A 57,671-nucleotide genomic window follows, 5' to 3' on the forward strand; every position below is an offset into this window, starting at 1 on the left:
GTCGATGAGGCGCACCGGACCAGTGGGTCGATAGGAAGGCGTGGGCGGACATCCACGACCAGACGAAGATCCCGCGCACCGCCGGCTGTACCTGACGGCGACGCCGCGGATCTGGGAGGAGCGGCTGAACCGCGAGGTCGCCGAGGGAGTACGCGACCCGCTGCCGCGCGAGATGGCGGCCTCCATGGACGACGAGAGGGTCTTCGGGCCGGTTCTCTACAAGCTGTCGCTGGCGTCGGCGGTGTCGCGAAAGCTGCTGGCGCGGTACCAGATCATTGTCCTGGAGCTGAAGGACCCGGTCGTGACGCCCGAGCGGCTGATGGGCGAGGACCGGCACACCGAGCAGGTCCGCGGGCAGCGCCTGGGCGCCCTCCAGGCCGCGCTCCTGCACACGATGGCGCAGCACAACCTCCAGACCTGCATCACCTTCCACCACCGGACCATAGAGGCCGCGGCGTATGCGGAGGGCCTGAAGCGCATGGCCAAGCGGCTGCACGCCAACCAGCCGGAGAAGTACCCGGCCGAGATCTGGGCGGACTGGCTGTGCGGCGAACATGTCCCGGAGCGCCGGCGGGAGGTGCTGGGCAAGTTCGGCTCCACCGCCCGGCGGGCCGTGCTCTCGAACTGCCGTGTCCTGGGCGAGGGTGTGGACATCCGGGCCGTGGACTCGGTGGCTCTCCTGGACCCCAAGGGCGCACCGCACGACATCGTGCAGGCAATCGGCCGGGCGCTGCGCCAGAAGCCCGGAGAAGGAAAGCTCGCGTCTTTGATCGTGCCGGTATTCCTCCAGCCTGATGAATCGCCGGAGGATATGTTCACCTCTGGTTCGTACCGGCCTTTGGTGAAAGTTCTTGAGGGTCTGCGGGCTCACGATGAAGAGGCCGTGGAATTGCTGGCAATCCCCCAGGAGCCTCAGAAGGACGTCGCGCAGCCCCCGAGTACATCGGCACGGCGTCCCAGGAAGGCGAGAAAGAATCCCGCCTGCTGCTGCGCTTTGCTGCTCCGCGTGATCCGGTGATGGTCGCCAACTGGGTGTCCTTCAACGTGATCGACACCGAGCGTCAGGACTGGGCGCGCGGCTGGATGAAGCTGAAGGCGTACGTGGAGCGGGTCGGGAACGCACGGGTACCGTACGGACACCGGGAGGGCGCGACCCCGCTCGGGCAGTGGGTGGCAGAACAGCGACGGGCCTACGCGGCCGGGGAGATGAGCGGGCAGCGCGCCCGCCGGCTGGAGCGGCTCGGCATGGTGTGGTCCGTGGCGGATGAGCGGTTCCAGGAGAACCTGGAAGCCGCCAAGGCCTACTACGAGCAGCACTGGACCCTGTGTGCTCCGAGGTCCGCCGTGGCCCTGTCCAGGCCGGTAGGACAGTGGTTGAGCAATTTGCGCCGCCCCGGTGCGCTGGAGGGCCACCCGAATGGAAGGCCGCGCTGGAGGCGGTGGACGAGGACTGGAACCCGTCCTGGTCGGCGGAGTGGCAGCGGCACTACGCCGCCCTGCGGGAGCTGGTAGCCGACGAGGAGGGCCAGGCGGACGTCCTGCCGGGGTTCACGGTCCACGGCATGGACATCGGCAAGTGGCTGGCGCGGCAGCGCAAGCCCGAGGTCTGGCAGGGCCTGACCGACGGTCAGCGCCAGCGCCTGGAGCAGCTCGGCATCACACCGCCGCCCGGCCCGGAACCGCAGGCGAAGCCGCCCACGGCGCCTCTGAGCGCCTTCGAAAAGGGCGTAGCAGCCCTCGCCCAGTACAAGACCCGCGAGGGCTCCGTGAAGGTCCCCAGGGGACACGTAGAACGGCTGGAAGACGGGTCGGGAGTCCGGCTCGGGGTGTGGATCATGAATCAGAAAAGCCGCCGCGCCAAGCTCACCACCGACAAGCTCGCCGCACTCGCCGCCCTGGGACTGGAATGGGCCTTGGAAGGCTAAGAGAATGGGATAAGTTTGTGGTTAAGCAAGCTTGCCTGAAGTAGGGGTGCAGGGTCATGGCATCTGAGGAAGAGCTGTTCGCGTCGGTCGACGCTCTGTTGAACGAGGAGCCGCATCTGCCGCCTCCGGCGGAGCGTGCCCGGCTGCGCGAGGCCGCCGGCATCACGCAGGCTCGCCTGGCCACCGCGTTGAAGACGACGACCCAGTCGGTGAAGAACTGGAGAACGGGCGCAGCGAGCCGAAGTCGCCGCGTCTGGATGCCTACCAGCGGCTGCTGAAGGGGTGGGCGGCGAAGTACCCGGCTCCCGGTACGGCTCCGGCAGCCGCGGGCGCCGCAGCGGCGCCCGCGGCGTCTACCGAACCGGCCGCGTCCACGGGGACGGCAGATGCCCCCCAGGGCTCCGCTGTTGCGGCTGCGGCGCCGGCGTGCCCTGCCGCCCCCAGGCCCGCCGCAGCATCGAGCCGGCCGGCCACGAAGAAGGCGGCGCAGCCGGTAGCCGACTCTCGCTTCCCTCATGGCCCCTCGCGGTCCTGGACGGTGACGGCTGCGCATACGGCGTCGACGGCCTGGTGCTGGACTGCCCGGCGACCACGGTGGTGGAGCTGGTGGAGTGGACGCTGCGCGAGTCCGGCTTCGGCGCGCCGAAGCTGAACCGCTACGGCAAGGACTCCGACCCGCTGATCGTGCTCACCGCGGCGGCCGCGGTGAAGCTGGGGCTGCCGGAGCGCCTGGAAGGCCACGAGCAGCGCCCTCCCTGCGCCTTCCCGAAGACCATCCCGTGGTCAAGCAAGTGGTGAAAGCCAAATGGCGGCTCACCCAGCGCGGTTCGGCCCCTGGGCAAGGATCTACCGCAAGGTGCAGGGACGGGAGCGACAGTGCGTGCAGTTCGCCATCCTGTCCTGGGACGCGCTCGACGAGCGGTCCTGGCCCGGCGTCGCGGACATGGAGCCGGCCGACATCGCCCGCGCCCTCGGCGTCTACGCCACCCGGGTCATCACCCCGCGCGGGTCAACGGCCGTCTCCGGGCTGGAGCTGATGACGGCGCTGCGCCCGCCCACACGTGCGGTGCAGGACCCGGCGACCGGGAACTGGTGCCTGGCCACAACCCCGGCTCCCTCGGCACGGATCCGATCGACCCTGCGCCGCCGGAAGCCACCCCCGAACACCCCGTCGTCGTGGACTCCGGCTGGACCGGCGGGTTCCTCAATGAAGAGGCATACCAGTGGGTGCGCGATGTCAGCCTGCTGACGGATGAGGAGTGCACCCTGCCGTACGCGGTCGGCCTGGACCTCAACACCGCCTTCCTCGCCGCCTCTGCCCGCCTGGTCGTCGGCCTGTCAGCGCCCGACCACTTCCGCCGTCCGACGTTCAATCCGAAGATCCCCGGCTCCTGGCTCGTCGACCTGAGCCATGTGGAGATCGACCCGCGGCTGCCCTCGCCCTTCACGCCGGACGGCACCCGGCCGTCGGGACCTGCCTGGTACCAGACGCACACCGTCGCCTACGCCCAGGAACTCGGCTACAACGTCGCCCCGATCGAGGCCTACCTGCGCCGGGAGACCGGCGCGTACCTGGACCCTTGGCACGATCGGCTCAAGAACGCGTACGTCGACACCCTCGCCGACCTCGGCGTCACCCGGGACCTGTCCGACACCGAGTTCCTCGCAGCGATGGAGCAGCACAAAGACGTCGACCCGGGCCTGGCCGCCGTCCTGTCTGCCATCAAGGCCACCGTGAAGGGCGGCATCGGCAAGCTCCGCGAGCGCCCGCAGGGCAAGAAATACAAGGAGGGCGAGCGGTGGCCGGCCCTCCAGCGCCCCACCTGGCGTCCGGATATCCGTGCCGCCGTCATTTCCAAGTCCCGGGTCAATATGCACCGCAAGATGCGCAACATGGCCACGATGACGGGTCTGTACCCGCTCGCCGTGCTGTCCGACTGCGTCGTCTACCCCTCGCCTGCGCCTCGCGCTGGACTTCCTGCCCTACGCCGCCTCCGGCAAGCCCCAGCCTGGCGGCTTCCGCCTCGGTCCCACCCCGGGCCTGGCCAAACTCGAGGCGTCCAGTCGATGCTGTGGGCGGTCGACCTGATGGAACAGGGCTACAAACCCGCCCGCCACATCAAGGGCGGCGACGCCGTCCTCGACGAAGGCGAGTAAGCGCTGTGGGAGAGATCGACGACGCCATCGAACGCGCCGACCAGAAGCCTTCACCCGCCAGCCGCCCAAGACACTCCAGGCCCGCATCAACTTTCTGATCAAGCAGCTCAAGACGACCAAAGCCGTCGCGGCGGAGATCGGGGTCAGCCAGCGGTCGGTGGAGCGCTACCGCAAGGGCGAACGCAAACACCCGCCGAAGGACATCGCCGCGAGGATCGACGATGCCGTGCGGCGGCGCTGGCAGCCCCAGGTCCGCAAACGCCGGCGCAAGCAGGCTGCCACGACCGGGATCACGGTCGAGACCCGCGCCCGGTTCGGCTACACCGCGCCGATCGGTACGACCGACGACGGACGTTTCCGCCGGCTCACCGTCCGTCTCCCCGCGCAATACGCGCAGCGCCTGTTCGACGCCCGCGACGCCGGAGCCAGCGACCTGCAGATGCGCCGGATCATCGCCGAAGGCTTCAAGGACATCTACTTCCAGGACGGCGGAAACCGCGCCATGGGGCTCTCCGACGTCACCCTCAACGACATCGACTACCTCGACCTCGACTACTGACCTGGTCCCGGCTCGCAGGCCCAGAACCTGCTCGTCGGGTGAGCCGAAGCACGATAGTTGTCACACGCGACGGGATGGGTGGGGAAGCTGTTGCTGGCCTCGGGTGCCTTTCGGTGGCTCCCCTGCAGGGTGAGATGACGCTGTCGTTCCTGGGGCGGATCACGGACAGGTACGGCCTGACGGTGCGGAGTCTGCTGTCGTCGGTCACCGAAGTGGCTGGCCAGCAGAGCGTCGTCGGGGCTCTGCAGGGCGACAGTGAGGTGTTCTTGAACGCCGCGGCCCGGGACCGGGTCGCGGCGCTGTGCCGTGTGCCGCAGGTGGACATACGCCGTGCGCTGCTGGCCTGGATGTGGGAGGAGCCGCTGGGCCCCTTGACGGAGAGGCCGGCGGCGCGGCTCCACAACGGGGTGGAGACGGTTGCTGCCTGGGGTCCGGCCCGCTCCTACGCAGCCCAGCACGGGCACCTCGCTCCACACGCCGGCGAGCAGCACGAAGGCTTTTCGATCGGACGCTGGCTGGCCGAACACCGCCAACGCGCCCGCAAAAGGAACGGCACATCCCCTCAAGCCCGCGTCCTGGCCAGCCTGGACCCGTGGGGGAACCCGCCCTGGCCGATGCGGTGCAGTACGCCTACCACCACGCCCGCATCCGCCCCGATACCCCACGCGCCACACGATGGGTCACCACCCAACGCCAGGCATGGCCGCTCCTACACCCTGGTCAGCAGCAGCTCCTGGTCGGCATCGGCGTGGGCAGGTAGCTCTCGTTTCAGCGAGGGGGCTCCTGCTCGCTGCGATACGCCCGGGCCAGTAGCCCAGCGAACGCAGCGGCCCGCTCGACGCCGTACCGACCACCTTGGATCTGGTGAAGCAACGCCCGGCCTACCTGCTCGGGAGTGAACCCGTTTTTCGCCAGCTCTTGAACGATCTCCTCGATGGACGGCGGTGCCTGCCGGTGGGCACGCTCGCTCACCGCACCAGGTGCAGTCCCGACCGGACGGGCCTTTGATCGGTGGATACGGCAGGCCGCACCGGAGCTTCGAAGAGGAGTTGCTGCTCTTTCGGGGCGTCTGCAGCCCGCCGATTCCGTGGTGGTCGCACGTCCCCGGGGAGCAGGTTCTCATCCAGTGGCCTGAGATCCGGCCTGGCGCGGACAAGGACGCTCTGGCCGAACGGCAAAGTGCCCCACACGTATGTGGCCTGGTTACTGGCTGCTGGTGTGTTCGTAGGCGTAAAGGGCCCCAGACCAGCCAATGCCGGCCCCATTGGTGTGTGGCCTACGAGGTCGAGCGTGGCCTTGGGAGGGCTCCAGCGCAGAAGATCCGGGTAGGCGAATGTGGAGGCCTCACGCCCTTGAGAAATGTCCCACATGCGCCGTGCCTCGGAGTCGATTACCTGGACATCTTGCACGGTGCCGGGCGGGGGCCTGCCGTGACGACGCCTAGAAGAGCGCCAGCCATGGTGGCGATCGTGTCGGTGTCCGAGCCGAGGGTGTTGGCGGCAAGGAGCAGGCCAGCTTCTGGGGAGTCGGCATAGGCATGTGCCAGAACCGCGGCAAGCAGTGGTGACTGTGCCTGATCCACGCGTTGCGTCCTCGAAGCCGCCCCACCGCTGCACCAGGGCAGCGTAGGTCTCTGTTGTGAAGGGCGTTGTGGGGTCGAATGCCTCGAGTGCTGCGCGGCATTCGTTGGCGACGGTGACGGCGGCCGAGCGGAAGTCGATGCCAGCGGCATCACTCCATGTGGGTAGCCAAAGATATGCCAGTTCGTCGTCTTTTGCGATGATGTCCGGTACCTGCTCCAGCCAGTCGACTGCGGGGCGCCACTGCTTGGGGCCGGGGAGTTCGTTGGTGTCCAGGGCGTGGGCCAGCAGGATGGCGTGCAGGACGGCGCCGAGGATGCCCCGAGGGTGGCCGTGGGTGCTGACGGCGTTGCGTACGACGTCGCGGGTGATGTGGTCCCAGTTGGTGAGGTCCCGTGCGGACCAGACGTGGGGCTGGATACGCATGGCGCCGTTGCCGCCGATGTCGACGTAGCGGGCGGCTTTGGTGGCGAAGACGTTCTGCGACCACTTGGCTTCGACCCGCATCAAACCGGTGGCTGCCGCTTTGGTCCCGCGGCCGGCGCCGAGGGCGTAGGCCTGCCAGGCAACGACTTCGATCTTCGCGAAGGCCTCGGCGTCGAATTCCCCGTCTCCGCGAATGGCGCGTGAAGTTGCAAGGCGCAGTTGGGTGTCATCGGAGTAGGCGCCTGCGGGAGAGGCATGTCGCGTCCGTAGCGGCCTCCCACGCGCCTCTTCCAGGCACGGTCGTGGTGACTTCATCCTGTCCGACGCGTCGTCGCACGCCGGCGGTGTCGGTCAGTTCGGTGATGAAGCCGAGTGCATCTCCGTACGCCGCCCACTGGGCTGAGGCGCGTACTACCTCCCATTGCATGGCGCTCACCGTAGTCCTTACCTGCCGAACGTGACCGGGTCGGCAATGATGTCGACCTCATCATGTCCGCTGACGCTGACAATGGCCTCGGCCTTCGCTGCGTCCTCGTCGGTGAGGACGCAGATGCGCTGCAGGTATCGGGTGGAGACGGCCTGCGGGTAGAGCACCTCGGCTTGCGGGTTCGTGGGCAGGTGAGGCTCGCGGTTGCCGCGTGGCGGTGTGTTTTTGCCGAAGCCGTAGGGGACGCGGTCGGCGAAGAGAGCTTCGGCTCCAGGCAGTCCCTTCACGGGAGTGATGCCCTCGTATCCCATGTTGCTTGGGGAGAACAGCACGCCTGGGTGCGTCATGATGACGGGATCGAAGCTGAGGACTGCCCAGAATAGGTCTTCGTTCGCCCACCACTTTTGGCTGCTGGTTCGCAGGAAGCTGTGGTTGGGTTGGCTGATGCTGAGGTTCACGTACCGCCAGTATTTGGGGTCCTCGCGGCGCCACTTGGTGTTTTCGTGGTAGATGCTCTCGAGATACTCGTCCTTTGACAGAAGCGCCCGAGCCTTGCATTCTCGTTGCAGAAGTATGCCCAGCAAGCCCCGGTTTGTCGTGAAGTGCACCACTTCGGTGATCTTGCGTTCCTGGATGAGGGCGTTGATGCCCTCATCCTGTCCTTGGCCATCCGGTATGGCCGGGATCGGCTCTGCCGCGGTCATACGGCTTTCACCTCGTAGGTGTCCGGGTCCATGCAGGCGATGAGGTCGCTTGCCTCGGAGGGCTTGTAAGTGATGGTCAGCGTCTTGCGGGCGCGTCCGGCGGACATGGCCAGCAGGCGCAGGTGGGCGTCTCGTTCGCTGTCGCCGGGCTCGGTGGCATGGGGCATGACTTCACTGTTGAGTCCGACGATGATCACGTGGTCGAACTCCAGCCCCTTGGCGGAGTGCATCGTCGAAAGCGCGACGTTCACCGGCCCCGTCGGCCACTCGGCGTTGCGGGTGAGCTCCACGTAGGCCAGTCCCGCGGTGTTCAGACGGTTCTTGACCTCGCCGAACCAGCCCTTGGCATGAAGGATGGCGACGGACTCGTCATTGTCTGGTCCGAGGTCGTTGAGGAACTGCACCACATGGTCCATCTGCTGGGTGAAGGTGCCCTGGACCAGCAAAGGCTTGTCGCCCTCTTCCTTGCAGGAGGTGAGGTCCGGGATCGCGGCGTCGTCCGTCGTCTCCACGTCGTTGAGCAGCGGGGCGGCGAAGGCGGCGATCTGCCGGGTGTTGCGGAAGTTCTTCGACAACAGCTTGCTGTTGTGCGAGCCCACGCTCAGGCCGACCTCGCTCCAAGTGAAGCGCTGCGGATAGATGCGCTGAGCAGCGTCGAGGACGAAGGTAAGCGTGTGCTCGTCGGTGAGGTGGTTGAGCACGGCGCGGACCTGGTTGGCGGAGAAGTCCTGAGCCTCGTCGACCACGACCACGTGGTAGGGGTCGTCGGCACGCTTGGCCGCCATGGCATTCGCCAGGTCAGACCAGTCCCAGGCCTGCTGCTGCTTCTTCCACTCCTGGAAGGGGTAGATCACCTCTTCCAGCAACCGGCGGCGCACCGAGGCCGGCATCCGCGGGGAGCGGCCGCGACCCTGGCGTTCACACTCGATGTACTCGTCCAGGTGATCGGGCATGAAGCGGCCCAGGACATAGTCCGCTTCGGAGCGTACGAAGTCGGCGGACAACGGCAGGGGCTCGGCCAGGGCCTCCAGCTTCCGACTGCCCTCCCGGTCCTGGAGGATCCGCTCGTAGGCCACGCGATCGGTGGCCCACTTCGCGAAAGTGGAGATCGTCAGCTCGACGTCATTGCCCTTGAGCTGCTCCTGGGTGAGTTCCTCGATGTAACCGCGCAACGTGCGGTTGTAGGTGAGAACCAGGACACGGACGGGGCCACTGATGAAGCCGTCGCGGCGACGACGCTGCCAGAAACCGACAGTGAACTTCAGCCGGTACAGGGCAGTCGTGGTCTTGCCGCTGCCCGCGGCCCCCCGTACGACGAACACCCCCGGCTTGTGATTGTTGATCACCGTGAGCTGCTCGCTCGTCGGCTGCGTCGGCCTGAGAACCTTCATCCGCGCGGTCCCTCCCCAAGACTCACCCCCCGAACCTGAGGCCATGTTAGGAGCGAGCGCCGCCAGGCAGGTTGAAGATCGGACAACAGTTCGTCACGGAATCGCAGAAAGCGACACATCGGTCACTTGTTCGAGTGATGGCTGCTGAGGTGTCCCTCCCCCGGAGACGGCAGGTACTTGGCTGGTCGGCGTGGAGCAGCAAGCTGTCAACGGGTGGGGCGAGGCGGGCGTCGAGACGGTGTTCGCCACCGCTGCCGGGCAAGTGACGCAGTTGCCATGGGATCAAGCGGCGGCCACGGTGCGTTTCGAGGACCTGGCGCCGGTATCCGCGTTTCCGGCCGTGCCGGGCCGTCGATGGGGGCCGGGCTGGTGGTGGTCGGCGACCACCGGAAGGCACGTCGTGCACGGTTGGGCAGCGATGCGCACCCAGCTGATGATCCTGGTCCGGGATCCGGACGTGACCGGTCTTTCCGCACGCCCGGTACGGCTGCTGTGGCGGGAAACCGACGGACGGGTGCGCTCGTGGTGCCCCAGCTCTTCGCCCGGTACGCCGACGGCACCGGCCTGCTCGCCGACTGCCCCGCCAGCCCGCCCCCGGTGGAGACGGGGCGCAGCAGGCGCGGATGGTCCTGGAGGCGGCGTGTGCCCGCGTGGACTGGGCGTATCGGCGGCTTGAGCCGCCGTCTGCGGTGATGGCGGCGAATCTGCGGTGGCTGGCCGGCTACCGCCATCCGCGCAATCAGGGCCCGCCCGGGGTGCGGGCCGCGCTGGCCGAGGCGTTCGCCGGGTTCCGGCCACTGGCCGGCGGTGCGGCCGCGGTGGGTGATCCGCTCCAGGTACTGCCGGCTGTCTATCACGCGCTGTGGCGCGGGCATCTGACGACGTCTCTTGATGAGCCGCTGCACCAGGAGTCGCTGGTCCGCGCTGACGCTGAACGCAGTGGTGGGGGCGCCGGAAAGCGGCTGGGTGCCGGAGGCGGCCAAGGAAGGGGTGAGTGGGCGGCGCACACGATAAGAGCCCGCGGCCGGTGGTGGAGGTCGGCGCGCACGTCACCTACCGGGGACAGACCTGGCAGGTCGCCGCCTTGCAGGGCCGGCAGGTCTACCTGCTGCAGGAGGGCGGCACCGGAACAAGGCTGCTCCTGGGGCGGTTGTTCACCGATCCGAGCTTCGAAGTAGTGGGCGTACGGTCGCCGGACGCGGTGCCACAGTGGGGGCTGTTCCAGACCGTTCCGGTGGCGGCCCAGCAGCGGGCGCTGGCCTGGCTGCCCCACATCCGGGAGGCAGAGACCGGGTGGCCGCACCCTGAGGGTGGCCGTGACGGCCAGACGATGCGGCCGGAGTACGACCCCGAGCGGTGGACGCTGGCGCAACGCGACGCGGCCAAGGCGAAGGAACTGGCGGCGCTCGGCTTCGCGCGGGTGACGCGTACGACGGTGGAGCGGATGCGGCATGGCTACCGCAAGCAGGGGTTGTGGGGGCTGGTCGACAAGCGTGCGGTGCCGACACGCGGCCGACATCCGACGGGGTATGCCGACGAGCGGATCGTGGCCGCGGTGCTGGAGGCGCTGCGGCGCCAGCGAGGCCGGTCGAAGGGAACGGCGAAAGGGCTGCAGGTACTGGTCGGGCAGATCCTGGAGGACACGCACGGGCGCGGCGTGGTGGAGATGCCGTCACGGTCGACGTTCAACCGGCTGGTGAGTGTGCTGGCCGACCCGGCCGAGCATCCGGGACGCCCGGCACGGACCGCCAGCACGCCCGCCCGGGCCTCGTCGGCGCTGGTGGTGCTGCGGCCGGGGGAGCAGGTGCAGATCGACACCACCCGCCTGGACATCATGGCCGTCCTCGAGGACGGCAGCCTGGGGCGGCCGGAGCTGACCATTGCCGCCGACGTCGCCACCCGCTCCATCCTGGCCGCCGTCCTGCGCCCGCACAGCACCAAAGCCGTCGACGCCGCCCTCCTCCTGGCCGAGATGGCCGTCCCCCACCCAGCCCGGCCGACCTGGCCCCAGTCGCTTCACCTGTCGCGTGCCGAGGTGCCGTATCAGCGGATGTTGTCGCTGGACGAACGGCTGGAGGGCGCGGCCGCCCGCCCGGTGATCGTGCCCGAGACGATCGTCGTCGACCGGGGAAGATCTACCTCTCACAGGGCTTCGTCGCCGCCTGCGAGACGCTCGGGGTGAGCGTGCAGCCCGCCCCGCCCCGCCGCCCGCAGGCCAAGACTGTGGTGGAGCGGGCCTTCGGCTCGATCAACGACCTGTTCTGCCAGCATGTCGTCGGCCACACCGGATCCAACCCCCAGCGCCGCGGCTCCAAGACATCGGCCGAGACCCGGTGGACGATCCCTCAGATGCAGGACTTCCTCGACGAATGGATCACCTGCGGCTGGCAGAACCGGCCCCACGACGGACTGCGCCACCCCGTCCTGCCCAAAACCGCCCTCACCCCGAACCAGATGCGGGCCGCGCTGATCACCATCAGCGGCTACGTGCCGGTGCCACTGAGCAGGGCCGACTACCTCGAGCTGCTGCCCGTTCGCTGGCAGCCCATCACCGAATGCGGCATCCGCCTCGACTACCGCACCTACAACCACGACACCCTCGACCCTTACCGCAGCCAGCGCTCCCCCGTCGCGGCCAAGGACGGCAAGTGGGAGGTCCACCACAACCCCCACGACGCCCGTCAGATCTTCGTCCGTCTCACCGACGGACAGCTCCACGAAATCCCCTGGATCCACCGCGACCACGTCCACCAGCCATTCAACGACGCCCTCTGGCGCCACATCCACACCGAGGTCGAACAACGCGGAGACCGCGGCCAGCACGAGGCCGACCTCGCCGATGCTCTGGACCAGCTCCTGCGCCGCACCCGCGGCCCCGCCGGTACGGAACACCAAGCCAGCCCCAGCAAACGGCGTCGTATCCGCGGTACGGCCGTGCCGCTGCCCGACCTGCCCGGGCAGCGGCGCCCGCTCGCAGCAGAGACCGCACCGGCCCCGGAACCGGACTGGAGCAAAAGCCTGGACGACCTGATCAGCACCGCCCCGGCCACGGAGTCGGGCACTGGCGATCCGGAAAGCACAAGCGCGGCGCCGGCCGAGGCAGGCGGCTACGGGCTGTGGGACGCCGAAGCGGAAGCCGAGCAGTGGTGAACGCCTCGCCGGGCATGAGCGATGCATCGGCCCGCAGGTCCCCGTCGACGGCGGACCGGTCTCCCGGGGCCGCGGCAAGCACCGCCGACGACGCCCCTGATCCGCAGCTTCAGTCGGTGACCACCTGGGACGGCTTCCATGCCTTCGCCACCACTCCCGTGGCCGCTCCTCCCCCGCCCGACGCACCCTCTCGCAGTCTGGAGGAGCGCCTGGCCTACCACTCGCGGTTCGTCACCGTGCGTACCCCCGCCATCGACGCTCTCGCCAAGAACGTGCGCATCCTGATGACCCTCGGCCGCCACCCACCAGGCCGTCACCGCACGGCCGTCCCTGATCGTCACCGGCCCCGCCGGCGCCGGGAAAACCACCGCCCTGCTTCAGGTCGGACGCCCCTGCTACCTCGCCCACACCCGACGCCACGGCGCTTCGACAGCGGCCGGACAGGCCCCGGTCGCCTACGTCCTGGTCCCGCCTGCCGCCAGCGCCAAGACCCTCGCCATCGAATTCGCCCGCTACCTCGGCATCCCCGTCACCGCCGGCATGTCCCAGGCCCAGATCACAGGCGCCGTCTGCCACACCTACACCGCCGCGGGCGTCCATCTGGTGATGATCGACAAGATCCACCGGCTCAACCCCCGCACCACCACCGGCGCCCAGAGCGCCGACCTGATCAAAGACCTCACCGAACGCATCGGCGCCACCTTCGTCTACGCCGGCATCGACGTCACCACCACACCCCTGTTCACCGGGGTACGCGGCGCGCAGCTCGCCGGACGCGCCTCCCTCATCGACTGCTCCGCCTTCCCCGCCCGCCTCGGCGACGAACAGCCCTTCCGCGACCTCATCACCGCCATGGAAGGCGCGCTCGACCTGCGCCACCACCGGCCCGGAACCCTCCCCCGGCTGGCCCCCTACCTCCACGAGCGCACCGCCGGCCGCATCGGCAGCCTCGCCCGCCTCATCCGCCAGGCCGCCATCACCGCCATGATCGACGGCACCGAACGCATCACCAAGACCACCCTCGAAGCAGTCCGCCTGGACCACCTCGCCGAACAGCACTACCGTCCCCAAACCCGGCCCCGGAGCCGGAATACCAGCCCCCCGTGAGCCGGACAGACGTCACAGCCCCTGCCCCGGCTGCGGCCGCCCCCACGCAGCGCGACGTCCTCACTGCTAAGGCATGGCTGCGGATCCCGTCAGTCGCGCCGGGCGTATTCCGCCTACGGCCGCTGACCGGCGAAGCGACCGCCTCATACGTCCAACGCCTCGCCGACGCCCACCATCTGGCGCTCCCCCAGCTCCTCCACGGCGTCGGCATCACCCCCACAGCCACGGCACCCTGCCCGCAGCCGAACTCCACCTCAACCACAACGCAGCCCGGCACCTCACCGTCCTCACCCGCACGTCCCTCCCCACCTGACGCGCGCCCTGCCCCGCCTGGCCCCAAACAACGACGCCCATCACATCGCTGCCACCGCGCGCTGGAAACGACTCGAGGCCGGGCAGCAGCCCGTCCGCGCCTGCACCCTGTGCACCCGCCACCGCAGCCACGACACCACCGACACCGCCTGGCTCCACCCGAAGCCGCACCGGCTGACGTGCCCGCGCCACCACCGAGCCACCCCCGACCCGCGGCTCACCTCCCCCTCCACACTCGGGCGACGCCCGAAATCACCGACGCGCACCACGCCCACCAGCGACTCCTACGGCACCCACGCGCCCTCACCGCCTGGACCGCGGCACACGCCATCACCACCCGCTGGTACGACCACCAGCCACACCTCACCCACCGCTGGCACACCCGCCTGACCCGGCTCTGCAAGGACAACCCTCACCTGACCACCACGAGCAGCGCCTCCCCCGCCCTCCTGACCCGCGACCTGATCACCTATCCCGAAACCGTTGCCCTCGCCCGCACACTCGCCACCCTGCCCAACCGGCCACACCGCACCACGGACGACGACCTCAGCCTCATCGCCCACCGACTCGCACTCCCACGCCTGGCTGTGCCACTTTCACGGGGAGTCATTTCGAGGTGACTTGGGGAGTCGTTTCGTGACGTCAGACAAGATCAACGTCAGTGGCTTTTGATGTCACTCTCGACTGTCAGTGCCGGGTGGAAGACTGCCCGGCATGATCGAACCGAACCCGAAAGCGGACCTTCTCCGATACCTGCAAGAAGCGCGTGAAGCCCTGGTGTGGAAGCTCGATGGGCTCTCGGAGTACGACATCCGCCGTCCGCTGACTTCCACAGGCACGAACCTGTTGGGGCTGGTCAAGCATGTCGCCGGTGTGGAACTGGGCTATTTCGGTGACACGTTCGGGCGGCCGTTCTTCGACGAGGACCCGCCGCCCTGGTGGTATACGGAGGACACAGAACCCAACTCGGACATGTGGGCCACGGCATACGAGTCACGCGAATACATCGTCGGGCTGTATCGACAGGCGTGGAAGCACTCCGACAGCACGATCGCGACGCTGCCGCTTGAGGCGACAGGACACGTCCCGTGGTGGCCGGAGGAACGTCGGGAGGTGACACTGCACCACATCCTGGTGCGCGTGATCTCCGATACTCAGCGGCACGCCGGCCACGCGGACATCGTGCGAGAGCTCATCGACGGATCCGTCGGGTATCTGCAGGGCAAGGACAACATGCCGCCAGGGGATCAGGCGTGGTGGGAGGACCACCGGAGCCGCCTGGAGCGCGTGGCGCGGGAAGTCGACGGCTGATCTCTCCACTGCTGCCGACCCCGCTGGCTCCGGGGTCGGCCCTGCGGCGTCGTTCAGCTGGCCTGGGTTTGTTCGGCCAGGGCTTTGGTATGGGCGAGGCTGTAGGACTCGGTGCCGGTCTGGATGATGGCGCCATTGAAGGTCAGGCGGTCGACTATGGCCGCGCAGAGCCGCGGATCCGTGAACGTTTTCGTCCACCCGCTGAAACTTTCGTTCGAAGCGATGGCAACGCTGTTCTTCTCCTCGCGCTCGGTCAGAACCTGAAACAGCAGCTCAGCGCCCCTGCGGTCAAGCTCCATATAGCCGAGTTCATCAATGCATAACAGATCGACGCGGCCGTAGCGGGCGATCGTCTTGGACAGCTGCTTCTCGTCGGCGGCTTCGACGAGTTCGTTGACGAGCTTGGTGGCCAGCACGTAGCGGACGCGGAAGCCGTGCATCGCGGCCTCCGTGCCCAGGGCGATCAGCAGGTGGGACTTGCCGGTGCCGGAGTCGCCGATCAGGCAGAGCGGCTCCCCTTTCTTGACCCATTCGCAGGTGGCGAGGGTGTTGACGGTGGCCGGGTCGACGTTGAGGTTGGCGTCGAAGTCGAATACCCGCAGGCTCTTGTCGCGGGGGAAGGAAGCGGCCTTGATCCGGCGTTCTGAGCGTCGGCGGGCCCGGTCGTCGCACTCGGTCATCAGCAGTTCGGCGAGGAACGCCCGATACGACATCTGATCGCGTGCGGCGCCTTCGGCGAGGTCGGCGAACTGCTGGCGGATGGAGGGCAGCCTGAGCATGCGGCATGCCTGGTCGATCGAGGCGGTGGCGGCTTCTTCGGTCAGTCCGCGCTTACGTGTCATGATCCCTCTTTCTCTCCGGCCGTGCGGCCGTGCCGTTTCAGGAGCTGGTCGTAGTGGGCCACCGACGGCAGCGGCCGGTTGTCGGGCGGGAGGTGGGACAGCTTCCAGTCGGACAGGAAGGTGACAGTGCCGCCGGGCTCCTCCTGCGGCTGGACGGGATGGGCCGGGGTGGGCTTCGCGGGCTCGGTGAAGGTCTCGCCTTCGGCAGCCTTGCGGGCCTCCAGCGCGACCGCGTCCGCGGTCAGGGCGCCTGCCTGGTGGGCTGCGGCGAGTCCGGCGACGACGTGTTCGTGTTCCATGTGGCGGCCCAGCAGCAGCACCTCGATCAAGGCTCTGGTGCCAGCAGCCTCGCCGTGCGCGGCGCGGGCTGCGGCCCACCAGGCTTCGTGGACGGGGGTGAACCTCCCTGCGGCTTTGGCCTGTTCGAGGGCGGTCGCTCCAGGAAAGGCGCCCGGCTTGCGCAGGAGTGCTTCCAGGTAGTGGTCCAGGACCAGGCGGGATTCGCCCCGGCCGCTGAGGCGTTCGTGGTGGGCGACCACAGTCCGCCCGTCATAGACGACCAGGTCATTGGCGTGCAGCAGCACCCGCAGCTGGCGTCCGATGAAGCGGACCGGGACCGAATAGGAGTTGCAGCGCACCGTGACCTGGCCGAACCGGTTGACCCGCGGAGTGAACCACCGCCCGGTCTCGAACACCTCGCGGGGCAGTGGCCGCAGCAGCGGCCGTTCCTGGGCGAAGCACTCACCGATAGTGCGGGGCTTCGAGCGCAGACGCCGGCCTTCGTCGTCCAGGTCCCACTGGTCGACCATGGCGTTCAGCTCGGTCAGCGAGGCCACCTCGGGGACAGGGACGAAGTGGTTGCGGCGGTAGTAGCCGATCTGCCCTTCGACACCGCCCTTCTCGTGGGCGCCCTCGATGCCGGGACGGCAGTAAAAAAACATCGACGCCCCAGTGCGAGCGGAAGGCCGTCCAGCGGTCGTTCTCCACCCTCGCCCTGGACAGGCCCAGAACCCGCTCGACCGCAGCCCGCAGGTTGTCATAGCGGATGCGGCCGCGGGTATGCCGCCCAGCACCCGAAACGCGTGCACGTGCCCTTCGAAAAACGCCTCCTGGCCGCAGGAGGCGAACACCCGGTGCACCGCCTTGCCGGAGTAGGACAGCCGCAGCGAGAACAGATAGACCTTGGTCATCCTGCCCGCGAGCATGACGTGCACTTCACCGAAGTCGACCTCCGCCTCCGCTCCCGGCAGATGCGTCTGCGGCACGAACATCGCGTCCGGGCCCAGCGGTCCTTCACGTAGACGCGGACCATGGGATACGAGATGTCGTTGGCCGCATGGTCTCCGACCAGGCGGTCGTAGATGCGCTGGGCGGTGTGCCGCTGCTTGGGCGGAGCGTCCAGGTCAGCCAGCAGCATCCCGTCGATCAACGGCTTGTAGGGATCGAGCCGGGACTCCTTGCGTCGTTGCTTCTTCCGCGGCTCGGGCCACTGCCCGTCCAGGGCCCGCCGGACCGTCCTCCAGGTCACGTTGTGCGTGCGCTGAAGCGCCCGCAACGACATCCCCATCCGGTGATCCCGGCGGATCGCCGCGTACAACTCGACCTTCGACTGCGAGTTACCCATGAGGCCCCCAGCGGAGAAGCACACCTTACAGTCCCACCGCAAGCCCTCAAGTGACGTCAAAACAAACTGCCATCGCAAACTCGGTCAGATGGCGACTCCCACAGTCACATCGAAACGGCTCCCGAAGTCACGCACATAACCACACGCCTGGCCAGCAACGCGAACGATCCCTCCGGGTCTTCCTCACCCACACACACCACTGACCAGCCACACCACACACCGAAGCCCCCAGAAAGCGCAGTCTCCTATAGACGCACCACCCCACCCACGAGAAAACCAAGATCAATCCCACACAACTACCGGACCGCAGGCCAAACCCCCGAACAACCAAACCGAACACACCCCCAAGCCACGCCCACCACACCCGAGCACAACCACTTCAGCCACCCCGAACCCCACCTCAAAGACGAAACACCACACCAAACCAGTCCAGCCACCTGAAGATCACTGCTCCGTCACAGCAGCAGGTCCTGACGACCTCGCAGCTGTCGGCGGGCGCTCGAGCACGGCGCGGCAGATGGCCGGTGGTCGACCTTGCGGCAGGTCGGGGAGCGAGCCGGCCGGGCCCCGCGGCAGGTCGAGGAGCACCTTCTGCACCGGGGTCCGGAACAGATGGCGGCGGGTGCGGCAGGCGGCCGGCGAGAGCTTTGGGCTGCTGCTGGGCCGGAACAGGAGTGCGGGCGGGCCGCCACACCGGGCGGGTGCGGCGGCCGTGGGGCATCGGCTCGTGGTTCGAGCCGGTCAGCACAGCGGGGGACCGCCCGGCGTCACCGCGCCCTTGGGCACCCCGAACCACTCCTGGAGCGCCTCCGCCAGCCCGGCCGTCGATGCCGGCGCCCCGGCGTCGGCCGCCCAGGCCGTGAAGCCGTCCGGACGGACGAGGACCGCCGCCAGCTCCGGGCGGGACGGGCAGCCGACCCTCAGGGTCTCGACGCGGCCGGCATACCCCGCAGCGAGGGCCCGCAGCTCCGGGTCGCCGGTGAGGTCCAGCAAGAGCCCCCGGCCGCCGTGGAGGTGGTCCGCCAGGCGGCGGCCGTCGGCGAGTGCGAGGTCCGGGGTGCTGCGGCCGGTCAGCGGGTGCTCGCCCGGCAGCTCGTACCGCACCCCGCCACCGTTGAGCCGCGCGGTCAGGTACGTGGTGCCCGCGACCGTCCCCGCCAGGCCGCTGACGATCTCACGCAGGGCCCGGGACTGCGGGTCCGGGCGCATGGCCGCGACCTGGGACCGGGTCCAGTCCAGAACCCACGCACCGACCGGGTGCCGCTCGCAGGTATAGGAGTCCAGCAGCCCTTCCGGCGCCCGGCCGCCGACCACCGCGGCGAGCTTCCAGCCGAGGTTCACCGCGTCCCCGATCCCCAGGCTCAGCCCCTGGCTCCCGAACGCGGAGTGCACGTGCGCCGCGTCGCCCGCCAGCAGCACCCGGCCCTTGCGGTACTCGGTGACCTGGCGGGCGTGGTCGGTGAAGCGGGTCGCGGTCCGCACCCCGGTGATCGTGACGTCCACCCCGGACACACGGCGCAGCCGCGCCTGCAGGTCCTCGGCGGTGACCGGCGCGTCCCGGTCGGCCGGCGGGCCGTCGAACTCCACGGTCACGACGCGGCCCGGCATCGGCCCGTAGGCGTACACCCCGGTGTCCGTGGCCCTCCAGCCGGCCGTCAGTCCCTCGGCGCCGGTCATCTCCACGACCGCCTGATGACAGGTGATCTCCGGGTCCGTACCGGGAAAAGCGAACCCCGCGAGCTTGCGGACCGTGCTGCGGCCACCGTCGCAGCCCACGAGCCAGCCGGCGCGTATGGCCCCGTGGCTGGTCCGCACGGTCACGCCCCCGCCGTCCGCGTCGAAGCCGGTCAGCTCCACCCCCCGGCGCACCTCGACGCCGAGTTCGTCCGCCCGCCCGCCGAGCAGCCGCTCGATGTCCTGCTGCGTCACGAAAGCGATCCCGGCGGCGGGGCCGGCATCGCCAAGGCCCGGCTCCGTACGGTCGACCAGATCGGCACGCAGCATGATCCCGGCGAAGTGCCCGACGATCCCGAGCCCTTGGCCCGCAGCCCCGCCTGTCTCCCCGCCGTTTTGCTCGTGCACGAACGCCTGGATGCGGTCCACCGCCTGCCGCTGCACCGCGGCCAGCGCGGGCAGCAGCCCCCGGCGGTAGAGCGCCTCGGCGCTGGGCGTGGTGATCGCCCCGCCCTTGATCGTCGGGTCCACTTCGGTCCGGCGCTCCAGGACGGCCACCCGCGCGCCGCCGAGCCGCAGCTCGCACGCCAGCATCAGCCCGACCGGGCCGCCCCCGGCCACCACTACGTCATAGTCCATGGCGCCCACTATCACCGAGGGCCACCAAGGCCAAAAAGCCGCCACGGTGTCAAGGAGCCGGCCCGCACGGAGGGACGGGAAGCGGGCCCCGCGCTCCTTCTCCGCCCCACCCGTCCCCGCCGGAGTCCCGGCCGGCCCGATCGGCTCGACAGGTGGCCGGGCGGCCAGACGGTCAGCGCTGCGAACGTTGCGCTGACGCGCTCAGTGACCAGGCCAGGACACTGCCGACAGCGGCCAGAAAACAAAACCGCCCCGCTCCGGCTCCGGCCTCGCCCGCTCCCCGGCGCACATCCCGTACGCCCCGACCTGATCGTTACTCAAAAACCCCACCGGCACGAGCCGGCCCTAGCCGGTTACGGAACAGGCCCGGACGCATTTCACCGAACCCCAGCGGCGACGTGGACCACTGCACCAGGGCGTGGATCGAAAGTGCCCGGTGAAGATGGCGGAGAGGCGGCCGTGGTCGTGTCGATGCCCGCCGGTGCGAGCACGACGGCAATGGCCTCATAGGAAACGGTGTCCTTCGCCGCTCCCACAAGGGCGCCGAGAACACCCGGTTCAACCTGCGGCAGGGGAGCCTCACTTCCGTCGGCGCCAGTACCGGCACAGCTCCGGACCGGACCCACCGCATTTCTCCGGCCTGGCCCTGCTCAAGCCCCCAAGACACCTTCGACGGCGGATGACTGAGCAGCGAAAAGCACTGATGCCTCTGCCAGGCACCCCAGGCACCCACGACGGTGGGCGCCCAGCACAGGCATCAGCCGGCAGTGCGGGCCCGGTCTCCAGAGCGGTACTGAGACGCCCGATCAGGACACGTGCGGTCTCCTCACCCCGGTCACGGCCCCGGCCCCGGCCGCACCTGTGGCAATCGGCGCAAGGCAGCCCTTGAGCGCAGCCGCAGCACGCCGGATCACCCCACGGTCCGGCTCGGGCTGTAGACGTTGAGGACCTCCTCGCCGACAGCCGGGGCATCTTCCAGGTCCTCGTCCAGCACACCAGGAGTCGGAAGCTGCCTCAACATGCCCGCTACAGACTGCGCGATGGCCTCGAAGCCCGGGGCGATCGGCTTGCTCTGGTCCTGGCCTGGTTCACGGAGGGGTTCCCCAGAGCATGCGGGAACCGCGGACGACGCCATGGATGACCGGGCCGTTGAAGACGTTCGTATCGCCGAAGGACACATCCGGATCGGCCTGCACCCTGGCGGTGACCGGGTAGATGTCCATCTCCCGCTGGATCACCCCCATCATCCGCCGGATGCCCTGCCTGGTGATCTTAAATCCACCGCTCCTCGCCCGACGCCCCTGCCCGCCCCTCCCGTCCGGCATCTCACCAGGCACCAGGCACCAGGCCCTACACGAGCCCTCACCAGCCAATGCCAAACAGACCGCCGCCAAACAGACCGCCGCCAAACAGACCGCCGCCAAACAGACCGCCGCCAAGCAGACCCGGCGCGGAGCAGACCCGGCGCGGAGCAGACCGCTCTCACATGACCACAAGCACGCCTCTCAACACGTCATGTCACGCATTGACCCCACAGCACCACCACGGGTGCATGCCCACAGCTCTCCAGCAGGGAACCGGAGGAGAAACCATCCGCACCTCGGGGAACATGAGAGGAAACACGAACCGGAACACCCCGGAACGCATGCAGACCACCCTAGGCACAGCAGCCGTGGTCTGGGCCGTGACGACCTTCGTCTCGAAGCCGATCTCGTCGGCGATGCCGGCCCGGCGGCGCCTTTCGCGGTCGTCGGTCCAGGAGGCGGGCAGCTACAGACGCCGGGCGATCGGTGTCCGCCCGCGGTCTGTGGCATAGGCGAGGAAGACGCCGACCTGGCAGTTCTCCGTGCGCCCGGCGGTGCCGGAGTAGTGCCGCTGCACCCCGGCCGACCGCGTCCCCTTCTTCAGGAAGCCCGGGCCGTCCACGGCCAGGACGGCGCCGAGGTCGCCGAGGTCTTCGATGACGTACTGGCGCACGGCATCGAGGACCTCATCGGCGTCCCCTCGGACCGGTTCAGCATCCGGTGGAGGCGGTCCGGGCCTGCGTGGCCGGCTTCCTCCGCCGGCGTCCGGCCGTTCTTCCGCTGCAGGGGTGCGATCCGGCCCCGCACATAGGCCGGCGCCGACCTTCGGGGCTCCGATCTGCTGAAACGGTGCACGAACCGCTCCTGCACAGCATCCAGTTCATCCGCCCACAACCTGACACCAGCAAGGTCCCCGCCCATAACCCCACCCACGAACGACCCGGCCATCAGTCACGGCAAGCACCGCTGCAGTACTAGACGAATAGTTCCGATTGCGGGGTTCTCAGACGCAGGGAGGGTGTCCAACATCGGGTTGTGACGACCGATTTAGACACCCTCTTGACGGCACTGTACGTGCATATCGATGACCGTTTGAAGACCCCGCGCTGGCGTGGGCGGCCGCCTCGGCTGACCGACGCCGAACTGGTCACCCTGGCCGTGGCCCAGGCCATCCTGGGCTTCCACTGCGAAGCCCGCTGGCTGCGCTTCGCCCACGCCCACCTGCACGGCCTGTTCCCCTACCTGCCCCAGCGCCCTGCCTACAACAAGCGCCTGCGGGCCGCTCTGCCCCTGGTCAAACGGGCCATCCGATTCCTGGCCATCGACACCGACCTGTGGCTCGACCCCCTGTGGATCGTGGACTCCACCCCCGTCGAGTGCGCCCGCTCCCGCGAGACCGTGCGCCGTTCCGACCTCGCCGGCTGGGCGAACTACGGCTACTGCCGCTCCCACTCCCGCTTCCACTGGGGCCTGAAACTCCACCTGGTATGCACCCCGGCCGGGCTGCCCGTCACCTGGGCCCTGGCCGACCCCAAGATCGACGAACGCCAGGTTCTGGCCGCGCTCATCGACAACGAGCCACACCTCGCCAGCACCCGGCCCGGCCTGCTGATCCTGGCCGACAAGGGCTACATCGCCGCCGAACTCGACCACTTCCTCGCCGCCCGCGGTGTGAGCCTGCTGCGGCCCTCCTACCGCAACCGCGGCACCCCGCACCCGGCCGAACCTCTGCTCAAGACGGTCCGCCAGCTGATCGAGTCGGTCAACGACACCCTCAAGGGCCAGCTCGACCTCGAACAGCACGGCGGCCGCACCATCGACGGCGTCGGCGTCCGGGTGGCCCAGCGAATCCTGGCGATGACCTGCGCCATCTGGCACAACCGCATCATCGGCGCACCCACCACCAGATCACTGATCGCCTACGACCACTGAGCCACATCGGAACTACTCGTCTAGGAGTTGAGGTAGGCCAGTACGGCCAGGACGCGCCGGTTGTCGTCTGCGGAGGCCGCCAGTCCCAGCTTGGTGAAGATGCTGTTGGTGTGTTTGCTGACGGCCTTCTCGGACACGAACAGCTTGGCGGCGACCGCCGCGTTGGAGCGTCCTTCGGCCATCAGGGCGAGCACCTCGCGTTCCCGTTCGGTGAGGGACTGCACCGGGCTGGCCGCCTTCTGTCTGACCATGAGTTCCGACACCACCTTGGGGTCCATGACCGTACCGCCGTCCGCGACCTGGCGCAGCATGCCGACGAAGCGGCGCACGTCGAAGACGCGGTCCTTGAGGAGATAGCCGACGCCGCCGTTCTGGTCGGACAGCAGCTCGCGGGCGTACATCTGCTCCACGTGCTGGGACAGGACCAGGACGGGCAGCCCGGGGACCTGTTGGCGGGCCTGGATCGCGGCCTGCAGGCCCTCGTCGGTGAAGGTCGGGGGCAGGCGCACGTCGACGACGGCCACGTCCGGGCGGTGGGTGAGCAGGGCGCGCAGCATCGCGGGCCCGTTGTCCACCGCTTCGACCACGTCGAATTTGTGTGCGGTCAGCAGTTGTGCCAGGCCCTCCCGCAGCAGGGCCAGGTCTTCGGCGATCACCACGCGCACGGCAGCTCCATCCTCACCACGGTCGGTCCCCCCTGCGGACTGTGGACCTCCAGTACTCCGTCGAAGGCGGCGAGCCGGCGTTGCAGCCCGCGCAGGCCGCTGCCGCCTTCGGGGTCGGCGCCGCCGCGGCCGTCGTCGGTGACGCAGGCTTGCAGCACGCCGTCCGCGTACCACAGGCGCACCCCCACGCGGGACGCGCCGCTGTGCTTGGTCACGTTGGCGAGCGTCTCGGCGATCACGAAGTAGGCGGCCGACTCGACCGGTGGCTGCGGGCGAAAGGGCAGGTCGATGGCCAGCTCGACGGGGAGCGGCAGGCCGACCGCCAGCGCCCGGACCGCGCCGTGGAGTCCGCGTTCGGCCAGGACGGGCGGATGGATGCCGCGGACCAGCTCGCGCAGTTCGGTGAGTGCCTGGCTGCTGGAGTCCATGGCGTCGGCGAGGAGGGTGCGCACCATCTCGGGGTCCTCCTCCAGCAGGGTGTCGGCGAGGCCGAGCTTCATGCCCAGGGACACCAGGCGGGCCTGGGCGCCGTCGTGCAGGTCCCGCTCGATGCGGCGGAGTTCGGCCGCCTGGGACTGCACGGTCTGCAAGCGGGTCTCGGTCAGCCGCTCGACGCGCAGGGTGAGGCGGGCGCTGCGGGTGGGAGCCAGCAGCAGCCGGCTGAAGCGGCCGTGCGTCCGCACCAGCGGCCCGGCGCTCAGCAGCCCGAGGGCCACCAGTGCCGCTCCCTGGGGCATGGCGAGGCAGGCGTCGGTCTGGTCGGCGATGGGCCAGATCACCCCGAAGCCCCAGTGCGGTCCCATGTCTTCCCAGAGGACGGGGGTCACGAGCAGGCCGTTGAGGCCGTAGGCGACGAGGGAGGCGGGCAGCAGACCAAGGATGAGGCCGAGGGGCCCGTCGAGGAACAGCCACAGTACGTCGCGCCAGGTGGCCGGGTCGGACAGCAGACGACGGCACTGCCGCAAGGACGCGGAGACGTCGTGGGGTGCCGCTTCCACAAGATGGCGGTAGGGGGTCTCGATGAGGGTGCCGGTCCACTCGCCGGCCGTCCGCCGGTGGTAGCCGGCCAGCGCGCGGACCGCGGCCACAACGACCGGCAGGATCAGGACGCCCACGCCGACGGCCAGGGCGAGCAGGGTCAGGACGGTGACGGTGAACAGGGCGACGCTGCCGATCTGGGAGAGCACCGCGACCACCAGGCCGCGCGCGCACCAGCGCAGCCGCCCGGCCCCGCCGCCGCCCGCCGCCGGGCCGGCCACGCGACCCCGTGCGGTCACCACCGGTCCACCGCCGCCCGCCGCCGGACCGCTCCGGTCCTCCCCGCGCCGCCCGCCGGCCTTGGGGTCCACGCCTCGCACACCTGGTTCCGCCCTCCCCGGACCCGGGGCACTTCGCCCCGCGCGCCTCATCATCGCAGTACACGCAGGCGGTACGACCGGCCGGTCCGCCCGCCCGCGTCCACCAGCATCGCCGCCGCACGGGCCGGGCGCAGTGGAGGAGGGCCCTGGGGAGGGTGGAGTTTTCTCCACCCCCTGTGTGGGCGCAGGCCCCTGGGCCGGCGAGCGGCTCCTCCATAGCGTCGGCGGTGTGATCGCGTCTTCCACGCGACAGGTACAGGAGCTTTGAATGGACACCAACGCAGTGGCCGACGCAGTCCGGCTCAACGCGGTTCGCAAGGTCTACCGCGAGGGCGCCCACGCGGTGACCGCACTGGACGGCGTGAGCCTGTCCTTCCGGCGCGGCAGCTTCACCGCCGTGATGGGACCCTCCGGTTCGGGCAAGAGCACCTTGTTGCACTGCGCGGCGGGGCTGGACCGGCCCACCTCGGGCACGGTCCTGCTGGACGGTGAGGACCTCGGCGGGTACGACGAGACGGCGCTGACGAAGATGCGGCGCGAGCGGATCGGCTTCGTCTTCCAGTCCTTCAACCTGCTGCCGGCTCTGACGGTGATGCAGAACATCACGCTGCCGTTGAAGCTCGCCGGCCAAAAGCCGGACCGGGCGCAGATCCAGGAGGTGATCCGCCGGGTGGGTCTGGACTCCCGGACGGGGCACCGTCCCGCCGAGCTGTCCGGCGGCCAGCAGCAGCGGGTGGCGATCGCGCGTGCCCTGGTCACCGGCCCCGCCGTGGTGTTCGCCGACGAGCCGACCGGCGCGCTGGACACCCGTACCGCCCGCGAGGTGCTGCGGCTGATGCGCGAGTCCGTACAGGCCCTGGGGCAGACCATCGTGATGGTCACCCACGATCCGGTGGCGGCCTCCTACGCGGACCGGGTGGTCTTCCTCGCCGACGGCCGGTTCGTGGGCGAGGTGGGCAACCCGACCGCCGAGATGGTCGCCGAGCGGATGACGCGCCTGGGTGCCTGGGCGGACGAGGGGGGCGCGGATGACCCGCGGGCCCGCACCGCGACGGGGGGCGGATACTGATGCTCTCCCTGGCCCTGAGCACCCTGCGCCACCGCAAGGGTGGTTTCGCCGCCACGTTCGTGGCCATGTTCTTCGGCGCGGCCCTGATCATGGCCTGTGGCGGGCTGATGGAGAGCGGCGTGGACAACGCGGTGCCCTCCCAGCGGTTCGCCGCGGCCCCGGTGGTGGTGGCCGGCGACCAGTCCTACGCGTCCTCGTGCCTGGCCGAGCGGGTCCGGCTGGACTCCGGCGCGGTCCGCCGGGTCGCCGCCGTGCCGGGCGTCCGCGAGGCGGTCCCCGAGGTGTCCTTCCCCGTCGCCGTCGTGCGCGAGGGCCGCCCGGTGACCGCCCTGCCCGACAGCGTCGCCCGTGCCGACCACCGTCCGCTGGGCCACGGCTGGGAGTCGGCGCGCCTGGCGCCCTACCGCCTCACCCACGGAACCGCGCCGACCGCCGCGCGGGAGGTGGTCCTGGACGCCGACCTGGCCAAGGCGGCCGGTGCCGTGGTCGGTGACAAGGTCCTCGTCACGGTCCAGGGCCGCCCGCGGGAGTTCCGGCTCACCGGTGTGGTCCGGCAGGCCGGCGGCCGGGACGCTTTCCAGCCCGCCGTGTTCTTCACCGACGCACAGGCCCGCACGCTCAGCGGTCACCCGCGGGCGGTGGACGCCATCGGCGTCCGGCCGGCATCCGGCACCGACGCGGAGGCGCTCGGCCACCGCATCGAGCGGGAACTGGGCGGCAAGGCCGTGGCGCTGACCGGTGACGAGCGAGGCCTGGCCGAGTTCCCCCAGGCCGCCGCGAGCCGCCGCAACCTGCTGATGCTGGCCTCCATCTTCGGGGGCTGGGCGGTCCTGGTGGCCATGTTCGGGGCGGCGTCCACGCTGGGCCTGACGACCCGCCAGCGCCTGGGCGAGATGGCTTTGATGAAGGCGATCGGCACCACCCCGAAACAACTGCGCCGCATGATCCTGGGCGAGACGCTGGCCGTCTGCCTGGTGGCGTCCGTGCTCGGCTGCCTGCCCGGCGCGCTGTTCAGCCGGCTCCTGTTCGACAAGCTCATCTCGGCCGGAATCGTCTCCGCAGCCGTGGAGTTCAGGCTCGGCGCACTGCCGGGCGCCGTGGCGGTAGCCGCCTCGCTGCTGGCCGGCGTGGGCGCCGCGTACCTCACCGCCCGCCGGATCGCCACCACCCGGGCCACCGAGGCGCCGGCACAAAGCGCGAGGGACAAGCGCCGGCCGGCCCGGGCCCGCATCATCTGGTCCGCCCTCTTCCTGCTCGGCGGTCTCGCACTGGCCGCGACGACCATGACGATGCCGGTGGACGACACCACGGCCGGCATCGCAGCCCCCGCCTGCATCCTGTGGGCGATCGCCCTGGCCCTCCTGGCCCCCGGCTGCGCCACAGCAGTCGTGGCCGTCCTCAAGGTGCCACTCCGTGCGGTATCGGGGCTGCCGGGCAGGCTCGCGATCCTCAACTCCCGGATGCACGCGCAGCCGATGGCCGCCACGGTCACCCCCATCGTCCTGCTGACCGGCATCGCCACCGGCACGCTGTACATGCAGCAGATCGAGGACGCCTCCCACCGCGCCGCGCGGACCGGTGTCCTGCGGGCGGACCACGTCCTGACCTCACACACCGGCGGCCTCGCCCCCGGCACGCTGGAGAGGGTCCGCAAGGTTGCGGGCGTCACCGCGGCCTCGGCGTACGTGACGAGCACCGGCTTCGTGCAGGAACCCGGGGACCCGCAGCAGACCGCCGAGGGATGGCCGCTCCAGGGCGTCAGCGATGACCGCAACCTCTCGGTACGCGCCGCCACCGGTTCGCTGGCCGCCCTGCGCGGCAACAGCGTGGCCCTGCCCGTGGCGCACGCCGCATCACTGCGGCGCGCGGTCGGGGACACGGTCACCCTGCGGCTGGGTGACGGCGCCCCGGTGAAGGTCACCGTGGTCGCCACCTACCGGCCGCAGGGCCTGACGACCTCGCTGCTGCTGCCCGCCGCACTGCTGGCGGCCCACACCACGGACGGGACACCCACGCAGATCGTGGTGCAGCGGGCCCCGGGGGCCGACCCGGGCACGGTCACCGCGGCACTGCGCGCGGCGGTCGAGGACCAGCCGGGGGCCCAGGTGTCCGGCAGCGGCGCGCTCAGCGCCGACCGCACCGCCGGCCAGCAGCAGCTCGCCACCATCAACTACCTGGTGGTCGGCATGATCACCGGATACACCGTGATCTCGGTGGTCAACACCCTGGTCTCGGCCACCGGGCGAAGGCGCCGGGAGTTCGGCCTCCAGCGGCTCACCGGCTTCACCCGGCGCCAGGTCATGACCATGATGGCGGTCGAAAGCGGGCTGACCGCGGTGACCGGGATCCTCCTCGGGTCGGTCGCCGCCACGATCACCGTCTTCCCGTACAGCCTCGCCAAGCTGGACCGTGTCCTGCCCTGCGTACCGGTGTGGATCTACTGGGCGGTCGTGGCCGGAGCGGCGACCGTCACCCTCGCGGCGACACTCCTGCCGGCCTGGCGGGCCACCCGGTTCCGCCCGGCACAGGCAGCCACCTCCGCCACCTGAAAAACGGCGCCGCGGCCGGCACACGCCCCCCACCACCCGGCCGCGGCCCGCACAACGCCCTCAGACGCTGATGGACCACACCCCTCTGAGACGCTGATGGACCACACCCCTCGCCCCTCCCGCCGGACCGCCCCCACCGCCGCGCGAAGCGGCCGACAACCGCAACCGGCAACCGGGACAGCAGGGGTGCCCCGCCGGTGGCGCCATCCCACAGGCACACCGCACCGCCGACCCGCACCGCCGGCCCGCACCGCCGAAGTCCGCCGGCCCGGCTGCGCGAGCGCGGTAACACCACCAACACGACCCGATGATGCGGTGCGGCCGGAACCGGTCCCCGCAAACAATGACATGCACTTCGGGTACCAGCCGGAGAAAACCCGCGCCCCAGCAACGGCGAAACGGACCAGCCGAGCGACGGCATCCCCAGCGGCCGGCCGGCAGACTCATCCTCCCCCAGCTACGGATAGGCAGGTACGGACATTGCAGCACCCGGACCGGATACACACCCCACACCCGCCCCGCACCCGGACCGGATACACACCCCACACCCGCCCCGTCCGCTCCCGCACCACCCGCCACGGCTCGACACTGCCCCACACGAGGCACTGCCCTCACCACCAGCAGATCACGCAGTACCCCCCCCCCCGCATCTGCGCCATGCCCTCACCGTTGCCCACAACCCTTCTTCCAAGAAGACACCCACTCACCACCCCACCCCTAAGGCGGTGCCGTGCGGGAGGACGTGGTCCCGGCCCAGAGGCGGACCGCCCCCTTCCGTCAGGACCGGCCAACGAGGCGGACAGCCGCAAGGGGCCTCGTCATTCCCGCAGCAGGCCGAGCGCCGGACGCGTCCGACATTGATTCCGGGGCTGCCGGGTAGAACCGGCTCATGGCCGAGCAGCGATTGCCTGGCGGCAGGACAACCGGAGCGGTACGCCGTGACGGCGCGGTCCACCGACCCCTACAGCCATGGACGCCCGCGGTGCATGCGGTGCTGCGCCACCTGGAGGCGGCCGGGCTGCAGGGTGCGCCCCGGGTGCTGGGAGTCGACAGCCAAGGGCGTGAGGTGCTGACCTATCTCGACGGTGAGACGGCGGGCGAGGACCTTCCCTGGCCCGCCTGGGTCTATTCGCAGACCGCACTGGAGGACGTCGGCCGGTGGGCCCGGACGCTGCACGATGCGACCCAGTCCTTCACTCCGCCACCCGATGCACGCTGGCTCGCCGGCCAGGCCTGGCGGCCCGGCCTGATCATCGGCCACCACGACGCCGCCCCATGGAACGCCGTCTGGCGCGACGGGCACCTGGCGGGCTTCTTCGACTGGGACACCGCCGGCCCCCAAACACGCGAGTTCGACCTGGCCTTCATCGCGCTGACCTGGGTACCCCTGCACACGCGCGGGTTTGCCGAACGTACCGGCTTCACCGCCTTCACCGACCGCTCCCGGCGGCTGCACCGAGCTGGTCGAGCCGCCGACGAGAAGCATCTGAACAAGGCCATCGCCCGCTACTGCCGTGTCGATCTCTTATGCGTCGACGAGCTCGGCTACATGGAACTTGACCGACACGGCGCCGAACTCCCCTTCCAGGTCCTGACCGGGCGCGAGGAGAAGAACAGCGTCGCCATCGCCTCCAACGAGTCCTTCGGTGGCTGGACAGAACCTTCACGGACCCGCGGCTCTGCGCGGCCATCGTCGACCGGCTGACCTTCAACGGCACCATCATCGAGACCGGCACCGACACCTACCGCCTGGCCAGCACCCGCGCACGAGCCGAAGAACCTGCCAAGGCCATCTGAGTGCCAAACACTCAGGGATCTTGAACCACGGTTCCTTGGTGGTAGAGAACCGTCCAGCCGTCGGCACCCTGCTGCCAGATCGTTGCCCGCCGTGTTCTCCGCCCGTTGAGGACCAAGGTATACGTCAGCAGATAGACTTCCGCTGCCAGTTCCTGGCAGCGGAAGTCGGAGGTCTCCCACTCCTCGGCCAGTGGAGACTTATAGCGTTCCTCGAGGACATCGAGAACGTACGCACGGCTGTAGCGCCGTCCTGACGCGCCTGTCTCCCAGAAGTCCGGGGCTGCCATGACCTCAAAGTCAGCCCTTGTCGTTCCGAACTCGGGTCGGTGGAAGAGCGGTTCCCTGCGGACAAGCTCATCGAGCACGCCGCGCAGTCGATCGTCGGTCACGAGGTCGGGTTCCATCTTCACTACATAACACGACCGAACCCAGCCTGGCATCCCAATTGGTATCCCACCCCGGATGACGACCTGCTCGACGTTCAAAGGCGCTGCTCTCTGCCGCTACCTCCTTCGACGGCCAGCCGTCCTGACGGGCGACTGGCCGTTCCGCCTTCGAGGCCGTGTCAGTGCCGTCATTTCTGCTCAACATTCACGAGCCAGTCGATCACTGACTGCCTTCGAAACCCGTCGACAAACGCTGTTCCTAGAGATGAACGAAGCCAGCACGTTCCACACGTACTCCACCAGGCGGTGATCGCAGAAAGGGACGCGGACCTGAATGCCTACTGCCATGCTGGCCCGGTCCTTGCGGTGCAGCGGGGCCGGCAACCAGTGGGTGAAGGCCATGTAGAACACTTCGCGCAGGCGGGCGTCGGTGTCGTTCTCGCCCTCCGGGCGGGGCACCTCGGCCATCGTCTCCAGGTAGCGCTGGCGCGCGTACTCCTACGGCTTGATCTCGGCGATATGCGTGTTGTGCAGGAGGTCGGCGAAGGCATGGCCTTCGCGCAGCCAGGGGACGCCATCGTGGTGGAGGGTCGGGGGGCCTTGGAGGTTGTAGTAGCCGCCGAATACCTCGTCGGCGGACTCACCCGACAGGGCGACGGTGGAGTGTTCCCGTACCCCCTTGAATAGCAGGTGCAGGGAGGTGTCGAAGTCTCCCCAGCCGGGAAGGTCAGGGAAGTGCAGGCCGATGTCCTGTGCTCGATGAGCAGGTCGTTGCTCAGCACGATGGGAGGACCATCAGGTGACTTCCGGCTTGCTGCTGGTGATCTTGTCGCTGCCGACGAAGTCGACGGCCAAGCTGTCCGGCGTCTGACCGGTGGAGGCACGCAGGTTCTTCGCGGCCAAGGCGGTCATGGTGCTGGAGTCGACGCCGCCTTCGACCGCATTGGCCACTGCGGCACCGGCACCACGCCGATCGGCGATGTCACCCCCGCCTGCCGCGACGCTGCCACCTCGCCCGTGACCTGCCTGTCGGCGGCCTCATCGTCAAGGGCCTCCCGCACCGTCATCCGGGCGGTCTCCACTCGGGAGAGCGTCTCCTCGAACGCTCCCAGTCTGCTCGTTCGACTCGGCTGCCTGTGCTCGAAGTTGGGCAACACGCTCACGGACCGTCGCCTCCCGACGCTCCAACTCCGCAAGCAAGGACACCATCACCCCACTCCCGCACCGAGAAAGCAGGAGCGATCAGCACCCTTGACCAGCCCGCCCGCGTGAAATGCCAGATCAGCCAGTCATTCGAAACGAGCCGGGCCCGTCCGACAAGGGCCCCGGTCCAGGTACAGGTACAGGTACAGGGGTACCGTGGTGGTGCCGGAGGCGGTCCGGTCTCTGTGGGTCCGGTCGGCGAGCACGCCGCGTGCGGGTGCCGGAGGCAAGGCGGGCGTACGCGCGGGAACAGTGGAGGTGATGCTGCGGCATGATCTCCCTCGGTCGCCGGGGTGTGGGGGCCGAGGCCCAGAGGCAGCGCCGGCGCTGGTGTGTGGAGGCCGGAGCGGGGCGCAGGGGCCTGTGCCGGGGCGCGGGTGTGGCTCAGGCCGGCTGGGACCGCCACATCTCGGTGCCTTTGCCACGACGGCAGCCGCGCCCTCGGCGGAGCTGCGCGGCATGGCATAGCTGCTCGCCGGGTCAGCCTTTCCGCAGGGTGTAGAAACGGATCTGCGAGTTCGGCTGAAAGCCGATCCGCGGATACACGGGGGCCCCGGCTTCGGTCGCGTGCAGCGTGGCGCGGGTCAGCCCGGTGGCCAGGTGGCCCTCGTACAGGGCCTTGCGGGTGACCGCCTCGCCGTACCCCCGGCGCTGCCACCGTGGGTCCGTGGCCACGAACGCGACGAACAGACGCCCCGCGGCTTGGGTGGTGGCCGCGCATGCGACCGGTACGTCGCCTCGCATGGCCAGATAGGCGTACATTTCGTCCTTCCAGAACGGGAGGCCGACCAGGCCGTCACGGCCGTCCTCCAACGGGAGGCCGTAGGCCCGCGAGTTGAGGTCCGCGTAGGCCTGCAGGTGTTCGTCGGTGCTCACGCGTACGAAGGTGAGGTCGGGGTGGGCCGGCTCGGGGAGGGGGAGCAGGTCGCCGGCCATGCCCGTACCCGCAAAGGCGTACTGGAGCCCTGCCTGCTCGGCCGCCGTGGCCAGCGCGGAGCGGGCCCCGGCGTCGAGCAGGTCCTCGAAGAGCCACAGGAAGCCCGGCTGCTTCTTCGAGCGCATGATGTCGGCTGCCTGGCCCAGGCGCTGTCCGAGGAGCTCCGCCTGGCCGCCCGCGCCGGTCAGGGCGGCGCAGTTGAGGAAGGAGAGACGGCTGTCGGCCCAGCGGATGGCGATGCCCGGAAGGTCGCGTACGTCCGCCCCCGCGTCGCGGGCGAGCACCAGGGCCCGCCAGGCGACGGTGAGCTGCTGCACCGACTCGATGCTCTCCGGGCCCGGCACCGGCGGGGCGGCGGGAGTCCTGTACGTGCCGTGTGGTGTGGGTTTCATCAGACGATGCCTTCGAAGTCGTCGTCGTGGGACTGGGCCGTGCGGGAGCGCCGCTGGAGATAGGAGCGGCGCCCGAAGCGCCACCACAGGGCAGCCAGGATGAGCGCCGCCAGTGTGGCGAGGGGGGTGTAGTTGAACGTGATGGCGGTGACCGGGCTGGTCTGCGGCAGCATGAACAGCACGGTCGCCGTGGCCGCCCACAGCACCGCGATCCAGCCGATCGGGCGGCTGAAGCGACCCAGGTTCCAGGGCCCGGGCGCCCACTTGTCGCGGTGCCGCAGCCGCAGCAGCACCGGGATGGCGTAGGCGGGGGTGAACCCGACGACGGAGATGGCCGTGACCGCGGAGAAGGCGCCGGCGGAGTACAGGGACGGCAGGGCGAGAACGAAGGCGACGACGACGGCGAGCCAGACGGCGTTGGCGGGGATGGCGGTGCGGCGGCTGACCTTCTGCCAGCGGGTCCAGCCCGGCAGGGCGCCGTCCCGGGAGAACGCGTAGATCATGCGGCTGGCGGCGGCGGTGACGGTGTAGCCGCACAGGAACTGCGCCACGATGATCATCAGCAGCAGGGCCTTGGCGGCGGCCACGCCCAGCGCGTCCAGGAAGATCTGTGCGACCGGCACGCCGGTGGGGCCGGCCAGGGTCGCGGCGTAGTCCTGGACGGCGAAGAGCAGGGCTGCCAGCAGGACGCCGCCGGCGATCCAGGACACCGCCACCGAGCGGACGATGCCGCGGGCCGCGGTGACGGAGGCGCGGGTGGTCTCCTCGCTCAGGTGGGCGGAGGTGTCGTAGCCGGCCAGGGCGAAGCAGGGCAGCAGCATCCCCAGCAGGATCACGTAGACGGGGGCACTCCAGCCGGTGCTGTTGGTGAACTCGCTGAAGACGAAACCGGCCGGCTGATGGCGGGAGGGGACCAGCGTCAGGGCGCCGATGATGACGACGGCTCCGGCCAGGTGCCACCAGGCGCTCAGAGACGTCAGGACGTTCATCAGCCGGGCGCCGAAGAGGTTCAGGACCGCGTGCAGTACGAGGATGACCGCGTACAGCGCCAGCAGGGCCCCGGGGGACAAGGTGATCCCCCACTGCAGGTTCGCCCAGGCGGCGGTGAACGTAGCGATGCCGTAGTCCTGGGCCGCGATCCCGGCCAGCAGGCCCAGGAGGTTGAGCCAGCCGGTGTACCAGCTCCAGCGCTCACCGCCGAGCTGGCGGGCCATGAAGTACAGCCCGCCGCTGGTGGGGTAACGGGAGGTGATCTCGGCCAGCGCCGCCGCCAGGCACAGCACCAGCGGCCCGACGGCGATCCATCCCCACATCACCACGGCGGGGCCGCCGGAGTTCAGGCCGAAGCCGAACAGCAGCAGCGTCCCGGACATGATGGAGATGACCGACAGGGACGCGGCGAAGTTGCCGAACGCCCCCATGCGCCGGTGCAGTTGCTGGGCGTAGCCGAGCTCTTTGAGAAGGCGCTCGTCATCGTCCAGCGGCTCGGGCCGCTGCCGTCGTGCATGTGCTGAAGTACGCATCGTCAATCTCCGCACAGGGAAGCAGAAGGACAAGACCGAATCGGCCGGGGCGTCAGGGGGACGTGGCGGAGCTCGCCCGCAGAGCCGGCGGAGCTTCACGGGCCCTTCCCTCCGGCGGGCCGGTTCCGTGCCCGCAGGCAGGCACTGCGGGTGGTCTCGAAGTCCTCTCGCCACCGGTGCGGGTGCTGCGCGACGTACTGCCAGGGGGCCGGGGTGGCAAAGTCGCCGATGGCCTTGAAGACGGCCGCCGCCTCGCCCCGGAACCCGCCCGCCACCAGCGCGTGCGCCAAATAGTTCAGATCGGTCGGGGAACTGGTGACCGTGGTGCAGCGGCTGAACCAGTCGGTGAAGGCCCGGGTGATGGCCGGCGCGAGCAGCCCATCGGCCCACTCCGGGCTCAGCGTGGCCTTGCCCTGGTCCCGCCGCGCCCGGTAGCCCTCCATGTAGGCGTACAAGGGCAGAAGAAGCAACGGTGAGCCGAGGGGGGCCTTGGAGGCCGACCAGCGCGCGAAGTCCATGGCGACCCCCTGCCGGGACAGGTGTGCCGCTCCCGGGCCGACCTGGAGCACGCGGAGCATACGGTGCCATGCCTCGCGGTTGTATGCGTCTCGCTGGTGTGCTGCTTGCAGGAGCCCCCACGGCCCGGGGGGCAGGAGAAACTCCGGCGGCGGCGGAGCCGCACGGTGCTCCGGGAACCGGCCGTCCGGGTCCGTCTCGGCCAAGGCGAGGCGGCAGACGACGGCCACCGGGTCGGCGGGGTTCACCTCGGCGGCCCGGTCGCACGCCTGCCGGGCCCGGCTCGCCAGTTCGTCCAGGTGCCGGGACCGCCCGGCGTCCCTGGCGTGCCGCCTGCTGCGATAGGCCTCCAGTGCCCGCTCAGTGAGGACCCTGGCGTACATCATCTGCGCGGCGATGCTTTCCGGCTCCTCCTTCAGCCACAGCTCGACGGTGTTGCCCCGCGCGGCGAAGACGCTCAGCACCTGGGTCCGCGCGGTCCACTGCGGCCAGGTTCCCGTCTCGGCCAGCACCTGCCGCATCGCCATCCAGTGACCCGCCTTGACCTCCTGCACCGCCGGATACAGGGCGGTGTCACGGCCCGCCGGGTGATAGCTGACCATCAGCGCTCCCCCCAGGCGGCCTGGATGCCGGTGGGGTGCAGCGGGCCCTGCGCAATGCCCTCGCCGACGCCATGTCCGGCTGAAGAGGCAGCACCGCGAACGGCAGCACCATGGCGGAGCTGATGGTGCCGCTCGGCCGAAGCCGGGCCGGTGCTGACCGCGCCGGCAGCCACCGGTCTGCAGCACAGCGGGATCCGGCCGGCCGGCAAGCCGCGCCCAGGCGGTATCCGCGCCTTCACCCGGTGACCGCCGGGCCCGGCAGGCCTGCCGGGAGTTGGGATGCGTTTCCGTGACGGGCCGTACGGCATCGCACGGTGAGGGGCGCGGCGGGCCGTGCCCGGGCCGCCGCGGGCAGCACCGCCGGACGGTGGTTGCTGGGGACACGACACCAAGTGGTGCGCAGACGCGGCCATGGATGCGGAAGTCCTCTGGGCAGAAGGGGTGCGTGGTCTCGGCGGGGACACCGGACGCGGGGACGCGGGCGGAGCCGACGCGCAAGCAGAGCCCCTGCGCAGGCTGTCCCACGAGCGCCCAAGCCGCCGGGGCGCGGGCATGACAGCTACCTAAGCGCCCCGGGCGGCGCAGGGCCAGAGCCGCGCGGGGTTGTTCGGTTGTAGCAGCGTTGGCAGTAAAACCCCGTACGCAAACCCTGCTCGCCGGCGCCGGCGGCGATATCGACCGCCTCCGCGGGTGAATCCGCAGCCGTCGAAGTGGCGGACGCCAGTTCCCTCGCCCCACGCGGGGTCGGCGCACTGCTCCGAACCGGGAGTTCACGTGCAGCCAAGCGGCCAGTTCCGTCCTCGCGCGGTCAGGCCGTACCCGCCATGTCCCGGGCCCGGGGACGTGACCTGGCCACCGCCACCGCGGCCGACGGGTCCGCCGCCTACGCGCTCAACGCCGGCCACGCGCAACGGCTGATGCCGGCCGCCCTGCCGCATCTGCGGGCGGCCGGCGGCGAATCGGCCGTCCTGAACTCGTTCATCAGCAGGTGGAAACCCAGCCCCCAGGCCAAGTACGGTGCAGCCAAAGCCGCGCTGCTCAGCACGGCCGGAACCCTCGCCAACGACCTCGGCCCCGGCCACGTCCGGGTCAACGTCTATTCCCCGGGTCGGTGCTCATTCCCGGCCGCCGCTGGGCCCGGCTGCAGGAACAGGAACCTCAGGCGTTCGCCCGCTTCACCGCACAGCTCCCGGGCGGGTAGCTGGTCACACCGCAGGAGGACGCCTGCACCGTCGTGTCGCCCGCACCGTCGTATTCCTGCTCTCGCCTTGGTCCAGCGGTGTCTCCGGTGCCCGCATCCCCGTCGACCGGGCACGAAACGCCCCACACCGGACGGCTACTGACCGCTCAGGCCGTCTGCAGCACCGGCTGCGCCGCCCGCAAGAAGCCCTGCACCGCCGGCTCTTTGTTGAACACGCTCACCCGCTGGCCGAAATCGCGCAGGGCCTGCACCGACCGCTGACTGCGGACCAACTCCAGGCCTTTGAGCGCGGCGTGCGCACAGGCCAGCGCCTCGTCCAGCCGCTGCTGCTGAAGGCAGGCGGTGGCCAGCATCGCCTGGCTGATCGCCTGCCGGCGCCGCCGATCGGTGTTCGCCCGCACCGAGGCGTCCGCCATCTGCTCGGCCTGCCCGGCCTCGCCCACATCCCGAAAGACGAAGGCGGCCTCCGCCTCCCAGTAGTGGCGGTCGAGGTAGCGCACCCACGGCGACTCCTGCTCCGCACCCCGGCTCCGTCCCAAGGCGGCCTCCGCATCCTCCAGCGCCCGCAGAGCCTGCTTCGGGCGGCTGCTCGCGGCACAGCCGCGCGCCACCATCATGTGCAGCCGCATCAGCCCCAGCGGGCTGCCCGCGTGCCGTGCCGTCTGCAGCCCCGCCCGGGCCAGATGCACCCCGTCCTGCGGATGGCCCAGGCTGGTGGACAGATGTGACAGCCCTGCCAGGATCTGGCCGGCCAGCACCAGATCCCCACCCTCCTGGCACAACCGCAGCGCCTGGATCATGTACCGCTGCGCGAGACCGTACTCGCCGCTGTCGTAGCTGCTCCAGCCGGCCAGAGCCCCGAGCCGGGCCGCCGCGGTGAACAGCGGGCCACGCTCTTCGGCGCTCATCCCCCGGCGCAGCATCGGCAGGACCTCATGGTGCAGGTAGAACAGGATGCTCGAACGCACCTCCTGGCCACCGAAGGTGTTGTCCACCTGGTCGAAGGCGGTGATCATCGCCTGCACCACCGCCACCCGGCCCCGGCCGAGACCGCGGCCGGCGCCGGGGCCTCCGACTGCTCCCACGCCCACAGCAGCCAGCCTCGCTGCGGCGCGAGCAGCGCACTGCTGACGAACGGCACCAGCCCCAGCACGTCCCGACAGCCGACATCGTCCGCAGTGAGGTCGGACAGCGTCTGGAGCACCTCGCCCACGTCCTCGCCGTACCGCAGGGAACGGATCACCACCGGTGGCCCCTGCTGGGCAGCGAACCCGATGTCACACGGCTGCACCACCCGGCCCAGCGCCTCCGTCAGCACCCCCGCCACCAGCCATATCGTCTCCGTACGAGGGGGCCGTCCGCCGATCCACCGGGACACCGACGCCTTGTCATAGCGCGTGCCCCGCCCCTGACGGCGTGCAAGGGCATTCACCCGCGCAGCGAACGACTGATAGCTGCAGCCCGTTTCCCGCAGTGTGGCCGCCAACGCTGCGTTCCTGCCACTCTCAGGAGCCTGTCCGTTGGCCGTCATGGCTCCCATCACACTCCGTGCCGTACGGCTGGCCGCTTCTGCTGAGTCATCCACGTCCGAGACACACATCCGCCCGCGACGGCAGAGCAGCGGGCGGCGCCACCAGCAGACGCCGAAGTCCCCTACCGTGTCGCCGTGTTGCGTACCGCGATCACTATGCTCACCGTGTGACCTCAGGTGCAACCGAGTCGGGAGTCACTTTCAGACGATTCATGATGCCCCTCGACACCACACCGTCGGTACGCCGTCAGCCTGTCGCTGAGGCGCCTCAGGGCTCCAGGGCTCCAGGACCCGCGGTACCTGAGCCGCCCGGCCGGTGATCTCCGGGTCGATATCGACCGTCGTGACCTCGCCGCCCTCGCCGACCAGCTCCGCCAGATATGCCGCGCTCAGGCCCCCGGAGCCGATCTCCAGCACCCGCATCCCTGGCCTGATCTGGGCCTGCTCCAGCATGAACGCCTGGGTCTGCGGCGCGCTCACCGAACTCGCGGCCACCCCTCGCTTGTTCCGCTTGATGACCAGGGCGTTGCAGGGGCGGTAAGCGTCCTCCAGGCTGGCCCCGGGAGTGAACCGGTGCCGCTCGACCTTACGCATCACCGCCTCGACGTTCTTCGAGACGATCTCGCCACGCTCGACGAGCTGGTGCGGTTCTTTCTGAGTGAGGGACGGGGAAGCGAGACGAATACCTGTTTCAGCAGCAGGCCGGGCACGCGTTACCGTGCGGCAAGATCAGAGGAGGGACTGTGGCACTGGTCAGTAAGGGCTCGCGCCGCATTGTCGTGGACGGGGAGACCTACCGGTGGCGGCTGCGCCGCAGGCCCACTTACAGCCAGGGACTGTGCTGGACGCCCTGCACCTACGCCGTCGAACACGCCGATCGCCCGGGAACGTCACTGGTGATCACCACCGACCAGCCGCACTCCAGCAACTGGATCGGCAGAACCGGCACCCCGATTCTTCCCTCCGACGTAACGGATCACATTCGCACCGCGCTCGCGCGAGGCTGGGCCCCGGATCGCCCGGGTTCTCCCTTCGAGCTGGACCTCTCCCACGGGTTCGTCTCCGGGTACGGCTCTCTCTGAAGGCAGTGACTGTCAGGTCGTGAGAGCGTATCGGTGCTGGCCGGCTGGATAGAGACGCTGATGCTCGGCGGCGCGGTAGTGCTCCCAGCAGGCGTCACGGTCCTCATTGGCGGCGACGGTACGGAGTTCCAAAACCGCCTCGGCACCGTCAAGGCCCCAGCGAGCTCCGCCGATGTCGAGGCGGTCGGCGACGAGGTGGCGTGCGGCTCCTTCGAGGATCCCGGTGGCGATGGGCCAGCCGGCCTGGAGGGCTCGGTCGTAGTGGAGGAACCCGCGAAGAGACTCATGGTGTAGCGGATTTTCTCTCAGGAGCGGTGCAGACTCACGGAAGTGATGGCCGCCGGCACTGGGTGGTCGCCCTCGGCCCCTGGCGCTGAGAGCGGCATCATGGTTGCGGTGAAGTGGCGGTTGCTCCGTTTCGGGGGGTCGCCTCGCCAGGTTCTGCGTCAATGCGGCAAAATGCGCGGCGTTCATTCGCCCATGTCCCCAGCCTCTGAGCGGATTCGGCCACGGCACTGTCGGCTCGGCGGTAGCGTGGCATCTCAGCCCAAAGGCGATTGTCCGGAAACTTCGTCAGCTACCTGGTCTGTGTGGCCAGCGGCGCCCACTTCAGGGTGAAGACGGACCCGGTCCGAAAAGCGAGCGGATCGACCTCCAGGCGCCCTTCGACCGCCTCGGGCCCGGTGCGCGCCACCACGAGGGTCGGTTTGCAGACGTCCGTCATCACCATCGCCGGGTGATCTACGTCGAGCCATTTGAACAACGGCCGGGTCAGGTCGGGCACTGGGTCGACGACAGTCGTGAACAGCGTGGGGATCTCGACTCGGATGTCGCGGACCGTCCACATCAGCCGGTCTCCCCACGACTCGCTTGCCGGGTCCTCGACGGGATCGCCTGGGGCGTCGTCCCACTGCGGCTCAGGGGTGTCCTGACTCAGCCGTTCGAAGCGCTCGATGACGATGAGGCGTGGTTTTCGGCCCGCGATGAGTCTTTGGGCGCTGAGGTTGATATGCGCTGCGGTCGGCGTGGGAGTCATGTCGATGAAAAGTGACGCAGGCCGGGTGGCAGGCGGGTAACCGGTGAAGAGAACCACGGGGGTGCCAGCTCGCGCGGCATGGACCGCGATGTCCCGGCCGACCTTGGCTTCCCGGCTACCGCGCTGTGCGACGATGCCGGCCTTGTGGCGGAAGCTGAGATCGGCGAGTGGCGTCAGACCGGGCCACGGGGTGGGCACCGTCTCTGCTGCCTCGCGTACGTCATCGACGGTTTCGGTCATCACGTCTCCGGTTCTGGAGCTGCGTCCTTGCGAATGTACCGTGCAGCGAACGTTTTTCGAGGCTGGTCCGTTGTGCCATCTCCGCGTCGTCCCGGGGCAGTGGCCCTGGGCCCGTTCACCGTGTGGCGCAGGCGGGGCAGGCGGCCTGTTCGGGGTTGTGGCGGCGGCGTCGGCAGATGCACCAGGGCCAGTCGAGGCATTCGGGGCACTGGGTGTGCGGGGGTGTGACGGGCCGGCCGCAGGTTCCTCCGCGGCCGGTGCACTCCGGGATCGGGGGCCGGTAGCTGATGGCGTCGGCGAGCGAGCGCGCCGACGCCGGCTGGCCTTCGGCTTCGTCGTCTTCCTCGGCCTCGTCGCGCCGGGGGGCGAGCAGCCGTCCGCCGCGGCAGACGGTGCACGGTTCGTCGTCGCGGTCGGGTCGCTCCGGTGGGGCCGGGAGCCAGCCGTCTTCACAGTGGCCGTGGCAGGCGGTGGGGGCCAGCAGCCACACCGCGACGTCGTCGGGTCCGTAGCCGTCGCGGTGCCCGTCGGCCTTGCGCTTAAGGGGGCGGCTTGACCAGCTCTTCCACCAGCGGCGCTCGATGCGGGCGGCGAGCCGGGCCGGGGTGTGCCGCCGCAGTTCGTCGTGGACGAGGTCGACGACGGCGGGCGGGACGCCGCCGCCGCAGGCCAGGACGAGCTTGTCGGGCAGCGCGGCCAGCACCGCACGCAAGGGGTCCTTCGCGCTCGGCGCGGTCTGGCACGCGTCGCACTGGTCCCGGTCCCAGGAGCGCGGGAAGTAGATGCGCGCCCACTTGCGGCGGCGGTCCTTGCGCTTTTCGGGCTCGACGCGCGTGATGCCGGCCGCGTACTCGGGGCGCTCGGGCAACGGCCCGGAGCAGGTGCGGCAGCGGTCCCGGCAGGTGCGGCAGCGCTCGCCGTTGGAGGTCAGAGCCTGGCAGGAGGGGCACTCGCGTCGGCATACGGAGCACAGGTGGTCGTCGGGGTGGGGCTGAGCCAGCCAGCGGTGCTCGCCCTGGCAGCGCACGCAGCGCCGGGTGTCGGTCTCTTCCCGATGGGTGGGCAGGACGGGCCGGCCCGGGCACTGGTCGCAGCGGATGACGGCCCGGTCAGCGGACGGGCGCAAAAACGTGCTCATGCGATGCTCCCGGCGTCGGGGTGGGCGAGTTGATCAGCGTAGCGGTGGTTTCCCGGCGCAGCGTGCCGCCGTGCCCGCTGGCGGCGTGGCTACCCGCGGGCTGTACCGGCCGCGGTGATGACCCGTACCGGAATCGATGCCGTCCGCGCTGCGTCCACGACACGTGTGAGGCGCGCCGGGTCCGGCATTGCGAGCTGTCCACTCTGCGACGACGCGGTCGGCCCGGCTGCGCGCGGTGTGCCCGAAGCACAGCGCCGACCGAGGGTGCCGGGCTGCGACCTGGAACGGAAGGTGCGGCGGGACGTACTTCTCGGGATCTCCGTGGTCGTGGGCATTCGCCGCTGTGGCGGCGAGGGAGGCGAGGGTGTCCTGCACGTACCGGGTGTCGTGGATCCAGACAGGGTCTCCCGGCAGCACACAGGGGGAGTCCGCTCGTTGCTTCGTCACCTGCTCACTGCCCGCTCACCCTGCCCGTACGGACCACCGGTGAACTACGGGTCGCCGGAATGCGTGCCGCAGACCCGGCCGCGCAGCAGCTCCTCAACCCAGTCCTACAGCCAGGTTCCCAGCGCCCACCGCCAGCACGGGCGGCCCTCGCCAGGGGCATCTGCTCGATGCGTAACCGAGCGGAGGGCCGGCTTCCGGGTGGAGCCGGCCCGGTGTGCGTTCAGATGTGCTTGCGTGGGGTGACGATGGGGAACTTCGGGTCGGGCAGGGTCAGGGTGCCGAAGACGGCGTCCGTCGCCGCCTGGGCCTTGGCGCCCTCCAGGGTGATCTTCTTGTCCTGCACCGCGTTGTTGAAGTTGTCCTTGAAGCCGGGGGACTCGGCCAGTTCGTCGAGCGCCTGGCGGCTCAGCCTGATGGTCGCCGCCGGAGCCTGGACGAAGCGGTCACCGCCTTCGACGAAGACCAGCACACCGTTGCGGAGCGTCGTGGTGCACTTCTGGCCGGTCTCGACGCCGTTCTCGTCGGTGAAGACCCAGTTGAGTGCGATCGGCTCGCGGTACTGCTCGGCGGCCGTCGGCCCGTCCACGCTCCGGGCGAGCGCGGAGAAGTACTGTTCCAAAGTGGTGCTGCGGATCAGGTCAGCGGACGTCTGAGAGGTGATCAGCGGCTGCGGGCCGCCCAGGACCTCCTGCGCGCCGGTGAGGTAGGCATTGCGCCAGGTGCCGTTCTCGCTGCCGTAGCCGAGCTGGGTGAAGACCTTGGACTGGAGTTCCCTGGCCCGCGTGACCTGCGGCTCGGCGAGCGGGCTGCCTGTCTCGGCGGCGGATGCGAAGATCACGTGGTTGAGGAGTTCGGCCGCCCAGCGGAACCCGTCCGGGGTGTCGCGGTCATAGGCGCGCTGGGCCGCATCGACGACGGCTTCCGCGCCGCCCATCGCCTCCACGTAGGCCGCGCCCGCCTGGACCGGCGGCAGCTCCCACAGGTGGGCCGGGTTGCCGTCGTACCAGCCCATGTAACGCTGGTAGACCGCCTTGAAGTTGTGGCTCACCGAGCCGTAGTAACCCCGGTCGTACCAGTGATCGGCCAGGCTCGGCGGGAGGGTCTGGAGCTGTTCGGAGATCTCGGGGCCGGTGTAACCGGCGTTGATCATCCGCAGCGCCTGGTCGTTGAGATAGCCGTACATGTCGCGCTGCTTGTTGAGGAACTCAAGGATCCGCTCATTGCCCGGCCCCTCCTCCCCTCCCTCGTCCCGTACTTCGTTCCACATCGGCCAGTGGTGGGAGGCGAACAGGACGTCGGTCTCCTTGCCGAAGCTCTGGATCGCCTCGGTGAGGTACTTCGACCAGGCGTGCGCGTCCCGCACCTGCGCGCCACGCAGGCTGAGGATGTTGTGCATGGTGTGCGTGGCGTTCTCCGCGATGCACAGCGTCCTGGCGTCCGGGAAGTAGATGTTCATCTCCGCCGGCGCCTCGGTGCCCGGTGTGAGCTGGAAGACCAGTGGGAACCCGAACCCGTCGAACACGTACAGCCCCGGCCGCCACGGGATCACGTACGAGGGCTGCCAGTTCCCCTTCGCAACCGGCTGGTGGGCCGGCCCGCCGATGTAGACGGTCGGCGGGACGAGAGTCACCTCGCCCGTGGAGATCGTCAGGCCCAGCCCCGAACCGACCTGCCCTGCGGGGCCCTTGTCCATCTGTGCCGCATACATGTACTGCGCGCGCCGTGCCATGGCCGGTCCGGCGTAGATGTTCTCGCTGACCGCGTGCTCCAGGAACCCGTCGGGCGCGACGACGGGCACGCCCGGCTCCAGGGGGTCCCCCTGTTCGCTGAAGATGCCGCGGGCGCCGCCGAAGTGGTCGACGTGGCAGTGGGTGTAGATCAGCCCCTTGACCGGCCGCAGTTCCTTGGTGAGTTCCGTCTTGTCGCGGAACAGCTTCAAGGCGGCCTGCGCGGTCTCGTAGGAGGCCAGCGGGTCGATGATGTACAGGCCCGAGTCGTGCTCGATGATCGTCATGTTGGACAGGTCGTAGCCGCGCACCTGGTAGATGCGGTACTGGGAACAGGAGGTGACCTGGAACAGCCCGGCGACGGCGGTCAGCTCGCCCTGCCGGTGCAGGCTGCCGTTGACCGACGGCATCTCCATACGTGTTTCCGGGTTGAGGAAGTCGTAGGCGGTGAAGTCCCAGACCACCTTCTCCGGGTCCTTGCGGGACATGATGACGGGGACGTCGGGCGGGGCGATCTGGAACCTGATGGCGTCGGCGAAGTCCCTGCCGTCCTTCTCATCGGCCGCGTTGGCAGCTTCGGCGGCCTTGCGGTTCCCCGCGGCGACCGCGACCGAAGGTTCGACGGGTTGGAGGTACGTGGAGCTCTCAGGCATGGTGCAACATCCTCCCCATGAGGGCGCGACAGCGTTCGACGGCGGGCGGCACGCTATGTGCGCACGCAATCACAGGCAAGGGTGTGATCGAGCCGTTGGCCGGGGACGCCCGCGGCGGACAGCCGTCGTGCAGAGGAAGCAAGCAGCTCAAACACGCTTTCTTCCGCTCCGCGTTCGCTGCCCTGGCCGCCTCGGTCTCCCGGGCCTACCACGGAAAGAAGACTGCCCGGGCGAGGCGCCGGACTGCGCGCCACCGGCCTGACCGTACGGATCACCGCTCTCTGCCCTCACCGAACGGCGGCGTGGCATTGGATCGGTGTTCTCAAACCCGTCTGGGTCACCACTGTGGAGCGCGTGACATCACACCGCGCCGCCGCGACAGAAACACACGCCCCCGGCGTACTACACGTCGCCGGGGACGAATCATTGTGATGATGCTCTGAGCACTCTTACGGTTACCGCGCGGCATCAACCGCTCGCGGGAGCGAAGACGCAAATGCTTTCGCATGTCGTCGATCCGGTCCCGTGATCCGCGTTGTCCCCCCAGGGAAAAGGAGTGCGACCATGACGTACGAGCGCCCCACCCTCACCAAGGTCGGCGGCTTCCGCAAGGTGACGGGCGTCAAGAACACCGGTCCCAAGGACGTTCTCGGCGGCAAGCAGCTCCTGTGACGCGACCGGTGCGGAGCCGTTGAGCGGTTCCGCACCGTACCCCGGGCCGGGCCGGCCCCGCGCCGGCCCGGTCTGCGGTGGGCCGAGCCGTCCGCCGGCGCCCCGCCCGCTCCCGACGTCGCAGCGACCGGAGGCCGTAGCCGTGGAAGAGTCCCTGTCCTTGTCGGCCCTGCCCGGCTGGTTCGTCGTCCTGCCCGACACCGACGCGGTCGCCACGGTCGCGGCGAAGGCGCTTTCCCACGCGTCGCACAGCCTGCCCCACGCGTCCGGCAGGCCCTGGCTGGTGGGCCGGTGGACAGCGGAGTCGGCCGTCGTGGGAGTGCACGGCACGACCCGCGTCGCCGTGATCGGGGAGCATGGCGTCACCCTCCGGGAAGCCCGGCGCGCCGCCGCGGCGGCAGCCACCACCGGGTCGCTTGCGGCGCTGGACCGGTACAGCACCACGTGGGCGGGCAGCTTCCATCTCGTGGCGAGTTCAGGTGGACGGGTCCGGGTGCAGGGCGGAGTCGTCGACCTGCGGCGGGTGTTCTACGCCGAGGCCACGCCTGCCGCGTCCCACCGGGTCAGCGCCGCGTCCGCCCGGATGAGGGCCGCGTCCGCCCGGGTGAGCGTCGCGTCCGACCGGGCCGACGTGCTGGCCGAGCTGGTCGGTGCGGGGCTGGACGAACGCCGGCTCGCCCTGGAGCTGCTCACCTTGGGCGTACCGCACCCGCTGTCGGGATCACCGCAGTGGCGGGGCGTCCACGCCCTGCGCGGCGGCCACTTCCTGGGTCTGGAGGCCGACGGGCAAGCACGGCCGAGCCGGTGGTGGTCACCGCCCGACCCCGATGTCCCGCTGGCGGAGGGGGCCGGGCGCCTGCGCGAGGTGCTGACCGCCGCCGTCGATGTGCGTACGCGAGGGCGCGACCTGGTGACGACGGACCTGGGCGGTCTGGACTCCACGGCCGTGTGCTGCGCCGCGGCACGCGGGGAGGCGGAGGTCGTCGCGTACACCGCCGCCCTCCATGACGAACTCGGCGACGATGTGCACTGGGCGCGGCAGACCGTCCAGGCCCTGGGATCGGTCGAGCACCACGTCGTACCCGCCCAGGACACGGCCCTGACGTTTGACGGTATCGATACGCTCCAGGACATCCTGGATACGCCCAGCATGCTCACGGTCGACCGGAACCGCCGTATGCACCTCCTTAAGCGGGCAGCGGCCCGGGGGTCCGGACTGCATCTGACCGGGCTGGGAGGCGACGAACTCCTGGCCGGAACGCCTGCCCGGCTGCACGCCCTGATAGCCGCTCACCCCTTGCGCGCTCTGCGGGACGTGCGCGGGTACGCGGCCAAGTACCAGTGGCCCCGGCACAAGGTGCTGGGCCAGCTCCTGGACCGCCGCTCCTACAGGTCCTGGCTCGCCCGCGTCGCCCGTGACCTGACCGGGCCGGCAGCCGCCGCGGACGAGCCGCTGCTCGACTGGTCCGTACCGCCCCGGATGCCGCCCTGGGCCACCTCCGAGGCCGTCGCTGCGGCGCGCGAGCTGCTGCTCACCTGCCTGCCGGACGCCGAGCCGCGGGGCAGGGGCCATGGCGAACACCGCGAACTGGCCGCCATGGACGGCATCTCCCAGTGGACCCGGCACATCGGGCAGATGGCTGCTCCTCTGGGGGTCACCGTGGCGGCCCCGTACTACGACGATCGCGTCATCGAAGCGTGTCTCGCGGTGCGGACACCGGACCGGATCACCCCCTGGCGGTACAAACCGCTGATCGTCGAGGCCACGCGGGGCATCGTGCCCGAAGCCGTCCGCACGCGCGGCACCAAGGCCAACGCCACCTTCGAGGAGGAGACCGGCTGCGGCGTCACCGCGGCCGGCTGCTGGCGCTGTGCGAGGAATCCCGGCTGGGCCGGCTCGGCCTGATCGACGTGGACGCCCTGCGGGAGTGGTGCCGCCGCCCGCTGTCCGCGGAGACGGAGAGCCACCTGCTGCACGCGACCGTGGCCTGTGAGGTGTGGCTGCGCTCCCGCGAGATGACACCGGCACCCGCCCGGCCCCTGACCGAACAGGAGAGGTGACGGCGATGTACGCGCTGAAACCCGGTGTGCTGCTGACCGAGACCGAGTACGGCATGGCGCTGCTCGACCAGAAGAGCGCCGAGTACTGGACCCTCAACCCCACGGCAGCGGTCGTCCTGCAGACCCTGCTGGACGGCCGCGGCATCGACCAGGCCGTGGAGGCACTGACCCGGGACTACGAGGGCGTCGAGACCGACCTGGCCACCCAAGACGTCATCCGCATCATCGACGACCTGCGCTCCGCGGGCCTGCTCGCACCGTAGCCGCCGTACCGGGCACGCGCCCCGGCCCCGGGAAGAGGTACGCGATGTCGACACCGGAAACACTCCCCTACCGCCCCCGCTCCATCCCCTTGGCCCGCCGCCTCACGGCCCGGATGGCGGTGGGCTGCGCCCACGTACTGGCCACGCTGCCACCCGGCCGTATCCGCGTCGTCCTGCGCCTGCTGCGGTACGGGGCGAAGCCCGCCACGCTCGCCGAGGCCGCCCGCGCCCGGCAGACGGTGCTCGCCGTGAGCCTGGCGGCCGGAGGGAGCAAGGGATGCCTGCCCCGGTCCCTGGCCACCGTGCTGCTGTGCCGCCTCCACGGGCAGTGGCCCGCCTGGTGCGTAGGGGTCCGCGCCCGTCCGCCGTTCGCCGCACACGCCTGGGTGGAAGCCGAGGGGGAACTCGTCGGTGAGAACGTACCGGCCTCGTACTTCCAGCGCTTCTTCGCCGTGGAGTGAGGCCGTGACCTCGGCGCCCCCGACCGCAACCCGCCCTGCCGGCGGCCCGGCGCACCCGCCGGAACAGCCGGCCTCCCCCGCCGGCCCCGCCCCTGCGTGGTTCGGCCTGCGGGCCCTGGCCGGCCATTTGCGACCGCAACGCGTACGCATGCTCGCCGGTGTCGCACTCGGCCTGCTCGGCAGTCTCCTGGGGCTGGCCCAGCCGATGGCGGCCAAGCAGGTGATGGACCTCATCGGCCACGGGCAGCCGAGCACCGGCCCCCTGGTCATCCTCAGTACGCTGGTGGTGGCCGGCGGACTGCTCGCGGGTCTTGGCCACTACGTGCTCGACTGCTCCGCCGAGTCCGTCGTCTGCACCGTCCGGCGCAGGCTGACCCACCTCCTTCCACGCCTGCGCGTGCCGGTGATCGAACACAGCGAGCCGGGCGACCTGATCGCCCGCGTCACCTCCGACACCGCACTGCTGCGGCGCACCGCACCGCAGGCCCTGTCGGCCGCGGTCACCGGCACCGTGATCACTGTGGCAACCGTCGTGATGATGGGGCTGTTGGACGCCGTCCTGCTCGGCGTCACCCTCATCGTGATCGCGTTCGTCGGCCTCGTCGTCATGGTGGTGACCCCGCACATCGGCCGAGCCACCCGGCACACGCAGGAAGCCGTCGGCCGTATGGGAGCCGGGCTCGAACGGACGCTGGGTGCCCTGCGCACCGTCAAGGCGGCGGGCGCCGAACAGCGGGAGACCGCGGCGCTGCACCGTGCGGCCGAGTACGCCCGCCGCACGGGTGTCCGCGCCGCCGCGTGGGAGGCGGTCTCCGCGACCCTGTCGGCCGTCGTCCTCCAGGTCTGCTTCCTGGTCGTACTCGGAGTAGGCGGCGCGCGCGTGACTTCCGGTTCCATCGGCGTCTCCACGCTCGTCGCCTTCCTCCTCTACCTCTTCGCACTGGCCCCCAGGATCGGTCAACTGGTGGAAGGCGTCGGGCAGTTGCAGATCGGGGCAGCCGCGGCCGGGCGTATACGGGAAGCCGAGGCGCTGGAGGCCGAGGAAGTGGAGGGCGAGGAGGGGCAGGGTGAGGAGGGGCAGGGTGAGGAGGTGGAGATCGCGGAAGGACGCAGCGACGAGGCGGGCGCGGCTCCACCGGGGCCTCCCGGCTCCCACGAACGGCACCGGCACCCCGCCACCGTGACCTTCCAGCGGGTGCACTTCACCTACCGGCCAGGTCACCCCCGGTCCACCGCCACATCTCCTTCGCCGTACCCGCCGGGGGCACGACCGCGATCGTCGGACCGTCCGGCGCGGGCAAGTCCACCGTCTTCGCCCTCATCGAGCGTTTCTACGAGCCGGACACCGGCCGCGTACTGCTCGACGGCAGGGACGTACGCCGCTGGCCGCTCGCCGAGCTCCGTGCCGCCATCGGCTACGTCGAACAGGACCCGGCCGTCCTCGCCGGAACCCTGCGCGACAACCTGACGCTGGGCGCGGCCGACGCCACCGACGAGCAGATCGCCCAGGCCCTGTGCCTGGCCCGGCTCGACACCGTGACGGACCGCCTGCCGTACGGTCTGGACACCCAGGTCGGCCACCGCGGCAGCCGGCTCTCCGGCGGCGAACGGCAGCGCGTGGCGATCGCCCGGGCCCTGCTCCGCCGGCCCCGGCTGCTCCTCCTGGACGAGGCCACCTCTCAGCTCGACGCGGCCAACGAGGCCGCTCTGCGCGAGACCATCACCGACACCGCACGCCGCACCACCGTCCTGGTCATCGCCCACCGCCTGTCCACCGTGACCACCGCCGACCGCATCCTGGTCATGGAAGCGGGCCGGATACGGGCACGGGGAACCCACGCCGAACTGATGGCACACGACTCCCTGTACGCCGAACTGGCAAGCACCCAACTGATCGGCTACCGCCCGGGCCACGGTCCTTCAGCCCCGATTCCGGGAGCCTGAGCAGCGCGCCGTACAGTCACCTGATGTGTCGTCCCGCGGCGGATGGGCTCGTCCCCTCTCTGCCCCACCGTGCCCAGGATGCGCAGGCGTGTGGCCGGTCGGCTTCAATGCGTTGCGGGTCTGGCGCCGCCGACGCCCGGTTCATGAAGAACCTGTCGACGGCACGTACGTACTCGCAGGTTCTGCTCAGCCTGACGCGACCATGCCACTCGGCGTCATCCCCGGTCCGGCTCGTGGCAGAATGCCCGCATGATACTGATCCGAAAGGGCGATGCCGCGTAGGCGCCCGAAGGCCGTCCGTACTGAGCGATGGCGGCCCCGTAAGCATGTGATGGTGCGCCGAATCCGCGGTGTCTCCGCCCGGACCCGGGCGGCCGTTCGTCGCGTGGAGGACGAGCGGCTGAGTCGTCCGGATCTTGTTGCCGATGCGTTGTCCCGTTTCGAGCGGGCGTTCGGGCAGCCAGGGCGGTTTTTGAACGCGCCGGAGGTCTGGCAGCCCGGATTGGAGATCGAGGACGCCCGCGATGACCTGGAGGAGGTCATGCGGCATCTCCCGCGCGGCGCCCGGATCGACCTCGGCCGACTGATCACCCGGATCGATGCCGAGTTCGAGCGCCGCACTCTGCCAGATCCCGGCCGGCAGCCGGAGTGTACTGCGGGCTGTTGGTGGTGGTGGAGGATTCGGGAGCGTTGAGCACGTGAGTACGGTCGATGCCGGTTCCGGCTAAGATCGTGAGTTATGCCCAGTTCAGAGAAGTCAGCCGCATTCGGTAGGGCAGATAAGCAGGCTGCCGATGTGACTGGTGAGCCTCTGCGCGTGTCTCTGGCTGAACTGCGCAGATCGGTCGATCTGTTGCTGCGGCACGTCGAAGTTGCAGCAGCAGGCGATGCCGTCGTCCTGGAACGGGACTATTTCTGGTCTGTTCCAGCCGATGAGTCGTACGACGTTTCCAAGGAGCCGAGCGATCTGACGATCGGACAGGTTTCTGAATCCTGGCAGCATGTGAAGGACCTGCTCGCCGATCAGGATCGTGCCGTGGGTCACCACCTGGTGTGGCTGGCAGATGTCCTGCGGGCGATCGGGCAGGACATGTCCGCATGACCGCATGTCCGAGCGCCTCGCGTGGTGGGCCGTCGCGCTGGTCAGGATGTCGCTGACGGCTCGCGGTGGATCCCGGCCGGTGAGCCGGCCGAGGCCGGACCGGCTGTTGTCACGGCCGGGATTCGGGCGGGGTGATCTCCACCAGTCGCGGGGTGGAGAAGCACCAGCGCAGCCAGAGCACGGATTCGAGGTCCCAGTAGGGGGCCGCGGCCAGGCCGCCCGCCACCGGGATGCGGAAGCCCTGGGCCGCGACGATGGCGCGCAGGGTCATGTGCACCCCGGCGAAGTCCCGGGCGGCCTGTGCCCAGTCGGGGTAGACGTCATCGCCACGGACCAGCGGATAGCGTACGACGAAGGCCGCCCAGTCGCTTGCGCCGCCGATGTCGAGGACGTCGGCGGCGGGGTCGGTGACCGGCAGCTCCCAGGTCTGCCAGGGCCGGGGATGGAGACTCGTTCCCCGTTCGAGATACATCCGCCACATGCCCGGTCCGTCACGTCGCGCCGTGGACGTATAGAGCCCCTGGTGGAAGGGCTTCGTACTGGGGGGACCTGGATCCGCGCCGGGCGCGGTGAACCGCTCCCGGTCCAGGGCGGGCCGCCGGTGTGGCACCAGCTCGTGCGGGCTGGTGCCGATCCAGTGCTGTCGCATCCGGTCGAGCGGTCCCCGTACGAGACACCGGTGGTCCCGGGCAAGCCGGCCCAGCAGCAGGCAACCGTCGGCCATCTCGTCCGCCTCCTCCACCTCGGAGGGGGCAAGGATGGCCGGACCGCCCGCCAGGGCCGTCACTTCGGGCTCGGTCCACCCCGTCATGACAGAGGTGAAGTGACGCAACCCGGCGTCCGTACCGGTGGTCGGGTCCGCCGCTGCGTCGAGCTGTGCCAGTCGTCGGCGCAGGATCCTGGCAGGGGTGGGGCGCACACCGTGATCCTTCCCCGGTGGCGCCCCCGCGCAACACGGTGTCGCCGTTCCGGCGGCCGAGGTCAGCAGGCGAGGCCGACCTCTTGGCCGAAGCCGTTGCCCGAGCTGACCGGCGGCCGGTAGCCGGGCGGGAAGACGACCTTGAAGTACATCCAGCCCCGGTAGTTGCCGGGGCTGCACCTCACGGCCGCGTTGTTCTGGGCGCTGCGCGTGGCCCGCTGCGTCCTGAGCTCCGACTGGTTGACGAGATGGCCGTTCCTGTACAGGGCCGCGCGGGTGGTGATCTCCGGCACCGGTGCCGTGCACATGACCGTCACGACGACGTTGACGGTGCCGGGCACGTGGGTGGAGTTGTGCGGGCGCTGTACTTGTCCCTCGCATCGGATCACCGCGGACGGGTCGGCGTCCGCACCGGGCCTGCCGGCGTCCACGCTGCCGCTGTGGGCACCGGCTCCATCCGGTACGGCGGCCGAAGCGGACGGATCTCCGGTCGCTTCCCCCGCCGCGGCGGGGCAGGTGCCGCCGACGAACGCCAGGGCTGCCATCGATACGGCGGCGACCGCCGTCCTCCATGTACGCATATCCGCTCCTCCCTGTGCGTCTTTTGGCGCGTGGCAGGGGCTGTGCCGGTACGGATGGCGGCCGGTGCCGCGTTCACGCGGGTTCGGAAGCCGCGTGAGGCGGGCGGCTTCTCTCGCTGCTCCGCGTTACGTGCGGAGACCACGCACAGGCCAGATCCCCCGTGCGAGCATCCCCGGCGGTGGCATGGGCATGCGGCCCTGCTGCTATCGAGCGACACAGTGGACATCTGTCCGGCATCGAATCGCAGCACCCCACAGGACGGGATGCCGGCCTTTACGCCACATGGACTCACATGGACCGAAGTGTCGCCCCGCCGGCCCTGCTCCCCCGGCGCCGCACCGAGTCGGGCTTCCAGGCGCCTGGGCGGCTCGGCTCCGGCCAGGCCGCTGCCGCCCCACGTGCTCGCCGAGGAAAAGGATGAGGACGACGACGGTGGTGGTCACGCGGGCCGGATGTGTCGCGTCCGGCATGGGTGTGGTTGTTCCCGCAGCGGTGATCGGGCCGGGGCTGAGCACCTTGACACCCCTGGACGCGGCCGGTCTCATGGACGGGTGCCCGACGACGTGCGCAGCGACGACTCCCAAGGCCCGCCGGTTCCCTCGTGGTTCTCGCTCGACGCCGCGCGCCAGGTTCTGGACGCCTCGCCGTTCGCCGCCTGGTGGGGGGTGGGCCTCACCGAGGTGCGGCCGGGCCGGGCGACGTTGCTGCTGCCCTGGCGGGAGCATTTCCTGCGGCCCGGCGGGGTGATGCAGGGCGCGTGCTGCATGATGCTCGGCGATGTGGCGACATGGATCGCGATGATGGCGCAGGTCGAGCAGTGGGAGCGGGCCGTCACGCTGGAGATGAAGACGAACTTCCTGGGCGCTGCGCGCTGCGACCTGTGGTGCGAGGGCTGGGTGGTCAAGGCGGGCCGCCGCTCGGTGTTCTGCCAGGCGGCCACCCGCGATGCCGAGGGGCGGCAGGTGGCGCACCATACGGTGACCTACCTGCTGCCGTGACGCCACGGTGACCAGAAGGAGCGCAGCCGTCCGACGGCGCGCAGCCGCTCCTCGGCCAGGAGGACCGCGGCGCGTTCGGTGCTGACGCCGTCGTCCGCGGCCCGTGCGAAGATCTGCGTCAGGCGCTCGGGGATGGTCTCGGCACACGCCCGCGCCCGTTCCTCCACAGGGCCGCCCTCATGGAGTTCGTCGACGACCTGGATGAGGCCGCCCGCGTTGACGACGAAGTCGGGCGCGTACAGGATGCCGCGTTCGGCGAGACGTCCGGCGATGTCCTCGGTGGCGAGCTGGTTGTTGGCGGCCCCGGCGATGACGCGGCAGCGCAGCTCGGGGAGGGTGGCCTCGTTGAGGACGCCGCCGACGGAGTTGGGGCTCAGAACGTCGGCTTCGAGCCCGTACAGCTTCTCGGGCGGGGTGATGACCGCGCCGTAGGCGGTGGCGGCTGCCTCGGCCGCGGCGGTGTCGATGTCGGCGACGTACAACTGCGCACCCTGCTCGTACAGCCGTCCGGCGAGCCGCAGGCCGACTTTGCCGACGCCGTCGATGGCGATACGGCACCCGTCGAGCCGGTCGTCGCCGAACTGCCACCGCAGAGACGCCTTGATGCCCAGGTACACGCCGTAGGCGGTCAGCCGGGCGGAGTCGCCCGAGCCGCCCTCGACGGGCTCGGTGCCGCGCGCCCAGCGGGTCTCGCGGCCGACGACGGCGAGGTCCGCGGGGGTGGTACCCATGTCGCAAGCGGCGATGTAGCGGCCTCCGAGGCTCTCGACGGCCTGGCCGTAGCCGCGCAGCACCGCTTCGGTCTTCATACGGGAGGGGTCGCCGATGACGATGCCTTTGCCGCCGCCGATGTCCAGACCCGCGCACGCCGCCTTGTAGGTCATGGCGCGCGAGAGCCGCAGCGCGTCGGCGAGGGCGGCCTCCTCGGTGGCGTACGGTACGAAGCGCGTGCCGCCGAGGGAGGGGCCGAGCGCTGTCGAGTGGATGGCGATGACGCAGCGCAGGCCGCTGGCCTGGTCCGCGGTGAACAGCACCTGCTCGTGTCCTGCGAAACGGTCGAACACTCCCATGCGGACCTCCCACCGGTCTGCGGCCTCCTCGTCCGGGCCGGACCGCGTGCGCCGCTGCCGCTGCCCGGCGCGAGCCGCTCCGCCCGCCGCGGCGGCAGGGCCGGCCGGAGCGGCGGACGGAGCGGCGCCTGACGTCCGACGCGCGTGTCACCCGTGCACGCGGTCGACTCCCGACTTCAGCAGCGCCGCGTCGATGACGTCCCACAGCGCCGAGAGGGACTCCAGGAAGTCCGTCATGCCCTTCTCCAGCTCCGGGGCGGTCTGCCGGTCGATGACCGAGCCGACGGCCTCGATGACATTGCGCTCGTGGAGCTGTTCCGCCCCGCACTCGCCCCAGTGCTCGGCGAGGTAGTGCATTTCGGGTTCTTCCATGGTGACGCCGTAGTGGCCGCTGTCGACCAGAGCGCGCTTCTCCCCGGGGATGATGGACTGATTGGAGATGATCTCCAGTGCGAGAGAGGTGCCGAGGTTACGGATCGTGGTGGTGCGCTCCGACTCGGTACGGCGCTCGAAAACGGAAATGGCGGCTGCCGCCTGGGCGGTGAGGCCCTTTACCGGATCGTAGCCGGGCAGCGCGCCGAGAATCCGGTCGGAGTGCTCCTTCAGCCCCGGCTCGACGGTGTTCCGGTCGAACACATCCGAGAAATAGGGTTCACCCGCGATACGGTTGACGATGTGTCCGGCCATGGTGGCGAGTTCCGCACCGTGCCCGGACTCGCTCTCCACGATCTCCTGGATGAGATCGGCCTGCTGGTTCCAGCCCATCTCGCGGAGCGCGGGCGGGAAGGCGAGCCCCGGGCGGGTGGACGCGCAGAATTTCTGGACCTGGTGGAAAAGTGCCGCGGTGGTCTCCACCGGGGGCGTGGTCTCGGCCCAGTGGTCGTACATCGGATGGGCGTAGAGACGATGGGATTTGACGCAGTCGACCATGCTGTCGACCGAGATCATTGCGGTACCTCCTGCTGAGAATGCGTCAGTGGTAACGACGTAGCGACGGGTCGTCCGGAGGCATGTCGTATCCGAGGCTCTCGATATGACCGCGTATCTGCTGCTGGTAGAGCTCGCGCAGCTCTCCGTTGGTGTGCCGGCGCAGTCCCCAGTGGACCGCGCGCGCGGCGCGCTTGGAGTCCGAGCGGCCGAACATGTCCAGAGCCATGGGATAGAAGCGGTTCAGCGCCTCCTGGGCCCGTGCGCGCGTCTCGGGGTCGTCGTGGGCGCGGCGCATGAGGAGCTTTCCGTGGCCGAAGTGTCCGGCCTCCTCCTTGAGGATGGCGGCTGCCTCGGGCACCAGCGGCTCGTACGTGCTGTGCGCCATCTCGTTGATCTGGCAGTGGCCTTCCAGCTCGCACAGGAAGCTGAAGGCGGCGCGTTCCTCCCAGGTGGTGAAGGGGGTGGTCATGGATTCGGCCGGGAAGTACCTGCGCTCCTTCTTCTGCTGGCCGACCATGTAGCCGATGTCGATGTCGAGCTGTTTGAGGAGTTTGGCGAAGCGACGGTAGTGGTCGATCTCCTCCATCGCGAATTTCAGGCATTTGGTGCGCTCGTCCGCGTCGGGAGCGAGCGGATAGAAGGAGTCGACGTAGGTGTCACCCGCGCTGAGTTCTCCCTCACCGTTCGCGAGCATCTGATGGACGAGGATGTCGCGGTATTCGTCGGGCATTTTCGCCAGGTCGTCCCTGTCGATTTTGTCGCTGAACGTCCCTGCCATGGAGCCCTCCTGCGCACACAGGCATCCGCACTCAGGCGAAAGGGGGGCCGATCGGCGTCGGTCGGCGATCGGCGTCGGTCGATCGGGATCGGTCGACCGCATCATTCGACGAGAATCGGTCGACCGGAATCGGAGGATGGGAATCGGTGGATCGGAATCGGTCAGACGCCATCCTAGGAGGATCACCTGTGGGTGACATTGTCCGAACGGATACTGTTCGCCAGGCGCGTTGACCTCGGGGACCGCTCGCGTGGTACCGCAGCACCGTTCCTGCGGCCCGGTCAGCCGCGGGCGGTGTGCAGTACGTCCAGACGGTGGCGGGAGGCGAAGAGCGCGGCACGTACCCGGCTCGGCTCGTCGATCTTCTGCAGCGCACCCGCCAGGTGCTTCTTCACGGTGGTCACGGCCAGATGGAGCTCGGCGGCCATCTCGCTGTTGGTCAGGCCCCGGCCCAGCAGGGCCAGGACGGCGATCTCGCGCTCGGTCAGCGAGGCCACGGACGACGGCCAGCTCACCGGGTCGTCGGCGCAGCAGGACAGCGGGCCCTCCAGCAGGGCCCGCAGCTCTTCGCCCGGCAGACAGACCACGCCGCCCTCCGACACCAGCATGACGGCGTTGACCAGCGCCTGCCGGGCGGCGTCCTGGGCGACGCAGCCGCTGCCGCCGGCCGCGAGCGCCTCGGCGAAGCCGACGCTGTTCTCCGGGGCCTTGACGATGACGACCGCGCTGTCCGGCGCACACCCCGGACAGCGCAGCCGCTTGGTCAGCAGCGCGA

The 57,671-nt window shown here is 69.9% G+C and carries 39 protein-coding genes and 16 pseudogenes (1 of these 55 running past the window's edge); 25 read left to right on the top strand and 30 right to left on the bottom strand.

Annotated features, from left to right (window positions below; all coding sequences use genetic code 11):
* The 5 genes and pseudogenes from KGS77_RS00005 to KGS77_RS00025 form a co-directional block, all read left to right on the top strand.
* Positions 1-1,925: pseudogene (locus KGS77_RS00005) on the top strand (Helicase associated domain protein); the annotation flags it as partial.
* A 56-nt stretch (positions 1,926-1,981) separates the two neighbouring features.
* Positions 1,982-4,082: pseudogene (locus KGS77_RS00010) on the top strand (helix-turn-helix domain-containing protein).
* 5 nt (positions 4,083-4,087) lie between these two features.
* Positions 4,088-4,641 (top strand): annotated as a pseudogene (locus tag KGS77_RS00015) (XRE family transcriptional regulator).
* 347 nt (positions 4,642-4,988) lie between these two features.
* Positions 4,989-5,219 (top strand): annotated as a pseudogene (locus KGS77_RS00020) (helicase associated domain-containing protein); the annotation flags it as partial.
* Positions 5,220-5,233: 14 nt separating this feature from the next.
* Positions 5,234-5,401 (top strand): hypothetical protein, encoded by a 168-nt coding sequence (locus KGS77_RS00025; RefSeq protein WP_242587837.1) that lies wholly within the window; start codon positions 5,234-5,236, stop codon positions 5,399-5,401.
* A 630-nt stretch (positions 5,402-6,031) separates the two neighbouring features.
* Here KGS77_RS00025 and KGS77_RS34785 read toward each other — a convergent pair.
* From KGS77_RS34785 to KGS77_RS00040, 4 genes and pseudogenes are all read right to left on the bottom strand, one after another.
* Positions 6,032-6,373, bottom strand: a complete 342-nt coding sequence (locus tag KGS77_RS34785) for an ADP-ribosylglycohydrolase family protein (RefSeq protein WP_347404568.1) — start codon at positions 6,371-6,373, stop codon at positions 6,032-6,034.
* A 151-nt stretch (positions 6,374-6,524) separates the two neighbouring features.
* Positions 6,525-6,962, bottom strand: a pseudogene (locus KGS77_RS34790) (ADP-ribosylglycohydrolase family protein); the annotation flags it as partial.
* A 129-nt stretch (positions 6,963-7,091) separates the two neighbouring features.
* Positions 7,092-7,778 carry a DarT ssDNA thymidine ADP-ribosyltransferase family protein gene (locus KGS77_RS00035; RefSeq protein ID WP_242577817.1) on the bottom strand — a complete coding sequence of 229 codons (687 nt, stop codon included), beginning with the start codon at positions 7,776-7,778 and terminating at the stop codon, positions 7,092-7,094.
* The gene (locus KGS77_RS00040; RefSeq protein WP_242577818.1) at positions 7,775-9,169 is read right to left on the bottom strand and encodes a 3'-5' exonuclease; all 1,395 of its coding nucleotides are present in this window, start codon (positions 9,167-9,169) and stop codon (positions 7,775-7,777) included. Before KGS77_RS00040 ends, KGS77_RS00035 begins: the two co-directional genes overlap by 4 nt.
* A gap of 238 nt (positions 9,170-9,407) precedes the next feature.
* Here KGS77_RS00040 and KGS77_RS00045 point away from each other — a divergent pair.
* From KGS77_RS00045 to KGS77_RS00065, 5 genes and pseudogenes are all read left to right on the top strand, one after another.
* Positions 9,408-10,164 (top strand): annotated as a pseudogene (locus tag KGS77_RS00045) (TnsA-like heteromeric transposase endonuclease subunit); the annotation flags it as partial.
* 32 nt (positions 10,165-10,196) lie between these two features.
* Positions 10,197-12,319: pseudogene (locus KGS77_RS00050) on the top strand (Mu transposase C-terminal domain-containing protein).
* Positions 12,320-12,691: 372 nt separating this feature from the next.
* Entirely contained in the window at positions 12,692-13,426 is a 735-nt protein-coding gene (locus KGS77_RS00055) for a TniB family NTP-binding protein (protein ID WP_242587226.1), read from the top strand.
* A gap of 491 nt (positions 13,427-13,917) precedes the next feature.
* The gene (locus KGS77_RS00060; RefSeq protein ID WP_242577819.1) at positions 13,918-14,358 is read left to right on the top strand and encodes a hypothetical protein; all 441 of its coding nucleotides are present in this window, start codon (positions 13,918-13,920) and stop codon (positions 14,356-14,358) included.
* A gap of 94 nt (positions 14,359-14,452) precedes the next feature.
* On the top strand, positions 14,453-15,049 hold the full coding sequence (locus tag KGS77_RS00065) for a DinB family protein (RefSeq protein WP_242577820.1): 597 nt from the start codon (positions 14,453-14,455) through the stop codon (positions 15,047-15,049).
* Between the two features lie 53 nt (positions 15,050-15,102).
* Here KGS77_RS00065 and istB read toward each other — a convergent pair whose 3' ends face one another.
* From istB to KGS77_RS00090, 5 genes and pseudogenes are all read right to left on the bottom strand, one after another.
* The gene (gene istB / locus KGS77_RS00070; protein WP_242577821.1) at positions 15,103-15,891 is read right to left on the bottom strand and encodes an IS21-like element helper ATPase IstB; all 789 of its coding nucleotides are present in this window, start codon (positions 15,889-15,891) and stop codon (positions 15,103-15,105) included.
* Positions 15,888-17,515 (bottom strand): annotated as a pseudogene (gene istA, locus KGS77_RS00075) (IS21 family transposase). The gene istB and the pseudogene istA overlap by 4 nt, the downstream one beginning before the upstream one ends.
* A gap of 741 nt (positions 17,516-18,256) precedes the next feature.
* The gene (locus tag KGS77_RS00080) at positions 18,257-19,828 is read right to left on the bottom strand and encodes an FAD-dependent oxidoreductase (protein ID WP_242577822.1); all 1,572 of its coding nucleotides are present in this window, start codon (positions 19,826-19,828) and stop codon (positions 18,257-18,259) included.
* A 1,088-nt stretch (positions 19,829-20,916) separates the two neighbouring features.
* On the bottom strand, positions 20,917-21,075 hold the full coding sequence (locus KGS77_RS00085) for a hypothetical protein (protein WP_242577823.1): 159 nt from the start codon (positions 21,073-21,075) through the stop codon (positions 20,917-20,919).
* A gap of 430 nt (positions 21,076-21,505) precedes the next feature.
* Positions 21,506-22,053 (bottom strand): annotated as a pseudogene (locus tag KGS77_RS00090) (transposase); the annotation flags it as partial.
* A 114-nt stretch (positions 22,054-22,167) separates the two neighbouring features.
* Between KGS77_RS00090 and KGS77_RS00095 the strand changes: the two are divergent.
* Positions 22,168-23,064 carry an IS982 family transposase gene (locus KGS77_RS00095; protein ID WP_242577829.1) on the top strand — a complete coding sequence of 299 codons (897 nt, stop codon included), beginning with the start codon at positions 22,168-22,170 and terminating at the stop codon, positions 23,062-23,064.
* Between the two features lie 20 nt (positions 23,065-23,084).
* Here KGS77_RS00095 and KGS77_RS00100 read toward each other — a convergent pair whose 3' ends face one another.
* Together KGS77_RS00100 and KGS77_RS00105 are read right to left on the bottom strand one after the other, a co-directional pair.
* Complete coding sequence (locus KGS77_RS00100; protein ID WP_242577830.1) at positions 23,085-23,729, bottom strand: response regulator transcription factor; 645 nt, start codon at positions 23,727-23,729, stop codon at positions 23,085-23,087.
* Positions 23,717-25,078: a sensor histidine kinase gene (locus tag KGS77_RS00105; protein ID WP_242577832.1), complete on the bottom strand. Its 1,362-nt coding sequence runs from the start codon at positions 25,076-25,078 to the stop codon at positions 23,717-23,719. The genes KGS77_RS00100 and KGS77_RS00105 overlap by 13 nt, the downstream gene beginning before the upstream one ends.
* 277 nt (positions 25,079-25,355) lie before the next feature.
* Between KGS77_RS00105 and KGS77_RS00110 the strand changes: the two genes are divergently transcribed.
* From KGS77_RS00110 to KGS77_RS00125, 4 genes and pseudogenes are all read left to right on the top strand, one after another.
* The gene (locus KGS77_RS00110; RefSeq protein ID WP_242577834.1) at positions 25,356-26,156 is read left to right on the top strand and encodes an ABC transporter ATP-binding protein; all 801 of its coding nucleotides are present in this window, start codon (positions 25,356-25,358) and stop codon (positions 26,154-26,156) included.
* Positions 26,156-28,705: an FtsX-like permease family protein gene (locus KGS77_RS00115; protein WP_242577835.1), complete on the top strand. Its 2,550-nt coding sequence runs from the start codon at positions 26,156-26,158 to the stop codon at positions 28,703-28,705. The genes KGS77_RS00110 and KGS77_RS00115 overlap by 1 nt, the downstream gene beginning before the upstream one ends.
* An 889-nt stretch (positions 28,706-29,594) precedes the next feature.
* Positions 29,595-30,125, top strand: a pseudogene (locus KGS77_RS00120) (phosphotransferase); the annotation flags it as partial.
* Positions 30,126-30,173: 48 nt separating this feature from the next.
* Positions 30,174-30,502, top strand: a pseudogene (locus KGS77_RS00125) (ATP-binding protein); the annotation flags it as partial.
* Positions 30,503-30,513: 11 nt separating this feature from the next.
* On the opposite strand, the gene KGS77_RS00130 reads toward KGS77_RS00125, so the two are convergent.
* The 6 genes and pseudogenes from KGS77_RS00130 to KGS77_RS34490 form a co-directional block, all read right to left on the bottom strand.
* Positions 30,514-30,987 (bottom strand): hypothetical protein, encoded by a 474-nt coding sequence (locus KGS77_RS00130; RefSeq protein ID WP_242577837.1) that lies wholly within the window; start codon positions 30,985-30,987, stop codon positions 30,514-30,516.
* A 99-nt stretch (positions 30,988-31,086) separates the two neighbouring features.
* Positions 31,087-31,635: pseudogene (locus KGS77_RS00135) on the bottom strand (asparagine synthase C-terminal domain-containing protein).
* A 48-nt stretch (positions 31,636-31,683) separates the two neighbouring features.
* Entirely contained in the window at positions 31,684-31,839 is a 156-nt protein-coding gene (locus tag KGS77_RS00140) for a hypothetical protein (RefSeq protein WP_242577838.1), read from the bottom strand.
* A gap of 732 nt (positions 31,840-32,571) precedes the next feature.
* Positions 32,572-33,420 (bottom strand): GNAT family N-acetyltransferase, encoded by an 849-nt coding sequence (locus KGS77_RS00145; protein ID WP_242577840.1) that lies wholly within the window; start codon positions 33,418-33,420, stop codon positions 32,572-32,574.
* Positions 33,420-34,943, bottom strand: a complete 1,524-nt coding sequence (locus KGS77_RS00150) for an amino acid permease (protein ID WP_242577842.1) — start codon at positions 34,941-34,943, stop codon at positions 33,420-33,422. Before KGS77_RS00150 ends, KGS77_RS00145 begins: the two co-directional genes overlap by 1 nt.
* Positions 34,944-35,038: 95 nt before the next feature.
* Positions 35,039-36,061, bottom strand: a complete 1,023-nt coding sequence (locus KGS77_RS34490; RefSeq protein ID WP_277994162.1) for a hypothetical protein — start codon at positions 36,059-36,061, stop codon at positions 35,039-35,041.
* An 824-nt stretch (positions 36,062-36,885) separates the two neighbouring features.
* On the opposite strand from KGS77_RS34490, the gene KGS77_RS00160 reads away from it, so the two are divergent.
* Positions 36,886-37,404 carry an SDR family oxidoreductase gene (locus KGS77_RS00160; protein WP_242577844.1) on the top strand — a complete coding sequence of 173 codons (519 nt, stop codon included), beginning with the start codon at positions 36,886-36,888 and terminating at the stop codon, positions 37,402-37,404.
* 4 nt (positions 37,405-37,408) lie between these two features.
* Here KGS77_RS00160 and KGS77_RS00165 read toward each other — a convergent pair whose 3' ends face one another.
* From KGS77_RS00165 to KGS77_RS00175, 3 genes and pseudogenes are all read right to left on the bottom strand, one after another.
* Positions 37,409-38,278 (bottom strand): hypothetical protein, encoded by an 870-nt coding sequence (locus tag KGS77_RS00165; RefSeq protein ID WP_242577852.1) that lies wholly within the window; start codon positions 38,276-38,278, stop codon positions 37,409-37,411.
* The gene (locus KGS77_RS00170) at positions 38,275-38,694 is read right to left on the bottom strand and encodes a hypothetical protein (protein ID WP_242577854.1); all 420 of its coding nucleotides are present in this window, start codon (positions 38,692-38,694) and stop codon (positions 38,275-38,277) included. The genes KGS77_RS00165 and KGS77_RS00170 overlap by 4 nt, the downstream gene beginning before the upstream one ends.
* A gap of 405 nt (positions 38,695-39,099) precedes the next feature.
* Positions 39,100-39,477, bottom strand: a pseudogene (locus KGS77_RS00175) (methyltransferase, FxLD system); the annotation flags it as partial.
* A gap of 59 nt (positions 39,478-39,536) precedes the next feature.
* On the opposite strand from KGS77_RS00175, the gene KGS77_RS00180 reads away from it, so the two are divergent.
* Positions 39,537-39,875 carry a hypothetical protein gene (locus tag KGS77_RS00180; RefSeq protein WP_242577863.1) on the top strand — a complete coding sequence of 113 codons (339 nt, stop codon included), beginning with the start codon at positions 39,537-39,539 and terminating at the stop codon, positions 39,873-39,875.
* 12 nt (positions 39,876-39,887) lie between these two features.
* On the opposite strand, the pseudogene KGS77_RS00185 reads toward KGS77_RS00180, so the two are convergent.
* The 4 genes and pseudogenes from KGS77_RS00185 to KGS77_RS00200 all read right to left on the bottom strand — a co-directional run.
* A pseudogene (locus KGS77_RS00185) lies at positions 39,888-40,142 on the bottom strand (ISKra4 family transposase); the annotation flags it as partial.
* Between the two features lie 310 nt (positions 40,143-40,452).
* Positions 40,453-41,151, bottom strand: a complete 699-nt coding sequence (locus tag KGS77_RS00190; protein ID WP_242577865.1) for a hypothetical protein — start codon at positions 41,149-41,151, stop codon at positions 40,453-40,455.
* Between the two features lie 115 nt (positions 41,152-41,266).
* Positions 41,267-42,289 (bottom strand): hypothetical protein, encoded by a 1,023-nt coding sequence (locus KGS77_RS00195; protein WP_242577867.1) that lies wholly within the window; start codon positions 42,287-42,289, stop codon positions 41,267-41,269.
* Between the two features lie 667 nt (positions 42,290-42,956).
* Complete coding sequence (locus tag KGS77_RS00200; RefSeq protein ID WP_242577868.1) at positions 42,957-45,116, bottom strand: alkyl sulfatase dimerization domain-containing protein; 2,160 nt, start codon at positions 45,114-45,116, stop codon at positions 42,957-42,959.
* Positions 45,117-45,680: 564 nt separating this feature from the next.
* Between KGS77_RS00200 and KGS77_RS00205 the strand changes: the two genes are divergently transcribed.
* From KGS77_RS00205 to KGS77_RS00235, 7 genes and pseudogenes are all read left to right on the top strand, one after another.
* Positions 45,681-45,788: a keywimysin-related RiPP gene (locus KGS77_RS00205; protein WP_242577869.1), complete on the top strand. Its 108-nt coding sequence runs from the start codon at positions 45,681-45,683 to the stop codon at positions 45,786-45,788.
* Between the two features lie 142 nt (positions 45,789-45,930).
* A pseudogene (locus tag KGS77_RS00210) lies at positions 45,931-47,849 on the top strand (lasso peptide isopeptide bond-forming cyclase).
* A 5-nt stretch (positions 47,850-47,854) separates the two neighbouring features.
* Positions 47,855-48,112, top strand: a complete 258-nt coding sequence (locus KGS77_RS00215; RefSeq protein ID WP_242577872.1) for a lasso peptide biosynthesis PqqD family chaperone — start codon at positions 47,855-47,857, stop codon at positions 48,110-48,112.
* A 44-nt stretch (positions 48,113-48,156) separates the two neighbouring features.
* Positions 48,157-48,573 (top strand): lasso peptide biosynthesis B2 protein, encoded by a 417-nt coding sequence (locus KGS77_RS00220; RefSeq protein ID WP_242577880.1) that lies wholly within the window; start codon positions 48,157-48,159, stop codon positions 48,571-48,573.
* 4 nt (positions 48,574-48,577) lie between these two features.
* A pseudogene (locus KGS77_RS00225) lies at positions 48,578-50,517 on the top strand (ABC transporter ATP-binding protein).
* Between the two features lie 385 nt (positions 50,518-50,902).
* The gene (locus KGS77_RS00230) at positions 50,903-51,211 is read left to right on the top strand and encodes a hypothetical protein (protein WP_242577882.1); all 309 of its coding nucleotides are present in this window, start codon (positions 50,903-50,905) and stop codon (positions 51,209-51,211) included.
* 123 nt (positions 51,212-51,334) lie between these two features.
* Positions 51,335-51,619 carry a hypothetical protein gene (locus KGS77_RS00235; protein WP_242577884.1) on the top strand — a complete coding sequence of 95 codons (285 nt, stop codon included), beginning with the start codon at positions 51,335-51,337 and terminating at the stop codon, positions 51,617-51,619.
* Between the two features lie 109 nt (positions 51,620-51,728).
* Here KGS77_RS00235 and KGS77_RS00240 read toward each other — a convergent pair whose 3' ends face one another.
* Together KGS77_RS00240 and KGS77_RS00245 are read right to left on the bottom strand one after the other, a co-directional pair.
* Positions 51,729-52,538, bottom strand: a complete 810-nt coding sequence (locus KGS77_RS00240; RefSeq protein WP_242577886.1) for a hypothetical protein — start codon at positions 52,536-52,538, stop codon at positions 51,729-51,731.
* 62 nt (positions 52,539-52,600) lie between these two features.
* Positions 52,601-53,119: a hypothetical protein gene (locus KGS77_RS00245; protein WP_242577888.1), complete on the bottom strand. Its 519-nt coding sequence runs from the start codon at positions 53,117-53,119 to the stop codon at positions 52,601-52,603.
* A gap of 552 nt (positions 53,120-53,671) precedes the next feature.
* Here KGS77_RS00245 and KGS77_RS00250 point away from each other — a divergent pair.
* Positions 53,672-54,118: a PaaI family thioesterase gene (locus KGS77_RS00250; protein WP_242577890.1), complete on the top strand. Its 447-nt coding sequence runs from the start codon at positions 53,672-53,674 to the stop codon at positions 54,116-54,118.
* Here the strand turns inward: KGS77_RS00250 and KGS77_RS00255 are convergent.
* The 4 genes from KGS77_RS00255 to KGS77_RS00270 all read right to left on the bottom strand — a co-directional run.
* The gene (locus KGS77_RS00255; protein WP_242577892.1) at positions 54,103-55,188 is read right to left on the bottom strand and encodes a Glu/Leu/Phe/Val dehydrogenase dimerization domain-containing protein; all 1,086 of its coding nucleotides are present in this window, start codon (positions 55,186-55,188) and stop codon (positions 54,103-54,105) included. The genes KGS77_RS00250 and KGS77_RS00255 overlap by 16 nt on opposite strands.
* 147 nt (positions 55,189-55,335) lie before the next feature.
* Positions 55,336-56,136, bottom strand: a complete 801-nt coding sequence (locus KGS77_RS00260; protein WP_242577894.1) for a hypothetical protein — start codon at positions 56,134-56,136, stop codon at positions 55,336-55,338.
* Between the two features lie 25 nt (positions 56,137-56,161).
* On the bottom strand, positions 56,162-56,896 hold the full coding sequence (locus tag KGS77_RS00265; protein WP_242577895.1) for a Phenylacetic acid catabolic protein: 735 nt from the start codon (positions 56,894-56,896) through the stop codon (positions 56,162-56,164).
* A 281-nt stretch (positions 56,897-57,177) separates the two neighbouring features.
* Positions 57,178-57,671, bottom strand: the 3' portion of a protein-coding gene (locus KGS77_RS00270; RefSeq protein WP_242577897.1) for a response regulator transcription factor. 190 nt of this gene lie beyond the right edge of the window; the window shows 494 of its 684 coding nt (coding positions 191-684); its start codon lies beyond the right edge, outside the window — the gene reads right to left on this strand; its stop codon occupies positions 57,178-57,180.

The organism is Streptomyces sp. MST-110588 (assembly GCF_022695595.1).
Classification (GTDB): Bacteria; Actinomycetota; Actinomycetes; order Streptomycetales; family Streptomycetaceae; genus Streptomyces.

Coding starts and splice junctions, on each gene's coding strand:
- KGS77_RS00260 (WP_242577894.1), bottom strand. CDS start 56,136: ATGATCTCGGTCGACAGCATGGTCGACTGCGTCAAATCCCATCGTCTC.
- KGS77_RS00200 (WP_242577868.1), bottom strand. CDS start 45,116: ATGCCTGAGAGCTCCACGTACCTCCAACCCGTCGAACCTTCGGTCGCG.
- KGS77_RS00195 (WP_242577867.1), bottom strand. CDS start 42,289: ATGAGCACGTTTTTGCGCCCGTCCGCTGACCGGGCCGTCATCCGCTGC.
- KGS77_RS34490 (WP_277994162.1), bottom strand. CDS start 36,061: ATGGTCAGCTATCACCCGGCGGGCCGTGACACCGCCCTGTATCCGGCG.
- KGS77_RS00265 (WP_242577895.1), bottom strand. CDS start 56,896: ATGGCAGGGACGTTCAGCGACAAAATCGACAGGGACGACCTGGCGAAA.
- KGS77_RS00190 (WP_242577865.1), bottom strand. CDS start 41,151: ATGACCGAAACCGTCGATGACGTACGCGAGGCAGCAGAGACGGTGCCC.
- KGS77_RS00255 (WP_242577892.1), bottom strand. CDS start 55,188: ATGGGAGTGTTCGACCGTTTCGCAGGACACGAGCAGGTGCTGTTCACC.
- KGS77_RS00220 (WP_242577880.1), top strand. CDS start 48,157: ATGTCGACACCGGAAACACTCCCCTACCGCCCCCGCTCCATCCCCTTG.
- KGS77_RS00150 (WP_242577842.1), bottom strand. CDS start 34,943: ATGCGTACTTCAGCACATGCACGACGGCAGCGGCCCGAGCCGCTGGAC.
- KGS77_RS34785 (WP_347404568.1), bottom strand. CDS start 6,373: ATGCCGCTGGCATCGACTTCCGCTCGGCCGCCGTCACCGTCGCCAACG.
- KGS77_RS00145 (WP_242577840.1), bottom strand. CDS start 33,420: ATGAAACCCACACCACACGGCACGTACAGGACTCCCGCCGCCCCGCCG.
- KGS77_RS00165 (WP_242577852.1), bottom strand. CDS start 38,278: ATGATCACCGCCTTCGACCAGGTGGACAACACCTTCGGTGGCCAGGAG.
- KGS77_RS00160 (WP_242577844.1), top strand. CDS start 36,886: ATGTCCCGGGCCCGGGGACGTGACCTGGCCACCGCCACCGCGGCCGAC.
- KGS77_RS00035 (WP_242577817.1), bottom strand. CDS start 7,778: ATGACCGCGGCAGAGCCGATCCCGGCCATACCGGATGGCCAAGGACAG.
- KGS77_RS00110 (WP_242577834.1), top strand. CDS start 25,356: ATGGACACCAACGCAGTGGCCGACGCAGTCCGGCTCAACGCGGTTCGC.
- KGS77_RS00205 (WP_242577869.1), top strand. CDS start 45,681: ATGACGTACGAGCGCCCCACCCTCACCAAGGTCGGCGGCTTCCGCAAG.
- KGS77_RS00215 (WP_242577872.1), top strand. CDS start 47,855: ATGTACGCGCTGAAACCCGGTGTGCTGCTGACCGAGACCGAGTACGGC.
- KGS77_RS00085 (WP_242577823.1), bottom strand. CDS start 21,075: ATGATGGGGGTGATCCAGCGGGAGATGGACATCTACCCGGTCACCGCC.
- KGS77_RS00245 (WP_242577888.1), bottom strand. CDS start 53,119: ATGCGTACATGGAGGACGGCGGTCGCCGCCGTATCGATGGCAGCCCTG.
- KGS77_RS00065 (WP_242577820.1), top strand. CDS start 14,453: ATGATCGAACCGAACCCGAAAGCGGACCTTCTCCGATACCTGCAAGAA.
- istB (WP_242577821.1), bottom strand. CDS start 15,891: ATGACACGTAAGCGCGGACTGACCGAAGAAGCCGCCACCGCCTCGATC.
- KGS77_RS00115 (WP_242577835.1), top strand. CDS start 26,156: ATGCTCTCCCTGGCCCTGAGCACCCTGCGCCACCGCAAGGGTGGTTTC.
- KGS77_RS00040 (WP_242577818.1), bottom strand. CDS start 9,169: ATGAAGGTTCTCAGGCCGACGCAGCCGACGAGCGAGCAGCTCACGGTG.
- KGS77_RS00080 (WP_242577822.1), bottom strand. CDS start 19,828: ATGGACTATGACGTAGTGGTGGCCGGGGGCGGCCCGGTCGGGCTGATG.